The sequence below is a fragment of the Streptomyces sp. NPDC024687 genome, from assembly GCF_055559055.1.
This window is the reverse complement of the sequence record NZ_JBVHLJ010000007.1, coordinates 116,981-172,825: the sequence shown is the minus strand read 5'-3', so window position 1 is coordinate 172,825 and position 55,845 is coordinate 116,981. Positions and strand designations below refer to the sequence as shown.

Annotated in this window: 52 protein-coding genes, 1 tRNA gene and 2 pseudogenes (1 of these 55 running past the window's edge); 25 read left to right on the top strand and 30 right to left on the bottom strand. The window is 71.0% G+C overall.

Going from position 1 to position 55,845, the window contains the following annotated elements; translation table 11 throughout:
- Positions 1-100 carry the 3' portion of a DUF5703 family protein gene (locus ACZ39I_RS27285; protein WP_007380901.1) on the top strand. It extends 89 nt beyond the left edge of the window, so 100 of the gene's 189 nt are visible here — the last part of the coding sequence; the start codon falls outside the window, past its left edge; its stop codon occupies positions 98-100.
- Between the two features lie 61 nt (positions 101-161).
- Here ACZ39I_RS27285 and ACZ39I_RS27280 read toward each other — a convergent pair whose 3' ends face one another.
- From ACZ39I_RS27280 to ACZ39I_RS27270, 3 genes are all read right to left on the bottom strand, one after another.
- Positions 162-1,022 (bottom strand): chaplin, encoded by an 861-nt coding sequence (locus tag ACZ39I_RS27280; protein ID WP_467247198.1) that lies wholly within the window; start codon positions 1,020-1,022, stop codon positions 162-164.
- 150 nt (positions 1,023-1,172) lie between these two features.
- Complete coding sequence (chpH, locus tag ACZ39I_RS27275; protein ID WP_020117753.1) at positions 1,173-1,406, bottom strand: chaplin ChpH; 234 nt, start codon at positions 1,404-1,406, stop codon at positions 1,173-1,175.
- A gap of 146 nt (positions 1,407-1,552) precedes the next feature.
- Positions 1,553-2,878, bottom strand: a complete 1,326-nt coding sequence (locus ACZ39I_RS27270; RefSeq protein WP_467247196.1) for a M20/M25/M40 family metallo-hydrolase — start codon at positions 2,876-2,878, stop codon at positions 1,553-1,555.
- 197 nt (positions 2,879-3,075) lie between these two features.
- Here ACZ39I_RS27270 and ACZ39I_RS27265 point away from each other — a divergent pair.
- The 4 genes from ACZ39I_RS27265 (at position 3,076) to ACZ39I_RS27250 (ending at position 9,155) form a co-directional block, all read left to right on the top strand.
- Positions 3,076-3,163 (top strand) — tRNA-Leu (locus ACZ39I_RS27265).
- 282 nt (positions 3,164-3,445) lie between these two features.
- A complete protein-coding gene (locus tag ACZ39I_RS27260) occupies positions 3,446-7,312 on the top strand; it encodes a Pls/PosA family non-ribosomal peptide synthetase (protein WP_467247194.1) in 3,867 nt (1,288 codons plus the stop codon).
- A 77-nt stretch (positions 7,313-7,389) separates the two neighbouring features.
- Entirely contained in the window at positions 7,390-8,766 is a 1,377-nt protein-coding gene (locus tag ACZ39I_RS27255; protein WP_467247192.1) for a M1 family metallopeptidase, read from the top strand.
- Positions 8,763-9,155 (top strand): YchJ family protein, encoded by a 393-nt coding sequence (locus tag ACZ39I_RS27250; protein ID WP_467247190.1) that lies wholly within the window; start codon positions 8,763-8,765, stop codon positions 9,153-9,155. The genes ACZ39I_RS27255 and ACZ39I_RS27250 overlap by 4 nt, the downstream gene beginning before the upstream one ends.
- 1 nt (position 9,156) lies before the next feature.
- Here the strand turns inward: ACZ39I_RS27250 and ACZ39I_RS27245 are convergent, their stop codons facing one another.
- Positions 9,157-9,858, bottom strand: a complete 702-nt coding sequence (locus tag ACZ39I_RS27245; RefSeq protein WP_467247188.1) for a FadR/GntR family transcriptional regulator — start codon at positions 9,856-9,858, stop codon at positions 9,157-9,159.
- A 145-nt stretch (positions 9,859-10,003) separates the two neighbouring features.
- Here ACZ39I_RS27245 and ACZ39I_RS27240 point away from each other — a divergent pair, with 145 nt between their 5' ends.
- Positions 10,004-10,510 carry a gluconokinase gene (locus tag ACZ39I_RS27240; protein WP_467247186.1) on the top strand — a complete coding sequence of 169 codons (507 nt, stop codon included), beginning with the start codon at positions 10,004-10,006 and terminating at the stop codon, positions 10,508-10,510.
- Positions 10,511-10,563: 53 nt separating this feature from the next.
- A complete protein-coding gene (locus tag ACZ39I_RS27235) occupies positions 10,564-11,961 on the top strand; it encodes a GntP family permease (protein ID WP_352390932.1) in 1,398 nt (465 codons plus the stop codon).
- Positions 11,962-11,992: 31 nt separating this feature from the next.
- On the opposite strand, the gene ACZ39I_RS27230 is transcribed toward ACZ39I_RS27235, so the two are convergent.
- The 4 genes from ACZ39I_RS27230 to ACZ39I_RS27215 form a co-directional block, all read right to left on the bottom strand.
- Positions 11,993-12,613, bottom strand: a complete 621-nt coding sequence (locus ACZ39I_RS27230; protein WP_467247184.1) for a cytochrome b/b6 domain-containing protein — start codon at positions 12,611-12,613, stop codon at positions 11,993-11,995.
- Positions 12,597-13,325, bottom strand: coding sequence for a molybdopterin-dependent oxidoreductase (locus ACZ39I_RS27225; RefSeq protein WP_467247182.1), 729 nt, complete (start codon positions 13,323-13,325; stop codon positions 12,597-12,599). Before ACZ39I_RS27225 ends, ACZ39I_RS27230 begins: the two co-directional genes overlap by 17 nt.
- Before the next feature lie 132 nt (positions 13,326-13,457).
- A complete protein-coding gene (locus ACZ39I_RS27220; protein WP_403659165.1) occupies positions 13,458-14,990 on the bottom strand; it encodes an APC family permease in 1,533 nt (510 codons plus the stop codon).
- 29 nt (positions 14,991-15,019) lie between these two features.
- Positions 15,020-15,970, bottom strand: coding sequence for a hypothetical protein (locus ACZ39I_RS27215; RefSeq protein WP_467247180.1), 951 nt, complete (start codon positions 15,968-15,970; stop codon positions 15,020-15,022).
- A gap of 558 nt (positions 15,971-16,528) precedes the next feature.
- Here ACZ39I_RS27215 and ACZ39I_RS27210 point away from each other — a divergent pair.
- From ACZ39I_RS27210 to ACZ39I_RS27180, 7 genes are all read left to right on the top strand, one after another.
- Positions 16,529-17,422: a DMT family transporter gene (locus tag ACZ39I_RS27210; RefSeq protein ID WP_467247178.1), complete on the top strand. Its 894-nt coding sequence runs from the start codon at positions 16,529-16,531 to the stop codon at positions 17,420-17,422.
- A 371-nt stretch (positions 17,423-17,793) separates the two neighbouring features.
- A complete protein-coding gene (locus ACZ39I_RS27205) occupies positions 17,794-18,309 on the top strand; it encodes an NUDIX hydrolase (protein ID WP_352390927.1) in 516 nt (171 codons plus the stop codon).
- 50 nt (positions 18,310-18,359) lie between these two features.
- Positions 18,360-18,752 carry a YidH family protein gene (locus ACZ39I_RS27200; RefSeq protein ID WP_467247176.1) on the top strand — a complete coding sequence of 131 codons (393 nt, stop codon included), beginning with the start codon at positions 18,360-18,362 and terminating at the stop codon, positions 18,750-18,752.
- Entirely contained in the window at positions 18,749-19,072 is a 324-nt protein-coding gene (locus ACZ39I_RS27195; RefSeq protein WP_467247174.1) for a DUF202 domain-containing protein, read from the top strand. Before ACZ39I_RS27200 ends, ACZ39I_RS27195 begins: the two co-directional genes overlap by 4 nt.
- Before the next feature lie 145 nt (positions 19,073-19,217).
- A complete protein-coding gene (locus ACZ39I_RS27190; protein WP_467247172.1) occupies positions 19,218-19,514 on the top strand; it encodes a hypothetical protein in 297 nt (98 codons plus the stop codon).
- A 175-nt stretch (positions 19,515-19,689) separates the two neighbouring features.
- Positions 19,690-20,724: a phosphotransferase family protein gene (locus tag ACZ39I_RS27185; RefSeq protein WP_467247170.1), complete on the top strand. Its 1,035-nt coding sequence runs from the start codon at positions 19,690-19,692 to the stop codon at positions 20,722-20,724.
- Positions 20,725-20,729: 5 nt separating this feature from the next.
- Positions 20,730-21,944, top strand: a complete 1,215-nt coding sequence (locus ACZ39I_RS27180; protein WP_467247168.1) for an acyl-CoA dehydrogenase — start codon at positions 20,730-20,732, stop codon at positions 21,942-21,944.
- 8 nt (positions 21,945-21,952) lie between these two features.
- On the opposite strand, the gene ACZ39I_RS27175 is transcribed toward ACZ39I_RS27180, so the two are convergent.
- The 3 genes from ACZ39I_RS27175 to ACZ39I_RS27165 are packed head-to-tail and all read right to left on the bottom strand — an operon-like array spanning position 21,953 to position 25,010.
- Positions 21,953-22,546, bottom strand: a complete 594-nt coding sequence (locus ACZ39I_RS27175) for a TetR/AcrR family transcriptional regulator (RefSeq protein WP_266526460.1) — start codon at positions 22,544-22,546, stop codon at positions 21,953-21,955.
- 26 nt (positions 22,547-22,572) lie between these two features.
- The gene (locus tag ACZ39I_RS27170) at positions 22,573-24,240 is read right to left on the bottom strand and encodes a class I adenylate-forming enzyme family protein (RefSeq protein ID WP_467247166.1); all 1,668 of its coding nucleotides are present in this window, start codon (positions 24,238-24,240) and stop codon (positions 22,573-22,575) included.
- Positions 24,237-25,010, bottom strand: coding sequence for an SDR family oxidoreductase (locus ACZ39I_RS27165; RefSeq protein ID WP_467247164.1), 774 nt, complete (start codon positions 25,008-25,010; stop codon positions 24,237-24,239). Before ACZ39I_RS27165 ends, ACZ39I_RS27170 begins: the two co-directional genes overlap by 4 nt.
- A gap of 113 nt (positions 25,011-25,123) precedes the next feature.
- Here ACZ39I_RS27165 and ACZ39I_RS27160 point away from each other — a divergent pair, with 113 nt between their 5' ends.
- Together ACZ39I_RS27160 and ACZ39I_RS27155 are read left to right on the top strand one after the other, a co-directional pair.
- Positions 25,124-26,356: an exo-beta-N-acetylmuramidase NamZ family protein gene (locus tag ACZ39I_RS27160; protein ID WP_467247162.1), complete on the top strand. Its 1,233-nt coding sequence runs from the start codon at positions 25,124-25,126 to the stop codon at positions 26,354-26,356.
- A gap of 72 nt (positions 26,357-26,428) precedes the next feature.
- Positions 26,429-27,745 (top strand): serine-threonine protein kinase, encoded by a 1,317-nt coding sequence (locus ACZ39I_RS27155; RefSeq protein WP_467247160.1) that lies wholly within the window; start codon positions 26,429-26,431, stop codon positions 27,743-27,745.
- A 34-nt stretch (positions 27,746-27,779) separates the two neighbouring features.
- Here ACZ39I_RS27155 and ACZ39I_RS27150 read toward each other — a convergent pair whose 3' ends face one another.
- Positions 27,780-30,566, bottom strand: coding sequence for a penicillin acylase family protein (locus ACZ39I_RS27150; protein ID WP_467247158.1), 2,787 nt, complete (start codon positions 30,564-30,566; stop codon positions 27,780-27,782).
- A gap of 235 nt (positions 30,567-30,801) precedes the next feature.
- On the opposite strand from ACZ39I_RS27150, the gene ACZ39I_RS27145 reads away from it, so the two are divergent.
- Together ACZ39I_RS27145 and ACZ39I_RS27140 are read left to right on the top strand one after the other, a co-directional pair.
- The gene (locus ACZ39I_RS27145) at positions 30,802-31,404 is read left to right on the top strand and encodes a hypothetical protein (RefSeq protein ID WP_031043581.1); all 603 of its coding nucleotides are present in this window, start codon (positions 30,802-30,804) and stop codon (positions 31,402-31,404) included.
- A gap of 90 nt (positions 31,405-31,494) precedes the next feature.
- Positions 31,495-32,217, top strand: coding sequence for a 3-keto-5-aminohexanoate cleavage protein (locus ACZ39I_RS27140; RefSeq protein WP_467247156.1), 723 nt, complete (start codon positions 31,495-31,497; stop codon positions 32,215-32,217).
- Here ACZ39I_RS27140 and ACZ39I_RS27135 read toward each other — a convergent pair.
- On the bottom strand, positions 32,163-32,897 hold the full coding sequence (locus ACZ39I_RS27135) for a hypothetical protein (protein WP_467247155.1): 735 nt from the start codon (positions 32,895-32,897) through the stop codon (positions 32,163-32,165). The two genes, ACZ39I_RS27140 and ACZ39I_RS27135, sit on opposite strands and share 55 nt — an antisense overlap.
- 149 nt (positions 32,898-33,046) lie before the next feature.
- Entirely contained in the window at positions 33,047-33,514 is a 468-nt protein-coding gene (soxR, locus tag ACZ39I_RS27130; protein ID WP_467247154.1) for a redox-sensitive transcriptional activator SoxR, read from the bottom strand.
- Between the two features lie 106 nt (positions 33,515-33,620).
- On the opposite strand from soxR, the gene ACZ39I_RS27125 reads away from it, so the two are divergent.
- A complete protein-coding gene (locus ACZ39I_RS27125; RefSeq protein WP_467247152.1) occupies positions 33,621-34,082 on the top strand; it encodes a MaoC family dehydratase in 462 nt (153 codons plus the stop codon).
- A gap of 4 nt (positions 34,083-34,086) precedes the next feature.
- Here ACZ39I_RS27125 and ACZ39I_RS27120 read toward each other — a convergent pair whose 3' ends face one another.
- The 3 genes from ACZ39I_RS27120 to ACZ39I_RS27110 all read right to left on the bottom strand — a co-directional run bounded on the left by ACZ39I_RS27120 (position 34,087) and on the right by ACZ39I_RS27110 (position 36,639).
- A complete protein-coding gene (locus tag ACZ39I_RS27120; protein ID WP_403659217.1) occupies positions 34,087-34,713 on the bottom strand; it encodes a TetR/AcrR family transcriptional regulator in 627 nt (208 codons plus the stop codon).
- Positions 34,714-35,136: 423 nt separating this feature from the next.
- Complete coding sequence (locus tag ACZ39I_RS27115; protein WP_352390909.1) at positions 35,137-35,424, bottom strand: YiaA/YiaB family inner membrane protein; 288 nt, start codon at positions 35,422-35,424, stop codon at positions 35,137-35,139.
- 60 nt (positions 35,425-35,484) lie between these two features.
- On the bottom strand, positions 35,485-36,639 hold the full coding sequence (locus ACZ39I_RS27110) for an acyl-CoA dehydrogenase family protein (RefSeq protein ID WP_451476550.1): 1,155 nt from the start codon (positions 36,637-36,639) through the stop codon (positions 35,485-35,487).
- Positions 36,640-36,715: 76 nt separating this feature from the next.
- Here ACZ39I_RS27110 and ACZ39I_RS27105 point away from each other — a divergent pair, with 76 nt between their 5' ends.
- From ACZ39I_RS27105 to ACZ39I_RS27095, 3 genes are all read left to right on the top strand, one after another.
- Complete coding sequence (locus ACZ39I_RS27105) at positions 36,716-37,357, top strand: TetR/AcrR family transcriptional regulator (protein WP_467247150.1); 642 nt, start codon at positions 36,716-36,718, stop codon at positions 37,355-37,357.
- 35 nt (positions 37,358-37,392) lie between these two features.
- Entirely contained in the window at positions 37,393-38,112 is a 720-nt protein-coding gene (locus ACZ39I_RS27100) for an ArsR/SmtB family transcription factor (RefSeq protein ID WP_467247148.1), read from the top strand.
- Between the two features lie 71 nt (positions 38,113-38,183).
- Complete coding sequence (locus ACZ39I_RS27095) at positions 38,184-39,119, top strand: DMT family transporter (RefSeq protein ID WP_467247593.1); 936 nt, start codon at positions 38,184-38,186, stop codon at positions 39,117-39,119.
- On the opposite strand, the gene ACZ39I_RS27090 is transcribed toward ACZ39I_RS27095, so the two are convergent.
- From ACZ39I_RS27090 to ACZ39I_RS27075, 4 genes are all read right to left on the bottom strand, one after another.
- Complete coding sequence (locus tag ACZ39I_RS27090; protein ID WP_467247147.1) at positions 39,105-40,433, bottom strand: MFS transporter; 1,329 nt, start codon at positions 40,431-40,433, stop codon at positions 39,105-39,107. The two genes, ACZ39I_RS27095 and ACZ39I_RS27090, sit on opposite strands and share 15 nt — an antisense overlap.
- Positions 40,434-40,560: 127 nt before the next feature.
- Positions 40,561-41,640: a Zn-dependent alcohol dehydrogenase gene (locus ACZ39I_RS27085; protein ID WP_467247146.1), complete on the bottom strand. Its 1,080-nt coding sequence runs from the start codon at positions 41,638-41,640 to the stop codon at positions 40,561-40,563.
- A gap of 11 nt (positions 41,641-41,651) precedes the next feature.
- Positions 41,652-43,040 carry an aldehyde dehydrogenase family protein gene (locus tag ACZ39I_RS27080; RefSeq protein ID WP_467247145.1) on the bottom strand — a complete coding sequence of 463 codons (1,389 nt, stop codon included), beginning with the start codon at positions 43,038-43,040 and terminating at the stop codon, positions 41,652-41,654.
- A gap of 127 nt (positions 43,041-43,167) precedes the next feature.
- Entirely contained in the window at positions 43,168-43,326 is a 159-nt protein-coding gene (locus tag ACZ39I_RS27075) for a DUF3574 domain-containing protein (protein WP_467247144.1), read from the bottom strand.
- 1,499 nt (positions 43,327-44,825) lie between these two features.
- Between ACZ39I_RS27075 and ACZ39I_RS27070 the strand changes: the two genes are divergently transcribed.
- From ACZ39I_RS27070 to ACZ39I_RS27060, 3 genes and pseudogenes are all read left to right on the top strand, one after another.
- Positions 44,826-45,521 (top strand): NPCBM/NEW2 domain-containing protein, encoded by a 696-nt coding sequence (locus ACZ39I_RS27070; protein ID WP_467247142.1) that lies wholly within the window; start codon positions 44,826-44,828, stop codon positions 45,519-45,521.
- Between the two features lie 260 nt (positions 45,522-45,781).
- Positions 45,782-46,042, top strand: a pseudogene (locus tag ACZ39I_RS27065) (IS110 family transposase); the annotation flags it as partial.
- A 57-nt stretch (positions 46,043-46,099) separates the two neighbouring features.
- Positions 46,100-46,347: pseudogene (locus tag ACZ39I_RS27060) on the top strand (IS110 family transposase); the annotation flags it as partial.
- 17 nt (positions 46,348-46,364) lie between these two features.
- Here ACZ39I_RS27060 and ACZ39I_RS27055 read toward each other — a convergent pair.
- The 9 genes from ACZ39I_RS27055 to ACZ39I_RS27015 all read right to left on the bottom strand — a co-directional run.
- A complete protein-coding gene (locus ACZ39I_RS27055; protein WP_467247140.1) occupies positions 46,365-46,520 on the bottom strand; it encodes a hypothetical protein in 156 nt (51 codons plus the stop codon).
- Between the two features lie 163 nt (positions 46,521-46,683).
- Positions 46,684-48,021 (bottom strand): ABC transporter ATP-binding protein, encoded by a 1,338-nt coding sequence (locus tag ACZ39I_RS27050; protein WP_467247138.1) that lies wholly within the window; start codon positions 48,019-48,021, stop codon positions 46,684-46,686.
- A 172-nt stretch (positions 48,022-48,193) separates the two neighbouring features.
- Entirely contained in the window at positions 48,194-48,961 is a 768-nt protein-coding gene (locus tag ACZ39I_RS27045; RefSeq protein WP_467247136.1) for a class F sortase, read from the bottom strand.
- Positions 48,948-49,607 (bottom strand): hypothetical protein, encoded by a 660-nt coding sequence (locus ACZ39I_RS27040; protein WP_467247134.1) that lies wholly within the window; start codon positions 49,605-49,607, stop codon positions 48,948-48,950. The genes ACZ39I_RS27045 and ACZ39I_RS27040 overlap by 14 nt, the downstream gene beginning before the upstream one ends.
- Positions 49,608-49,708: 101 nt before the next feature.
- The gene (locus tag ACZ39I_RS27035) at positions 49,709-50,947 is read right to left on the bottom strand and encodes an MFS transporter (protein ID WP_467247132.1); all 1,239 of its coding nucleotides are present in this window, start codon (positions 50,945-50,947) and stop codon (positions 49,709-49,711) included.
- Positions 50,948-50,994: 47 nt separating this feature from the next.
- A complete protein-coding gene (locus ACZ39I_RS27030) occupies positions 50,995-52,428 on the bottom strand; it encodes a CitMHS family transporter (protein ID WP_467247130.1) in 1,434 nt (477 codons plus the stop codon).
- A gap of 138 nt (positions 52,429-52,566) precedes the next feature.
- On the bottom strand, positions 52,567-54,804 hold the full coding sequence (locus tag ACZ39I_RS27025; protein ID WP_467247128.1) for a molybdopterin oxidoreductase family protein: 2,238 nt from the start codon (positions 54,802-54,804) through the stop codon (positions 52,567-52,569).
- Between the two features lie 77 nt (positions 54,805-54,881).
- On the bottom strand, positions 54,882-55,502 hold the full coding sequence (locus ACZ39I_RS27020; RefSeq protein ID WP_467247126.1) for a TetR/AcrR family transcriptional regulator: 621 nt from the start codon (positions 55,500-55,502) through the stop codon (positions 54,882-54,884).
- A gap of 64 nt (positions 55,503-55,566) precedes the next feature.
- Positions 55,567-55,845, bottom strand: a 279-nt coding sequence (locus tag ACZ39I_RS27015; RefSeq protein ID WP_467247124.1) for a hypothetical protein, incomplete at its 5' end; no start/stop codon positions are given.

The following is a 55,845-nucleotide window of genomic DNA, read 5'->3' as shown; positions in this document are numbered from 1 at the left end:
CGGACACTGGGAGTTGGACCGACTGAGTCTCATGCGCGACGGCAGCCGCAGGGTGCGGTTGCGCCGGCGGATCATCCGCCAGGTGCGTGCCACGTGGTGAGACGGGACGAACGGAGCGGGCCCCGCCGCGGCGGGGCCCGCTCCGTTTCACGCGGTACGTCCTAGACCGAGGCCCGTGCCTTGCGGTAGAGGACCGCGCCCGCCAGGAGTGCCCCGGCGCCGACCGGCAGGACCAGCCCGATCGGAAGGTCGCTGCCGGTCCGGGCGAGCTGCGCGCTGCCCAGGGGCTGAGCGATCGCCTGAGTTCCGGGGTGGTTGCCGCCGCCCGGTGTCCCGGCGAGCGGCCCGGACGGGGTGGCCGGGGATCCGGGGTGTCCGGGCTCCGTCGGATTGCCGGGGTGGCCCGGGTGGCCGGGGTGGCCGGGCTGTCCCGGGGTGCCGGGCTCTTCCGGTGATCCGGGCGGGGTGTGCTGCCCGCCGCCGTAGCCGCTGCCGCAGTCGTTGCCCATGGCGGGGTTTCCGATGCCGATGACGTCGACGCTGTTGCCGCAGACGTTCACGGGAACGTCGATCGGCGCCTCGACGTGGTTGCCCGAACCCACGCCGGGCGAGCCACCGGTGTGACCGCCCGCGTGGGAGCCCCCAGCGCCCCCGGAGCCACCCGGGCCCCCGGAACCGCCGTGTCCGCCGGGACCGTGTCCGCCGGGACCGTGCCCCCGGTGACCTGCGCCGCCGTGTCCTGCGGAGCCGCCGTACCCGCCGGGCGCCCCGTTGCCACCGCCCTTGTTGGCGCACCTGTTGCCCATCGCCGGGTTGAGCAGCCCGACCACGTTCACGGTGTTGCCGCAGGCGTTCACCGGTGCGTGCACCGGAGCCGACACCGTGTTGCCGGAGAGTACGCCGGGGGAGTTCGCGCTCGATCCGCTCGCGCCCGCGTCCGCGTGGGCGGCGCCTCCCGCGGCGGCGATCACGCCGGTCGCCGCCGCCACTGTCATCAAGCCCTTGCGGGTGACTTGTCGCATGTACCGATTCCCTGCTTTCGACCTTGTCCCGAAATACCGCTGCCTCGCGGCTCTCTTTCCTTTTCGAAAAGACCGGTCGGCCCCGGAGCGCATGGCTTGCACTCCGGGGCCGACAAGCTCATCCCTGTTAACTAAGGGCGAGGCACAACGTCACTTGTTGATGCACGTGTTGCCGAAAGCGGGGTTCAGCAGACCGATCACGGAGACCGTGTTGCCGCAGACGTTCACCGGGACGTGAACGGGAACCTGCACGACGTTGCCGGACAGCACACCCGGGGAACCCACAGCGGCACCCTGCGCACCCGCATCGGCGACAGCAAGGCCCGCACCCGCGAGAACCAGACCACCAGTGGCAGCAGCAGCGGCGACGATCTTCTTGATCATTATTCCTCCTTGTTGGCAATGCGGTCCCAATCAGCGGATCGCATCACCTGTAACGAGGAGGGAGTAATGGGGATACGAGCTTATGAGCGCATTCACCCTTCCCGGCCGATCTCGCACGTGCGGCCGAATCATCACGTCAACACGCGTCAGCTCGCGTCGATGAACCGGTCCAGAACCCGCACACCGAACTTCAGCCCGTCCACGGGCACCCGCTCGTCGACACCGTGGAACATCCCGGCGAAGTCCAGCTCCGGGGGCAGCTTGAGCGGCGCGAAGCCGAAGCCGCGGATGCCGAGCGCGTCGAAGGACTTGGCGTCGGTGCCGCCGGAGAGCATGTACGGGATCGCCTTGGCGGCCGGGTCCTCGGCGACCAGCGCGGACTGCATGGCGTCCACGAGCGCACCGTCGAAGGTGGTCTCGACGGCCTTGTCGGAGTGCACGTCCTCGCGCCTGACCTTGGGACCGAGGATCTTGTCGAGGTCGGCGAGGAACTCCTCCTCGAAGCCGGGCAGGAAGCGCCCGTCGACGTGCGCGGTGGCCTGGCCGGGGATGACGTTGACCTTGTAGCCGGCGCCGAGCTGCGTGGGGTTGGCGGTGTTGCTCAGGGTCGCGCCGATGAGCTTGGCGATACCTCCGAGCCGGGCGAGCGTGCCCTCCATGTCCTCGGGGTCCAGCTCGGTGCCCAGCGCGTCGCCGAGTTCGTCGAGGAAGGCCCGGGTGGTCTTGGTGACCCGGACCGGGAACTTGTGCCGGCCGAGCCGGGCGACCGCCTCCGACAGTTCGGTGATGGCGTTGTCCCGGTGGATCATCGAGCCGTGCCCGGCGGTGCCGGCCACGGTCAGCTTCATCCAGTGGATGCCCTTCTCGGCCGTCTGGATCAGGTAGAGCCGGCGCTGCTCGTTCACCGTGAAGGAGAAGCCGCCCACCTCGCTGATCGCCTCGGTCACGCCCTCGAAGAGGTCGGGGTGGTGGTCGACGAGGTGCCGGGCGCCGAAGGTGCCGCCGGCCTCCTCGTCGGCGAGGAACGCCAGGACGATGTCCCGGGGCGGCCTGCGGCCGCTGCGCAGCCGGTCACGGACGACCGCCAGGGTCATCGCGTCCATGTCCTTCATGTCGACCGCGCCCCGGCCCCACACGCACCCGTCCGCGACCTCACCGGAGAACGGGTGGTGGGTCCAGTCCTGAGCATTGGCCGGTACGACGTCGAGGTGGCCGTGGATCAGCAGGGCGGGCCGGGACGGGTCCTCGCCCGCGATCCGGGCCACCGTGGAGGCGCGGCCCGGCTGCGACTCGTAGATCTGCGGGTCGAGCCCTACCTCGGCGAGCTTTCCCGCGACCCACTCGGCCGCCTTGCGCTCGCCGGGGCCGGAGTGGTCGCCGTAGTTGCTGGTGTCGAACCGGATCAGCTCGCGGCAGAGGTCCACGACCTCGTCCTCGCCGGTGACGCCCCTGGCCGTGTCGGTGTCGCTCACGCTGTTCCTCCCGCTGTCACTGCTGGTGGTTGCCCTCATCCTCTCCCCGTGACCTGCCCGGCCCCAAGAACGGACCCGGCCCGTCACACGCCGTTCACGGGCGTCCCGGGAGGGGACGGGGGGTGATCGGGCCTCCTCGAAAGCCTGGTAATGTTTCCTTCGTCGCCGCGAGGGGAACCCCGCGCGACAGACACCTTGTCCGGGTGGCGGAATGGCAGACGCGCTAGCTTGAGGTGCTAGTGCCCTTTATCGGGCGTGGGGGTTCAAGTCCCCCCTCGGACACCAGCCGAATCCCCCGGCCGCTCAGCGGCCGGGGGATTCGTCGTATACGACGGCCTGTGTGCTGTGTGTGGGGCATCTCTCGCTCGGCGTGAAGATCACCAGGTCACAGGCGCGCGGCCGAGCCGCCGCGCCCCTCGAACAGCCTTCCCCGGTGGAAGTTTCGAGGGTGCGAACCTAGCGTCGTACTAAAATTTCCGGCTTGTTACGAGCTGGAGCCGGACAACCCCAGGCAGACCTGCGGCCCGCCAGCGCCCCGGGGGCTCCGGGATCGAGACGCGAGGACCGATGGCAGCCACAGAAGAGAGCAGCGCTCTCGGCCTGCTCAACGAGGAGCTCGGCGCGGAGATCCGCGAACAGTTCGGCGACACCGCCCGTTTCTCCGGGGGTCCCGCCGCCTCCCCGCGCACGCTCGTCGACGTCTTCGACGCCTCCGTACGGTCCTGCCCCGACGAGCTCGCCCTGGACGACGGGACGACCCGGCTCACCTACCGTGCCCTGGCCGCCGAGGTGGAGCGGCTGCGGCGGCGGCTCGCCGGGGCCGGGGTGGGGCTCGGCGACCGGGTGGGCGTCCGGGTGCCCTCCGGTACCAATGACCTCTACGTCGCGATCCTCGCCGTACTCTCCGCCGGTGCCGCCTACGTCCCCGTCGACGCCGAGGACCCCGACGAGCGGGCCGAGCTGGTGTTCGGGGAGGCCAAGGTGCGGGCCGTGGTCGGCGCCGGGCACGAGCTGACCGTCAACGGGCGGAGCGAGGCCCCCGCCGCCCGGCCCGGCGTCGAGCACGACGCGTGGGTCATCTTCACCTCCGGCTCCACCGGCAGGCCCAAGGGCGTCGCCGTCTCCCACCGCAGTGCCGCCGCCTTCGTGGACGCCGAGGCCGCGCTGTTCCTCACCGACGACCCCATCGGCCCCGGTGACAGGGTCATGGCGGGACTGTCGGTCGCCTTCGACGCGTCCTGCGAGGAGATGTGGCTGGCGTGGCGGTACGGGGCCTGCCTGGTGCCGGTGCCGCGTTCCCAGGTCCGCAGTGGGGCCGATCTCGGGCCCTGGCTGGTCGAGCAGGAGATCACCGTGGTCTCCACGGTGCCCACGCTCGCCTCGCTGTGGGAGCCCGAGACCCTCGACGAGGTACGGCTGCTGATCTTCGGCGGGGAGGCCTGTCCGCCCGAGCTGGTGCAGCGGCTGGTGACGGAGGGGCGCGAGGTGTGGAACACCTACGGGCCCACCGAGGCGACCGTCGTGGCCTGTGCGTCGCTGATGAGCGGCGCGGAGCCGATCCGGATCGGGCTGCCGCTGGACGGCTGGGAGCTGGCCGTCGTCGACGAGGCCGGGGAGCCCGTGCCGATGGGCGCGAGCGGGCAGCTGGTGATCGGCGGGGTCGGTCTCGCCCGGTACCTGGACGCGGAGAAGGACGCGGAGAAGTACGCGCCGCTGAAGTCGCTGGGGTGGGAGCGGGCGTACCGCAGCGGTGACCTGGTGAAGGCGGAGCCCGAGGGGCTGGTCTTCCTCGGGCGGGCCGACGAGCAGATCAAGCTCGGCGGCCGGCGGATCGAGCTCGGTGAGGTCGACACGGCCCTCCAGGCGCTGCCGGGGGTCGCCGGAGCGGCCGCCGCCGTGCGCACCGCCCGCAGCGGCAACCAGCTCCTGGTCGGGTACGTGGTCACCCAGGACGGCTGGGACCACGCGGCGGCCGTGGAGAAGCTGCGGGCCGAACTGCCCGCCGCGCTCGTGCCGTTGATCGCTCCCGTCGCCGACCTGCCGACCCGGACCTCCGGCAAGGTGGACCGCAACGCACTGCCGTGGCCGCTGGAGGGGCTCGAAACCGGGGGTCCCGCGGAGGAGTTGTACGGCACCGAGGCCTGGCTCGCCGAGCAGTGGACGGAAGTCCTCGGCATCCCGGTCTCCCGGGCCCGCGACGACTTCTTCGCGATCGGCGGCTCCAGCCTGGCCGCCGCCCAACTGACCACCCGGCTGCGCACCCGCTACCCGAGCGCGGCCGTGCTCGACATCTACCAGCGGCCCACCCTGCGGAAGCTGGCCCGGCACCTGGAGGAGTCCGCGCAGGACGACGGGGTCGCGCGGGTGATCGCGCCGGTGCCGCTCGGCGCCCAGGTGATCCAACTCCTGGTCCTGCTCCCCCTGTTCACGCTGCTGGGCCTGCGCTGGCTGGTCCCGCTGGCCGCCGTCGGGAACCTCCTGCCCTCCTACGGCTGGCTGCCGACCGCCTCCTGGTGGCTGATCGGCGCCGGTGGCCTCGCGCTCTTCAGCCCGCCCGGACGGCTCGTGATCGCCGCCGGCGGGGCCAGGCTGCTGCTGCGAGGCGTCCAGCCCGGCCGCTACCCGCGCGGTGGCAGTGTCCACCTGCGCCTGTGGACCGCCGAGCGGCTCGCCGAGTTCACCGGGGCGACCTCGCTGACCGGCTCGTGGCTGGAGCGGTACGCGCGGGCGCTGGGTGCCAAGGTCGGTCCTGACGTGGACCTGCACTCGCTGCCGCCGGTCACCGGCATGCTCAAGCTGGGCCGGGGCGCGGCCGTGGAGTCCGAGGTGGACCTGTCCGGCTGGTGGCTGGACGGCGACCGGCTGGAGATCGGTCAGGTCAAGGTGGGCGCGCACGCGGTCGTCGGCACGCGCAGCATCCTCTTCCCGGGTGCCCGGGTCGGCAAGCGGGCCGAGGTGGCGCCGGGGTCGGCGGTCACCGGGCAGATCCCGACCGGTCAGCGCTGGGCGGGCGCGCCCGCGGTCAAGCTCGGCAAGGCCAAGCGCAACTGGCCGAAGGAACGGCCGGCCCGGGGCACGTACTGGCGGGTGATGTACGGCCTCACCGGTCTCGCGCTGACCTTGCTCCCCGTGCTGGCGGGCGGGGCGGCCTTGCTGGTCGCGCGGCCCTTCCTCGCCGGCGACGCTCCTCTCCGGGGCGCCTTCCTCGCCCTCGTCCCGGCGACGCTCGCCTTCGGTGCGGCCTTCGCGCTGCTGCTCCTGATCTCCGTACGGCTGCTGAGCCTGGGGCTGCGCGAGGGGACGTATCCGACGCACAGCCGGATCGGGTGGCAGGCGTGGACCGTGACGCAGCTGATGGACCGCTCGCGCGAGACGCTGTTCCCGCTGTACGCCGGGCTGGTCACGCCGGTGTGGCTGCGGCTGCTCGGGATGCGGATCGGGCGGGGCGCCGAGGTGTCGACGGTGCTCGCGCTGCCCAGCCTGACGACGGTCGGCGAGGGCGCGTTCCTGGCCGACGACACGCTGACCGCGCCGTACGAGCTGGGGGGCGGCTGGGTCAGGATCGGGCGGGCGGAGATCGGGCGGCGGGCGTTCCTCGGGAACTCGGGGATGACCGCGCCGGGACGGAGCGTGCCGGACGGCGGGCTCGTCGGGGTGCTGTCGGCGACGCCGAAGAAGGCGAAGAAGGACACCTCGTATCTGGGGCTGCCGCCGGTGAAGCTGCCGCGCAGCGCGGCCGGCAGCGACCAGAGCCGGACGTACGAGCCGTCGGCGGGGCTGCTGTGGGCGCGCGGTCTGGTGGAGCTGTGCCGGATCGTGCCCGTGTTCTGCTCGGCCGGGCTGGCCGTGCTGACGGTGGCCGCGCTGTGCGTGCTGGGACCGTGGGCCTGGCTGCTGGCCGGGGTGGTGCTCGTCGCGGCCGGTGCGGTGGCGGGGCTGGTGTCGGTGGTCGCGAAGTGGCTGCTCGTGGGGCGGCACCGCAGCGGGGAGCACCCGCTGTGGAGCGGCTTCGTGTGGCGCAACGAGCTCGCGGACACCTTCGTCGAGGTGCTGGCGGTGCCGTGGCTCGCGGGTTCCGTGCCCGGTACGCCGGTGCTGACGGCGTGGCTGAGGGGGCTCGGCGCGCGGATCGGCAAGGGCGTCTGGGTGGAGAGCTACTGGCTGCCGGAGACCGATCTGGTGACGCTGGAGGACGCGGTGACCGTGAACCGCGGCTGTGTGCTGCAGACCCACCTCTTCCACGACCGGATCTTGCGGACGGATACTGTGGTCCTCCGTGAGGGTGCCACGCTGGGCCCTGGCGGGATCGTGCTGCCCGGCAGCACGATCGGGGCCCGCACCACGCTGGGCCCCGCGTCGCTCGTCATGGCCGCGGAGTCCGTCCCGGACGACACCCGCTGGCTCGGCAACCCGATCGAGGCATGGCGGCCCTGAACGCGGGCCACTCGGAGTCGGTGAGCGGTGTACCGGCGGATCCGAGCGGCAACGCAGCGCAGGGAGCAGAAGCGGCAGTGGCAGTTCAGCAGGCGGCGGGTCCGGACCCGTACTTCCCGGACCACGGTGACGCCCGGTACCGGGTGCACCGCTACGAGCTCGCGCTGGACTACCGCCCCGCCCCGAACCGGCTGGCCGGGAGCGCCCGGATCAACGCCATAGCGGGGCGCTCGCCGCTCCCGGAGTTCATGCTCAACCTCTCCGACTTCAAGATCGGGCGGGTGCGGGTGGACGGCCGTCCCGCGCACTACACGCACCGGGGCGGGAAGCTGCGGGTGCGGCCCGCGAAGCCGGTGCGGTCCGGGGCCGCGTTCACGGTCGAGGTGCACTGGTCGGGCAACCCCAAGCCGGTCGGCAGCCCTTGGGGCGGGCTCGGCTGGGAGGAGCTGGAGGACGGGGCGTTGGTGGCGAGCCAGCCGATCGGGGCGCCGTCCTGGTACCCGTGCAACGACCGGCCTGCGGACAAGGCGTCGTACCAGATCTCGATCACCACGCCCTCCGCCTACGCGGTCGTGGCGGGCGGCCGGCTGCTGACCCGTACCGCGAAGGCGTCCACGACGACCTGGGTGTACGAGCAGGCCGCGCCCACCTCCAGCTATCTCGTCGGGCTGTCGATCGGCAAGTACCAGACGGTGCTGCTCGGCGACCCGGGTCCGGGCGGGGTGCCGCAGCACGGGCACATCCCGGCGCACCTGCTGCCGGAGTTCTCGCGGGACTTCGCGCGCCAGCCGCAGATGATGGAGCTGTTCCAGGAGCTGTTCGGGCCGTATCCGTTCGACGAGTACGCGGTCGTCGTCACGGAGGAGGAGCTCGATGTGCCCGTGGAGGCACAGGGGTTGTCGCTGTTCGGCGCCAACCACGTGGACGGCGCCCGGGGTTGGGAGCGGCTGGTCGCGCACGAGCTGGCGCACCAGTGGTTCGGCAACAGCGTGTCCATCGCGGACTGGCGGCACATCTGGCTCAACGAGGGGTTCGCCAAGTACGCCGAGTGGCTGTGGTCGGAGCGCTCGGGGGGCCGTACGGCACAGCAACTGGCCGCCGCGGCGCATCGGTTGCTGTCCTCGCTCCCCCAGGACCTGCGGCTGGCCGACCCGGGCCGCAAGTCGATGTTCGACGACCGGCTCTACGAGCGGGGCGGGCTCACCGTGCACGCGGTGCGCTGTGCGATGGGCGACGAGGCGTTCTTCCGGATGCTGCGCGGCTGGGCGGGGCTGCACCGGGGCGGGGCCGTGACCACCTCGACGTTCACCGCCCATGTGAACCGGTTCACGGAGGAGCCGCTGAACGGGCTGTTCGACGCGTGGGTGTACGGGACGGCGCTGCCGCCATTGCCGACGGTGATACCGGCACGGCCGGCGCACCCCCCGACCAACACCGGCACGGTGCAGCCGTGACCCGGCGCGCCTCCCGGCAACGGCCGCACTGCCCTTGCGGCCTCGAGGAGACGTACGACGACTGCTGTGGCCGCTTCCACCGGGGTGAGTCGGCGGCGCCCACCGCCGAAGCGCTCATGCGGTCGCGCTACAGCGCCTTCGTGAAGCGGGAGCGGGACTACCTGCTGCGCACCTGGCACCCACGGACCCGGCCCGCTCCACTGGACCTCGACGCGGGCATGCGCTGGACCGGCCTGGAGATCCTCGGCACGCAGGACGGTTCGGCGTTCCACAGCACGGGCACCGTGACGTTCCGCGCCTCGTTCAGAGGTGGTTCGCTGCACGAGCGCAGCCGTTTCGAGCGTGTCGACGGAGCCTGGGTGTACGTCGACGGGGAGTTCCTCGACTGACCTACGGCGCGAGAATGTCCAGCTCCTGGAGCGCGCCCTCCGCGATCTCGCGGGTCAGTGCCTCCGCGTGGCCCGCGTCGCCCGCCCGGATCGCCTCGGCGAGCCGGACATGGAGGGTGACGGCGGCGGGGTCGGGGTCCTCGAACATGACCTCGTGGCGGGTGCGGCCGGTGAGGACCTCGGCGACCACGTCACCGAGGCGGGCGAACATCTCGTTGCCGGAGGCGTTGAGGATCACCCGGTGGAAGGCGATGTCGTGGAAGAGGTAGCCCTCCAGCCGGTGGCCCTTGGAGTTGGCGACCATGCCGAGCGCGCACTCGGTGAGTTCGGCGCACTGCTCGGCGGTCGCGTGCTTCGCGGCGAGGGCCGCCGCCACCGGCTCGATCGCCGAGCGCAGCACGGTCAATGAGCGCAGTTGCTGCGGGCGGTCGGCGCCGGCCAGCCGCCAGCGGATGACCTGGGGGTCGTACACGTTCCACTCGGCCTTCGGGCGCACCGTCACGCCCACGCGGCGGCGGGACTCGACCAGGTGCATGGACTCCAGGACGCGGACCGCCTCGCGCATCACCGAGCGTGAGACGTCGAAACGCTGCGCGAGCTCGTCGGTGCGCAGAACGCTGCCCGGCGGGTACTCGCCCGCGGTGATCGCCGGTCCGAGGGCCTCCAGTACGCGTCCGTGCAGCCCCCGGCCCGATGTGCTCATGCACTCAGAGTACGGGGCACGTCACACCAAGAAAAAGTCAGACTTAATCGTCACAGGGTCTTGAATTAGTCCTACCTAATCGGTTTCAGTTGCTCGCATCAACGCATCAAAGGTGTCGACGAAGACAGCGGACAGTGAGGCAGTGATGAGTACCCCGAAGGTCGTCGTGGTCATGGGCGTCGCCGGCACCGGGAAGACCACGATCGGTCCCCTGCTCGCGGCCAGGCTCGGCGTCCCGTACGCCGAGGGCGACGACTTCCACCCGCCGGCCAACATCGCCAAGATGTCGGCCGGCACCCCCCTCACCGACGACGACCGGTGGCCGTGGCTGGATGCCATCGGCTCCTGGGCGCACGGCCGGGCGGGGCTCGGCGGGGTGGTCAGCTGCTCGGCGCTGAAGCGGTCGTACCGGGACCGGCTGCGGGCCGAGGCGCCCGGGGTCGTCTTCGTGCACCTGGCGGGCGACCGCTCGGTCATCGAGGGCCGGATGTCGCACCGGCAGGGGCACTTCATGCCCACCACACTGCTGGACTCGCAGTTCGCCACGCTCCAGCACCTCCAGGAGGACGAGGCCGGGGTCGTGGTGGACGTCTCCGGCAGCCCGGAGGAGATCACGGGGCGGGCCGCGAAGGCGCTCGCCGAACTCCCGTAACACCCCTTTTCATCCCCCCTTCCGAAGATCCCCCGTACCTGCAAGGGAACCCCGTGACCAGACTCAGCGTCGAGATGCTGGCAGCGGACGCACCGGAGCCGATCACCTCGGCCGGTCACGCTCAGCTGGGCATCGCCGTCCTGGTGGGCATCGCCGTCATCGTGCTGCTCATCACCAAGTTCAAGCTCCACGCGTTCCTGGCGCTGACCCTGGGCACGCTCGTGCTCGGCGCGGTCGCCGGGGCGCCGCTCGACAAGGCCATCACCAGCTTCACCACCGGGCTCGGCACCACGGTCGCCGGCGTCGGCGTACTGATCGCCCTCGGCGCGATCCTCGGCAAGATGCTCGCCGACTCGGGCGGGGCCGACCAGATCGTCGACACGATCCTCGCGAAGGCGGGCGGCCGTTCGATGCCCTGGGCGATGGTCCTGATCGCGTCCGTGATCGGTCTGCCGCTGTTCTTCGAGGTCGGCGTCGTGCTGCTGATCCCGGTCGTGCTGATGGTCGCCAAGCGCGGCAACTACTCCCTGATGCGCATCGGCATCCCGGCCCTCGCCGGCCTGTCCGTGATGCACGGTCTGGTCCCGCCGCACCCCGGCCCGCTGGTGGCGATCGACGCGGTGCAGGCCAACCTCGGTGTGACCCTCGCGCTCGGTGTGCTGATCGCCATCCCGACGGTGATCGTCGCCGGTCCGCTCTTCTCGAAGGTCGCGGCCCGCTGGGTGGACGTGCCGGCGCCCGACCGGATGGTCCCGCAGCGCGCCTCGGAGGACCTGGAGAAGCGCCCGGGCTTCGGTGCCACCCTCGCCACGATCCTCCTCCCGGTCGTGCTGATGCTGTCCAAGGCGCTGGTCGACGTCGTGATCGACGACCCCGACCACACCGCGCAGCGCGTCTTCGACGTCATCGGCTCTCCGCTGATCGCCCTGCTGGTCTCGGTGCTCGTGGGCATCTTCACGCTGCTTCGCCCCGCCGGGTTCGGCAAGGAGCGCCTCACCCCGCTCGTCGAGAAGGGCCTCGCGCCCATCGCCGGCATCCTGCTGATCGTCGGCGCGGGCGGCGGCTTCAAGCAGACCCTGATCGACTCCGGTGTGGGTCAGATGATCCTGGAGATATCCGAGGACTGGTCGATCCCGGCCCTGCTGCTGGCCTGGCTGATCGCGGTGGCGATCCGCCTGGCCACGGGCTCCGCGACGGTGGCCACGGTCTCCGCGGCCGGCCTGGTCGCGCCGCTCGCCGCGAACATGTCGACGACCCACACGGCCCTGCTCGTCCTCGCCATCGGCGCCGGCTCGCTCTTCTTCAGCCATGTCAACGACGCCGGGTTCTGGCTGGTCAAGGAGTACTTCGGCCTCAGCGTCGGCCAGACCATCAAGACCTGGTCGATCATGGAGACCATCATCTCGGTGGTCGCGGGCGGTCTGGTCCTGCTGCTCTCGCTGATCATCTAGGCGTACGGCGGCTGCGGCGCCCCCTGTCGGTCTACGGCCGCCACAGGGGGTGTTCGCGTTCCGCCCACTCCCGGCTCACCGACCCCGTCCGCAGCCCCCGCCGGGCCTCGGGGTCGCCGAGGGCCATGCCGATGTGGCCCGCGAGGACGACGCCGATGGTGAGGGCCAGCCAGTCGTGGACGAAGGTCGCGCCGGTGCGCCACTGGATCGGGGCGAGGTGGGTGAACCACATCAGCAGGCCGGTGCCGACCATGACCAGGCTCGCCCCCGCGATCCAGGCGGCGTAGACCTTCTGGCCCGCGTTGAACTTGCCCGCCGGACGGGATGCCCGGCGTTTGTCGCGGCGCAACGCGGCCCGCAGCCAGACCCGGTCGTGCGGGCCGAAGCGGTTCAGGAAGCCCAGGTCGGCGCGGAGGGCGCGGGAGACCAGGCCCAGAAGGACCGGGAGCGGCAACGCCAGGCCCGCCCATTCGTGCACCCGGACCACCAGCTCGCGGCGGCCGACGAGTTCGGCGAACTGGGGGATGTACAGGAAGGCCGCCGTCACCACGCACACGCCCATCAGCGCGGCGGTCGCGCGGTGGACCCACTTCTGGCTCCGGCCGAAGCGCCGGACGCGTGTCTGCGAGGGCGCGTCAACTCGTAGGGTCATCGTCCCGCCCGTTCGATCGGCCCACCCAGGCGTCCACGTCGTAGCCCCGGTCCTCCCAGTAACCCGGCTCCACGTCCTCGGTGACGGTGATGCCGGACAGCCACTTGGCCGACTTGTAGAAGTACATCGGCGCCACGTAGAGGCGGACCGGGCCGCCGTGGGTGTGGCCGATGTCCTTGTCCTGCATGCGCAGGGCGACCAGGACGTCCGGACGGCGGGCCTGGTCGAGGGTGAGGCTCTCGGAGTACGCCCCGTCGAAGCAGGTGAAGCGGACGGCGCCCGCCTTGGCGGTCACTCCGGCGGCGTCCAGCAGCGCGGAGAGCCGTACGCCTTCGAAGGGCGTGTCCGGGACCCGCCAGCCCGTCACGCACTGCACGTCCTTGACCAGCCGGGTCTGGGGCATGGCCCGCAGATCGGTCAGGGTGTACGTCCGCGGGCGCGAGACCAGGCCGTCGATCCTGAGCTGGTAGTTCTCGGCGTTCTTGTGCGGCACCGACGACGTCACCGAGTAGTAGCGGAAGCCGCCGCCGTTGGGGAGCAGGCCCGTCAGACCGGTGGGGTCCTTGTCGGCGGCGCTGCCCAGGAAGGCCTCCAGGCCGCGTTGCAGGGTGGGCGCGGCGACCACGCCGAGGGCGCCCAGGCCGAGGGTGCCGAGGAGGACACGGCGGCCGATCGGCGTACCGCGCTGCTCCTCGGGCTGTTCGGAGTTCACCTACTCATTCGAACACCCGCGAGGCCTGCGGGACCAGGACTCGCGGGTGCTCGTCAGACTTCCGTCACCACTTCCCACCCGGATCTCAGCGAGCATCCGGTGCGTGGAGGCCTGTGCGGCGGGTGCGCGGGGCTACGACGTCTCCCCGGCCGCCTTCTCCAGCTGGAACGCCTCGTTGCCGAGCCCGATCCGGGCGTGCGCCTCGGGCCTGCGGGCCCGCAGGAGCAGTCCCTGTGCCACGCCCACCAGCAGGGCCAGCCCGATGATGCCGGGCAGCACCCAGCTCAGCGAGGAGCCCGGGCCCGCGCCGACCAGGACGTCGAAGTCCTTCACGGTGTAGACGGCGATCACCAGCAGGGCGATCCCCGCGAGCGCCGAGGTGACCAGCCGCCAGGCCTGGGCGCCCGCCGCGCCGCGCCGGACGAAGAAGACGATGACGGACGCGGAGGCCGCCGCCATCAGCACGATGACGCCGAGGGAGCCGATGTTGCCGAACCAGGTGAACAGGTGCAGGACCGGCACGGTCGGGTCGCCGGTGGGCTTGTCGTCGGCGATCGCGAAGACGGCCACGACCACCACGGACACGGCGGTCTGGAGCAGCGAGCCGGTGCCGGGGGCGCCGCTGGCACTGTTCGTGCGGCCGAAGGCGGCGGGCAGCAGTCCCTCGCGGCCCATGGCGAAGGCGTAGCGGGCGACGACGTTGTGGAAGCTGAGCATGGCCGCGAACATGCCGGTCACGAACAGGACGTGCAGGATGTCCGTGAAGGTGCCGCCGAGGCGGGACTCGGTGAGCCCGAAGAGCAGTCCGGCGCTCTGCTTCTGGGACTCGGCGACGATCGCCGAGGGTCCGGTGGCTACGGTGAGGGCCCAGCTGCTGAGCGCGAAGAACACCGCGACGCCGCCGACGGCCAGGAACATCACGCGCGGCACCAGGATGTGCGGGCGGCTGGTCTCCTCGGCGTACACGGGTGCCTGCTCGAAGCCGAGGAAGGCGGCGATGCAGAAGCACAGGGCGGTGCCGACGCCGGCGCCGCTGAGGGTGTCCGGGTTGAAGGCGTGCAGGGACAGGCCCTGGGCCGCGGGGTCGGCGACGGCGGCGATGTCGAAGATGACGACCAGGGCGACCTCGACGATCAGCAGGACGCCGAGCACGCGCGCGTTGACGTCGATCTTGAGCCAGCCGAGCGCGCCGACGACCAGCGCGGCCACCAGTGCCGGTATCCACCAGGCCACCGACAGGTCGGTGTAGGTGGCGAACAGCCCGGAGACCTCGAAGCCGAAGATGCCGTAGATGCCGACCTGGAGCGCGTTGTAGGCGACCAGGGCGACCAGGGCCGCGCTCGCCCCGGCCGTGCCGCCGAGGCCGCGGGAGATGTAGGCGTAGAAGGCTCCGGCGTTGTGGACGTGCCGGCTCATCTCGGCGTAGCCCACGCTGAACAGGACGAGGACCACGCCGAGGACGACGTAGAGAAGGGGCTGGCCGACGATCCCCATCACCGCGAATGTGGTGGGCATGACACCCGCGACGACCATGAGGGGCGCGGTCGCCGCGAGCACGGAGAGCAGCAGGCCTCCGGTGCCGAGGCGGCCGGCGCGCAGGGCGCGGTCCTGCCCCTTGAACGTACTGATGCCTGGTCTGCTCTTGCTGGAACTCTCGGTGGCCATGGGGACCGTCCTTCTGGGGTTCGGGGGTGTCACACCGTGCCGAGCGCGTGGTCGCGGGCGGTACGGAAGGCGGAGTACGGCTCGTGGTCCGGATAGGACCAGGGGGCCGGGGTGGGGCGTTCGCCGATGCGGTGGAAGAGGGCGGCGGCCTCGGCGCTGCGGCCCTCGCAGACCTTCGCGTGGGCGAGGAAATTGAGGTCGACCAGGCGGCGGGGGTGGCCCTCGTGCTCCCATTCCAGCCACCAGTCGAAGGCCGCCTTCATCACCTGCCGGGCCCGGCGTCCGGTCCAGTGGGCGGAGGCGGCGGGGTCGGGCGGCTCGTGGCCCGCTGCGGCCAGGGCGCGGTAGCGCTCGGCGTGCGCGATGACCGGCAGGATCGCGAGCGGTGAGTCGGCGGGGGCCTGCTCGGCGGCCCAGTTGGCGAAGTCGTAGACCTCGTGCAGCGGGTCGGGGCCCGTCTCGGCACGGCGCTCGGCGAGCCGGGCGACCATCAGGTGGTGGGCGTGGTGGTGGTCGGCGTAACGCTGCCGGATCTCGCCGAAGACGTCGGCGACCTCGTCCGCCGCCCCGAGGTCGCGCTCCAGCAGGAGCAGGCCGAGCCAGGGGGTGGGGTCGGCGGGCGCGAGCCGGGCCGCGGTCCGGCAGGCCTCGCGGGCCGCGGCGGGCTTCCCCTTGCCCCGCCGGACGCGCTGGACCAGGGCGAGGGCGAGCAGTACGGCGGCGTCGGCGGAGTCCGGCTCGGCCACCAGCCAGTCCCTGGCCCAGGCCTCGGTGTACGTCTCGGCCGCGAGCACCGTGACCCGGTGGCCCCGTCGGTCCCAGTCGTCACCCGTCCGGGTGAGCAGCGCCCGGACCACCTGCCACCTGCCCTGCGCCAACGCGGCGCGTGCGTCGATGAGTTCGGCGTCGTCGAGGGCCGCGTCGAAGGCCTGGGAGGCGCGTTTCCGACTGCGGCCGAAGGGGGGTGGGGGCGGGGACACCGGGTGGGTCTTCCTCACGGAAGGTGGGGCGTGGCGGGTGGGACGGGGGTGCAGGGCTGAGACAGGTGGGGCGGCTGGGGAATGGTGGGGCTTCTGGGGTTGCGGAGGATGCGGTGGGCCGGAGGGGAGGAGTGGAGGGAATGCCAGGGGGCGGAACGGGGCGCCTGAGCGGATGCGGGCAGGCTCACAGGCTGACAGGCGATGCGTGCAGGTCGGGGGCCGATTCGCACCGCCATCGACTGATCACGCACAGCCAACCCTCCGCCAATGGTTTGCGTCAAGGGTCGAAGGCACATTACACGCGTCAAGTCTCCATGACTGAGAGGAAGTTGTGGCGGCGCGGTGCTGGTGGGGGCGGTTCGGGGACCTCCGCTGTGGCGTACGCCATGGCGTCCTCCTCCCCCGCACCGCACCATGGCAGGACACCCGTCGCCGAGAATGTTCGGTGGCCGAGTCGACGGCCCGAATCCGGGCACTCCCAGGGGCAAGCCGGACACTGGGACGCTAAAGTCGGCGACTACCACCCCGCCGCCCGGCCGGACGATCGAGGTACGCAGCGTGTCGGTTCTGGTTCTGACTCTCGCCGTGAGTGCTGCCTGTTGCCTGGGCTTCGGCTTCGTGCTCCAGCAGAACGCGGCCCGTCAGGCCCCGCTGAGCGACTTCCTCTCGCCCCGGCTGCTCCTCGACCTGGTGAAGGTGCCGCGCTGGCTCGGCGGCATCGGTCTGATGGTGGTCGGCATGGTCCTCGGCGCGATCGCGCTGGGCCAGGGCGAGGTCTCCCTGGTCGAACCCCTGCTCGCGACGAACCTCCTCTTCGCCCTGGCCCTCTCCCGCAAGCAGACGAAACAGCCGCTGGGCCGGCAGGGCTGGGCCGGGCTGGTGCTGCTGGCGGGCGGGGTGAGCGCGTTCATCGTGGCGGGCGAGCCGCGCGGCGGTACGGCGGTGACCGACCCCTTCCGCCACTGGCTGATCATCGGCGTCATGGTCGGCCTCGCCCTGCTCCTCACGACCTACGCCAAGCGCTCCCGCCTCAGCTGGGGCCCGGTCCTGCTGGCCCTGGCGGCCGGACTGCTGTACGGCGTCCAGGACGCCCTCACCCGGGTCAGCGGCCAGCGCTTCTCCGAGGGCGGCCTCGCGGAGCTGCTGACCGGCTGGCAGCCGTACGCCGTGCTGGCCCTCGGTGTCACCGGGCTCGTCCTGGTGCAGAGCGCGTTCGAGACCGCGCCGCTGCGGATGTCGCTGCCCGCGCTGACGGCGGCCCAGCCGCTCGCCGGGATCGTGTGCGGGGTGGGCTTCCTGGGCGACCGGCTGCGCACCGACACCGCCGCGCTGACCTGGCAGGCGCTGGGGCTCGCGGCGGTCGTCGCGGGCATCGTCCTGCTGGGGATGCACCCCGCGATGCCCGCCGGAGCCGCCCGGTCGGAACCTACGCGTGACCTCCAGCCGAGCTGAGACAAGCGCCGACGGGGACGCGGGGCGCTGTGCGGAGGCGGGGCGCTGTGCGGACGCGGTCCCTGCGTGAGGTGGGTGCCTGCGTGAATGCGGGCGCCTACTTGAGTCGGGTTCCCCGCTGCAGTGTGGGGGCGGGCCTCTCCTCGGCGGCGGACCCCTGCCCGTGTGCACGCCATGGCAGCGGCGCGCACCCTGCGCGGACCCCTGCCCGGGTGCGCCCCGGCAGCGACGCATACCCCCACGCGGCCCCTGCCCGGGTGCGCCCCGGCAACGGTGCGTACCCCCGCATGAAGGCGTTCCCCGAGCCGGTGCGCCCCCGGCGTGCATGCCCACCCCCGCCCGACTGCCGCCCCCCTGCTTGGATGGGGGACATGAGCGCTGCTGACGAGATCCTCGACATCGTCGATGAACACGACAACGTCGTCGCGCAGTCCCCGCGCGGCGAGGCCTACGTCAAAGGCCTGCGTCATCGCTGTGTCTTCATCCAGGCCAGGGACGCCGAGGGCCGCCTCTTCGTCCACCGCCGCACCCCGACCAAGCTGGTCTTCCCGTCCCTCTACGACATGTTCGTCGGCGGAGTGGTCGGCGCGGGCGAGGCCTACGACGACGCGGCCCTGCGCGAGGCCGAGGAGGAACTCGGCGTGAGCGGGCTGCCCCGCCCGGAGTTCCTCTTCAAGTTCCTCTACGACGACGGCGCCGGCCGGACCTGGTGGTCCGCGGTCTACGAGGTCCGCTGCGAGCTCCCGGTCAGCCCTCAGGTCGAGGAGGTCGCCTGGCACGACTTCCTGCCGGAGGACGAGGTGGAGCTGCGCCTGCGGGACTGGGAGTGGGTACCGGACGGGCTGGCGGCCTACGAGCGGCTCAAGGCGTACCGGTCGATGGGGTGAGCGGGGCCCGGACCACGTCAACCGGGAACCCTGCGGATAGGCTCGTGCGCGTGATCGATTTCGCACGGAACGTCCGCGTCTGGTTCGCCCCCGAGGAGGTTCGGCAGGAGGGCCGCACCCCCGACTACCGGTTCTCGCTGGCCAACGAACGCACCTTTCTGGCCTGGCTGCGCACCGCGCTCGCGCTGATCGGCGGCGGCTTCGCCGTGGACCAGTTCCTGCCGGACCTGCGCTGGGGCTGGCGGGTCGGACTGGCGCTCGCGCTGCTCGCGGCGGGCGTGTTGTGCTCGTTGCGGGCGGTCAACCACTGGGTGCGGTGCGAGCAGGCGATGCGCCGGGGCGAGGACCTGCCGGTGTCGCGGTTCCCGGCACTGCTGGGCCTGGTGGTCGCCGTGGTGGCCGTGGCGATGGTCGTCGTCGTGCTCGCCGGGTGGGAGGGATGAGCGAGGGCGCCGCCGCGGAGCGCGACCCGGGACTCCAGCCCGAACGCACCCGGCTCGCCTGGCGCCGTACGACCCTCTCGGGCACCGTCTGCGCCGTACTCGCCGTGAAGACCGCCCTGCACGGCGGTCCGACCCCCGCCACCCTCGTCGCCTGCGCCCTGTGCTGCGCCCTCTGGCTGGGCCTCCTCTCCCTCGCCCACCAGCGCATCCGCACCCTGACCTCGTCGGACACCCCCGGGGCCCTCACCCCGCGACACGCCACGGCGGCGGTCCTGTGCACGGTGGCCATGGCGGTGTGCGGGGCGGCGCTGGTCTTCTGAGCGGCTCGGCCCCCATGTCCGGGCCCGCCCGTACTCACCCGCCTGCGGGGTACCCGTTCGCCACGCAGGCCCGAATAGCCGGATACACACCTTTCGCGTGACAGCCTGTCCGACGTCATCGCCCGTCGCTTCGAAGGTGAGCACCATGACCACCCTCCACCACGAACACGCCTCGCACGCGCACACCCACGCCCCGGACTGCGGACACACCCAGGTGCCGCACGAGGACCACGTCGACTACGCGCACGACGGCCATCTGCACCGCGAGCACGAGGGCCACTGGGACGAGTGCGAATCCGGCGGACATGTCGCGCACGACGGTCACGAGCACCGGCACGGCCAGGACTGCGGACACGAGAGCGTCCTGCACGGCGACCATGTCGACTACGTCCACGACGGCCACCGGCACGCCGCCCACGAGGGCCACTGGGACGACCACTGACCCGATCGAGCCACTCCGAGAACGCCGAGAAGCACCGCCGACAGCTCCCCGCCGCACCGACCGGGGAGCTGTCGGCCTATCGTGGGCCCGATCACGTTCCCCCTTCCCCCTGGACGACATACCGACCAGTCGGCATGATGGTCGGGACCCGTTCACGCGCGCGTAAGGAGCCCTGATGAGCCCCGACCATCCGCCAGGCCTCGATCTCGACCGGCTGCGCGGCCTCCTCGACCGCGAGCGGCCGGGCCTCGTGCAGGGCCCCCTGACCGGCCGGCTGATCGAGGGCGGACGGTCGAACCTCACGTACGCGGTGTCCGACGGCACCGCGAAGTGGGTCGTACGACGGCCCCCGCTCGGCCATGTCCTGGCCACCGCGCACGACATGAAGCGCGAGCACCGGGTCATCAGCGCCCTGCATCCCACCAACGTCCCGGTGCCTGATCCGGTCCTGCTGTGCGAGGACGAGGAGGTGCTCGGCGCGCCCTTCTACGTCATGGAGTTCGTCGAGGGCACCCCGTATCGCACCGCCGACCAGCTCGCCCCCCTCGGGCCCGAGCGCACCCGCGACGCCGTGCTGTCCCTGGTCGACACCCTCGTCGAACTGCACGCGGTGGATCCGGCGGAGGTCGGGCTCGCGGACTTCGGGCGCCCCGAGGGCTTCCTGGACCGCCAGCTGCGCCGCTGGGGCAAGCAGCTGGACGCCTCCCGCAACCGCGACCTGGACGGCATCGACGAGCTGCACGCGACGCTCGGCCGCCGTCTCCCGCAGTCCCCCGCGGCCACGGTCGTGCACGGCGACTACCGGCTCGACAACGTCCTGATGGGCGACGACGGCCGCATCAAGGCGATCCTCGACTGGGAGATGTCCACCCTCGGCGACCCGCTCACCGACCTCGGCCTGCTGGTGATGTACAGCCTGCCGCTGGGCATGTCCGACTCCCCGGTCTCCACGACGGCCGAGGCCCCGGGCCACCCGGATCCGGCCGAACTGGTCGCGCGGTACGCCGAGCGCTCCGGGCGGGACGTCTCGGCGGTGTCCTGGTACACGGCGTTCGCCTGGTTCAAGCTCGCCGTGATCCTGGAGGGCATCCACTACCGCTACACCCGGGGCCAGACGGTCGGCCGCGGTTTCGACCGCATCGGCGACCTCGTCCCGGTCTTCATCCAGCACGGTCTGACCACGCTTCACGACGGCATCCAGGAAGGCTGATCCGCATGGACTTCGCGTTCGACGCGCGCACCGAGGAGCTGCGCGCCAAGCTGCTCGCCTTCATGGACGAGTACGTCTACCCCGCCGAGGCCGTCGCGGAGGAGCAGCGTGCCCTGCTGGCCTCGCCGTGGGACACCCCGGCCGTGGTCGAGGAGCTCAAGGCCGAGGCCCGCAGGCAGGGCCTGTGGAACCTCTTCCTGCCCGACGCCGAGTACGGCGCCGGCCTCACCAACCTCCAGTACGCCCCGCTCGCCGAGATCACCGGCCGCTCCCCGCAGCTCGCGCCCACCGCGCTGAACTGCGCCGCGCCCGACACCGGCAACATGGAGGTCCTGAGCCAGTTCGGCGACGAGCAGCAGAAGAAGCAGTGGCTGGAGCCGCTGCTGGCCGGTGAGATCCGCTCGGCGTTCGCGATGACCGAGCCGGAGGTCGCGTCCGCCGATGCCACGAACATCACCACCCACATCGAGCGGGACGGCGACGAGTACGTCGTCACGGGCCGCAAGTGGTACATCTCCGGGGCGATGAACCCGGACTGCAAGATCTTCATCGTGATGGGCAAGACCGACCCGGACGGCGAGGACATCCGCCGCCAGCAGTCCATGATCCTGGTCCCCCGGGACACGCCGGGTGTCACGGTCAAGCGCGCGATGCGGGTCTTCGGCTACGAGGACCACTCCCACGGCGGCCACGCCGAGGTGATCTTCGACCACGCGCGCGTACCGGCCTCGAACCTGATCGGCGAGGAGGGCGGCGGCTTCGCCATCGCCCAGGCCCGCCTCGGGCCGGGCCGGATCCACCACTGCATGCGGCTGATCGGCATGGCCGAGCGGGCGATCGAGCTGATGTGCAGGCGGGCCGTCTCCCGCACGGCCTTCGGCAAGGCGCTGGCCCAGCAGGGCGTGGTCCACAACTGGATCGCCGACGCGCGCGTGACCGTCGAACAGCTCCGCCTGCTGGTCCTGAAGACGGCCTGGCTGATGGACACGGTCGGCAACCGGGGCGCCCACACCGAGATCCAGTCCATCAAGATCGCCACGCCCCGCGCGGTCGTCGACATCATCGACCGGGCCATCCAGCTGCACGGCGCGGGCGGAGTCAGCCAGGACTTCCCGCTGGCCGAGCTGTACGCCGGCGCCCGCACCCTGATGATCGCGGACGGCCCGGACGAGGTGCACCAGCGCTCGCTCGCGCGCCGGGAGCTGAAGAAGTACCTCTAGGAGGCGCTCTACGGCCGCAGGGACCGCAGGAGGAGGTCGGCCAGGTGGTCGGCGACCTCCTGCGGGCCCATCGGGCCGTCCGGGCGGTACCAGGTCGACAGGTGGTGGACGGACCCGAAGTGGTAGTCCACGACGAGGTCGGCCGGGGTCGCCTTCGAGAAGACGCCCGCTTCCTGGCCCTCCTCGATGAGCGCGCGGAAGCGCTCGTGGTACTTCCGGCGCTCGGCCCGCACCTGCTTGTTCTTCTCGGGGCTCAGGTGGTGCATCGAGCGGAAGAAGATCATCGCGTCGTCGAGGTTCTCGATCGTGGTGACCACGACATCCGCCGCGGCGGCCCGCAACCGCTTCTCGATCGGCTCGTCGGCGTTCGCGAGCGCGTCCAGGCGCTCCTGCTGGACGCGCAGCACGCGCGCGTACACCTCGTGCAGGAGGTCGTCCTTGGAGCCGAAGTAGTGGTACAGCGCCCCCTTGGTGACGCCGGCCGCCTCGACGATCTCCTGCACGGAGGTGCGGTCGTAGCCCTGCTCGGCGAAGAGCCGGGTGGCGGCGGCCAGCAGCCGCTGCGGGACGGGCGTACCGTCTCCGTCCGTCGTCCTGGGCACTGTGCCGCCACCTGCCTTTCGAGAGGTCATTCGCCGTCGTGCGGTCGGGAACGCAGTTCCCGACGGAGGATCTTCCCACTGGCCGTCTTCGGCAAGTCGGGCAGGATCTCCACCTGCCGCGGGTACTTGTAGGCGGCCAGTCTCTCCTTGCAGTACGCGGCGAGCGCACCGGGGTCGGTTTCGGCACCCGGACGGAGGCTGATGTACGCCTTGACGGTCTCCCCGCGATACCCGTCGGGCACCCCGACGACAGCCGCCTCGCGCACCGCCGGATGCGTGTAGAGCACGTCCTCGACCTCGCGCGGCCACACCTTGAAACCGGACGCGTTGATCATGTCCTTCTTGCGGTCCACGACGTACAGCCAGCCCTCGGCGTCCATGAACCCGATGTCACCCGTGCGCAGCTCGCCGTCCGGGAAGGTCTCGGCGGTCGCGTCCGGCCGCCGCCAGTACCCGGGCACCACCTGCGGCCCGCGCACGACGATCTCGCCCTGCTCGCCGAAGGGCGCCTCGGCGCCGCTCTCGTCGACGATCCGTACGACCGTCTCGGGCCCCGGCACGCCCACGGCGAGCGTCCCGGACACCGGGTCGACGGGCGCCTGCCGCTCGGGTGGCACGGAGGCGCAGGGCGCGGAGCACTCGGTCAGCCCGTAGCCGTTGCGGATGTACGGCCCGAAACCGGCCCGGAACTTCTCCACCAGGGCGGGCGGCAGCGGGGCCCCGCCCGAGGAGATGTTGACGAAGGACGAGAAGTGCTCGCGGGTGACGTCCGGGTGGGCCGCCAGGGCCATGAACGCGGTCGACGGGCCGACCGTGTAGTGCGGCCGGTGCTCGGCGAAGGCGTCCAGGACCACCCCCGCCTCGAAGCGGTACGCCAGCACGAGCGTGCCCACGCTGTTCAGACACGCCCCGAGCTGGCAGACCATCCCGGTGATGTGGAACAGCGGCGCCAGCGCGAAGTACACGGGCGCCTCGGGCAGCCCGAGCCCGGTGCGCTGCCGTTCGGCGTTGTACATGATGTTGCCGTGCGTGTTGGTGGCGCCCTTGGGCGTGCCGCTCGTCCCCGAGGTGTAGCTGATCAGCGCGATGTCGGAGGGCGTGACGTCCCGTCCCTCGGGCGCCTTGTGCCCGGCCCGGGCGACAGTGACCAGGTCGTCGGCGTCCTCGGCCTGCGGCAGCCGCTCGAAGGTGAGCACGCGCGCGTCCCCGCGGGTCTGGAAGTCCAGCTCGCACCCGGTCAGCACGATCCGCACCGGCGAGTCGGCCGCCGTCTCGCGCAGATACGACTCCCAGGCCCGGTCGGAGCAGATCAGCGCGGCCACCTCGCCGTCCCGCAGGACATGGCCGACCTCCCCCGACTTGTACATGGGGTTGACGGGCACGACGACCGCGCCCGCCTTCCAGGCGCCCAGCAGCGCGAGCACGAACAGGGGTGAGTTCTGGAGCAGGATCGCCACCCGGTCCCCGCGCTCCAGCCCGCGAGCGGCGAGGTGCCCGGCGACGGAGTCGCTGAGCTCGTCGACCTCGCGGTAGCCGAGCCGCCCGTCGAAGTACGCGAGGAAGGGCCGCTCGGGCGCCTCGGCGGCGGCCCGCCGCAGTGCGTGCACCAGTGAGTCGTCGGGCTCGATCGGCCCGCGCTGGGCCTCACTGAGCAGACCGAGCCAGGGCTTGGCGGCGTAGCGGGACTCGCTCATCGGGTCTCCTCCCACTTGCGCTGGAGGTGGTTCATGCCGGCCAGCCAGCGATCCGGGTCGGCGGCCCGTGCCTGGTAGTACTCGGCGACCTCCGGGTGCGGCAGGATCAGGAACCGGTCCTCCTCGATCCCCCGGAACAGGGCCTCGGCCACGTCCTCCGGCTCGACGGCGGTGGGCCTGAGCACCAGGTCCCCCGCGGTCCCGGTGGCGGCGAGCATGTCGGTCCGCACTCCCTGCGGACAGATCGCGTGCACCTTGATCCCCCGGTGCCGGTACGTCAGCGACAGGTACTCGGCGAAGGCGTACGCCCCGTGCTTGGTGACGGCGTAGGGAGCCGCCCCGATCATGGTCAGCAGCCCGGCGGCGGAGACGGTCGACACGAACCGCCCGCTGCCTCGCTCCAGCCACCCCGGGAGCAGTGCGTGGGCGGCTCGCACGTGTGCCATGACGTTGACGTCCCAGGAAGCGGCCCAGCCGGTCTCGTCGAGCGGCTCGTCGGCGTTCCCGCCCCCGAAGGCGACACCGGCGTTGGCGCAGTAGACCTCGACGGTGCCGCCGAGCGCGTCGAGGGCGTCGGAGACGACAGCGGAGGCGTCCCCCGCGACGGCGATGCCCCCGATCTCCTCGGCCACGGCCTTCGCACGGCCGGCATCGAGGTCGTTCACGACGACCCGGGCCCCTTCCGCGGCAAACCGGCGGGCCAGCGCGGCCCCGATGCCACCTCCCGCCCCGGTCACAACCACTCCGGCACCCTGCAGGGCTTCCACCATCGGTCTCCTTCGACTGCGGCTCGACTCCACGGCCAGACTAACCGGTCGGTATGTTCAAGGAAAGGGTGAGCGGAACCTCCCCACAACCCGCGGGAGCGCCTACCGTGCACCTCATGCGCCTATCCAGACGAACCCTGCTGGCAGCAGCAACGGCAACGGCGTCACTGACCTCCGCACCCCCCGCCCAGGCGACCCGCCCCCACAGACGAACCGGTTTCGAGAACCTGGCCGCATCCGGCTACGAACAGCTCCGCGGCGAGCGTATCGGCATCGTCACCAACCCCACCGGTGTCACCCGGGACGTTCAGCACATCGTGGACGTGATGCACGCCGACGAAAGGGTGAACCTCACCGCCGTCTTCGGCCCCGAGCACGGCTTCCGGGGCACCGCCCAGGCCGGCGGCTCCGAGGGCCGCTACGACGACCCGGCGACCGGCCTGCCCGTCTACGACACGTATCTGAAGAGCGGCCGGCCCCTCGCCGACATCTTCACCGCCTCCGGCGTGGACACGATCGTCTTCGACATCCAGGACGTCGGCGCCCGCTTCTACACGTACATCTGGACCCTGTACGACTGCATGGAGGCGGCCCAGCTCGCGGGCAGGCGCTTCGTCGTGCTGGACCGCCCGAACCCGGTCACCGGCCGCGCGGCCCTGGGCCCGGTCCTGCACAGGGAGTTCGCGACCTTCGTGGGCAGGCAGCCCATCTCCCAGGCGCACGGCATGACCGTCGCCGAACTGGCCCGTCTCTTCAACGGCGAGTTCCTTCCCGCCCCCGTCCCCCTGGACACGGTCCTCATGACGGGCTGGAGGCGCTCGGAGTTCTACGACACCTGGAACCTGCCCTGGGTCCCCCCGAGCCCGAACATGCCGACCCCCGACACGGCTCTGGTGTACTCCGGCACCTGCCTCTTCGAGGGCACCAACCTCTCCGAGGGCCGCGGCACCACCCGCCCGTTCGAACTGCTGGGCGCGGAGGGGCTGGACGGCCGCTGGGCCGCCGCCGTGAACGAACTCGGCCTGCCGGGCGTGCACTTCAGGGAGGCCTACTTCGCCCCGACCTTCTCCAAGTTCCAGGGCAAAACGGTCGGCGGGGTGCAGATCCACGTCCACGACAGGGCGGCCTACGACCCCGTCCGCACCGGCATCGCTCTGCTCGTGACCGCCAGGAAGACCTGGTCCGGGTTCGCCTGGCGCCCGGACAACTGGATCGACAAGCTCACCGGTTCCACTCAGGTCCGCACGATGATCGACGCCGGTGCGGACACCGACGAGGTGGTGGCGGGCTGGCGGCAGGAGCTGAGCGCCTTCCGGCGGATTCGAAGGAATTACCTCCTCTACGGATGAGCCGTGGAGTATGGCCAACTTCGCCCCGTAGCAGGACGATGCGCACCACCACGGGGGACGAGGGGGTCGGTGATGGCGGATCCGGCGATGAGTGTGACGCCGTACTGGGAGCTGACGTTCGACGCGGACGGCGACCCGGACACCGGCCGGCGGGACCGGCTGCTCGCGGAGGTGGCGGGCCGGGGCGTCAGGGACCTGGTCGTCCTCTCGCACGGCTGGAACAGTGACCGCTCGGGCGCGACCCGGCTCTACAGCCGCTTCTTCGAGCCGTTCCCGGAGCTCGCACCGGCCGCGAGGCTCGGGTACGTGGGGGTCGTATGGCCGTCGATGCGGTTCTCGGACGAGCCGATCCCGGACTTCCCGCGGGCGGTGGCCGCCGAGATGCCGCCGCGTCCGGTGCTCGACAAGGACACCCGGCACGCGCTCCTCGAGACCTTCCCGGGCCGGGCCACGGTGATCGACCGGTTGGCCCGGCTGCTGGACCAGCAGCCGGGCGAGGAAGCCGAGTTGGAGGAGTTCGGGCGGCTGGTGCGGCTGCTGGTGGAGGTCGTACCGCCGGGGCCGCAGGCATTGTTCGGGGCGGACATCCTGGCGGAGGGCGTGCCGCAGGACGAGCCGGAGATGTTCGCCGGGTCCGCGGCGGCCGTGTGCGAGGAGTTCGCGCAGGCTCTCGCCGGTCTCGAATCACCTGACGGGGCAGAGGCGTTCACGATTCCCAACCCATGGGACGGGGCGCACGAACTGCTGCGGCAGGGGACGTACTACGCGATGAAGCGGCGTGCCGGCACGGTCGGAGAGCGCGGGCTGGGGCCCGTGATCGGGCAGCTCGCGAAGGCGGCGCCCGGGGTGCGGGTGCACCTCGTGGGGCACAGCTTCGGCGGGCGGCTGGTGTCGTTCGCGCTGCGCGGACTGCCGGAGGGGGTGCGGTCGGTCAAGTCCGTCACGCTGCTCCAAGGGGCCTTCTCCCACTACGCGTTCGCGGCCCGGCTGCCGCACGACACACGCGCGGGAGGCGTGCTCCAGGGGCAGCAGAACCGCGTCGACGGGCCCCTCGTGTGCTGTTTCTCCCGCCATGACGCAGCACTCGGCACCCTGTATCCGCTGGCCTCGCGCATGGCGGGGGACGCCCGGGGCGTGGCGGGCTTCGACCTCGGCCGGACCCTGGGTGCCAAGTGGGGGGCGATGGGCCACGACGGGGTGCAGGCGGTGCCGGGCACGTCGTCCGTCGGCCTCGCCGACGCTCTTCTCGGGAGGCTGCCCGCGAAAGGCTGCGTGAACGTCGACGCGGCGCCCGTCGTCAGACGCGGCGGACCGCCCGCCGGCGCCCACAGCGACATCTGCCACCGCGAGCTGGCCCGACTGGTGCTGGCGGCGGGCCGTATCCAGTGACCCGCCGCCAACTGCCCTGCGTCGTGCGGTACTTCTACCGGTGCGAGGTGAACTCCACCACCTGCTGGAAGGTCGGACGGTTCTGCCAGCCGATGTTGTAGTGCTTGATGCCGCCCAGGGTGCGCTGCACGATTGAGTCGGCGCACCACTGGTCGCCCGCCGAGCACAGGTCGTCGCCGGGATAGACCTGGGCCGCGGTCTTGCCGGCCGCGGTCTTCAGGGTGCTGATCAGGATGTCCCGGCAGGCGCCGAGGCTGCCGCCGCCGCAGTACTTGTCCGCCAGCGGACCCCGCACGCTCTCACCGAGCACCGCGCGGACGTCCTTGTCGACGTAGCTCCACCAGCCGTACTGGAAGGAGCTGCCCGCGTGCGCGCCGGTGGGTCCGTGCGCGGCCGAAGGGGACTCGTCGACGGGCAGGTTGGCCTGGAGGGCGGTGTACAGGCCGGTGCCGAGGCCCGGCTCGAAGATGCCCTTGGCCAGCAGCGGCCACCACGCGTCCAGGATGCGGATCGCGTCAGCGTCGGCGTACTTCTTCGAACCCGCCGATGTCTCGGTGCGCTTGCCGCCCGCCGTCAGCCACGTCTGGAGCTTGGTCACCGCGGCCGCGGCCGTGGAGTCGGTGACCGTCGAGCTGTTGATCACCTTGAGCAGGTCCGGGAGGACGTCCTCGGCGCGCAGGTCGGCGAGGGACGCGTCCGCCATGGCCTTCACCAGCGAGACCCGGGTGACCCCGCCCGCGGCGACCAGTTTCCTAACCCGGTCCTCCAGCAGATTGCCGCGGTGCACGGACCCGTCGCCCCAGGAGGCCGTCGCGTAGTCGAGCGCCTGTTTGTTGTTCCAGGAGATGTAGTAGTCCTGGTCGATCGAGTTGGGGTGTGCGGAGGCCGGCGTGTAGTCGGCGGTGTTCGTCGTCGGGTTCCAGTTCTTCCACTCGTACGCCGTCTGCGCCCACACCGGGAACTCGGCGTCGACGCCGGACGCGCGCACCGGGTTGTTGCCGCTGTTGTAGTACGCGGTGTGCGTGGAGTCGGCGTAGAACCAGTTGAAGGTGTAGTTGATGTGCTGCACCGCGCTCTGGAATGTCTGCGGACTCTTGACGTAGTCCGGGTCGTTCAGCATCTGGAAGCCGATGATCGAGTCGGCCTCGTGGAGGTAGGAGGAGCGCAGGGTGGTGTAGGCGACCTTCTTGCCGCCGACGGTCGCCCGGTATTCGACGGGGCCGTACTTCGTGCGCCAGACCCTCATGGTGTACGACCCCGCGGCGGTGCCGTCGGCCGTGGTCGGGGCCCAGGAGTTCTTCTGCTCGATCTTGTCCATGGCCGTGCAGGTGCCGTGGTACAGGTAGTGGTAGTCGTCCTGGCACAGTTCGACGGCGTAGGTGTCGATGATGTCCTGGCCGGAGGTCGTGGCGGACCACGAGTAGTCCTGGCCGCGGCCGAGTTCGACGTACATGCTCAGGCCCGCGAAGGAGGCGCCGCGGGCGCTGATGCCCGGGCCCTGGATCTCCTGGAGCATGAGGAGCTGGGGGGCGAAGTAGCCGGTCTGCGGTCCGAAGACGGCGACCGGGTGACCGCTGGCGGTGTACTTGCCGCTGACGACCAGGGCGTTGGACATGCCGCGCTTGGCCGAGCTGAGGGCGTTCGCGGTCGCCGTGGCTGAGGCCGCGCTCGCGCTCTGGTCGGCGCCGGTGCCCGTGGCGTCGTAGACCAGGGGTTCGGTGCTCACCGAGCCGGCGTCGGGCAACGCCTCGCCCTGCGGATTCGCGGGCTTGGCGGCATACGGGAAGCTCTCGCCGTTGTGGACGGTGAGGGCCGCCTCGGGGTCGTTGCGTTCGCGGAAGGACTCCCAGACCTCGGTGCCCTTCGTCACGCCGTACCGCTGCTGGGCGGCCAGCAGCGAGATCGCGTTGTTGACCTCGCCGCCGCCTCCGGAGCCGAACAGGGAGCCGATGACGGAGGCCAGCGCGACCAGGTCGGTGATCTTGAAGTGGTCGATGGTGCCGGCGTTGGTGACGGAGTCCTTGTGGCCGGTCAGGACGTACTCGCCGGGGAAGGAGCGGCCGCTGTCGGAGGCGTCGATGTAGGAGTTGATGCCGGCGAGGTAGGCGTTGGCGTCGGCGAGGGCCTGCTGGCCGCGGGCGCCGTTGGTCGCGACCGCGTTGTCGATCTGCGCCTGGAGATCGGCCTCGCTGTAGGGCGCGTTGCGCCAGAACTGCTGCTCCAGGCCCTGGTTGGAGGCGGCACCGCCCGCGAAGGCGGTGAGCTGGCCGCGACCGACGTGCCGGAAGACGTCCATGAGCCACAGCCGGTCCTGGGCGGCCGCATAGCCCGCGCCGAACTCGGTGCCGTATCTGGTGGTACCGGTGATGTGCGGCACGCCCGTCTTCTTGTCACGGACGATCGTCACGTCGGTGCGGCCGGCGGGGCTCAGGGTGGAGGCGACTTGATCGGACGGGACCCCGAACGACGCGTCGTTGAAGAACGTGTTGATGGTGGAGTTGGTGAGTGCGGGGTACCCCTTGGCCAGGTTGGCGTAGGGGCCGAGCTGGTCCTCGGCGTGGTCGGGCTGGGTGCCGAAGGCCTGGTTGAGGAGGACCTGCGCGAGGGTCGCGTTGCCGTTCTCGCCGGGCGGCAGGATGTCGGAACACTGGCCGCCGCAGTAGTCGTTCGCCGCTGCGGCCTCGGCGGCCGAAGCCGTCTGGGCGAGCGGGGACAAAAGACCGGCAATCAGGACGCATATGGATGCGGACTTCAGGAACCCGGTGAGTGTGCCGGGAGTTCTCAGTCTGTCGAGTGCGGTGCGCGAGGCGCGTCGAGGCATGGCAGCTCCAACCGACGGGGGGCGTGGCCGGACGTTACCGCCGGTATCCCCGGGATTGAAGATGAGCATGCGTCAAGTTTTGGCAGGGGTTCTCCAACTTATGGGGGGCATCGGAAATCGGATGGAGCCAAATCGCTTGTCGATACGTCTATTCGGCAACGCCGAGCGAAGTCCGCTCGGTGACAACGCCGAAGTGACCGAAGTACAGGTGCAGGTGTGACGGAGGTGCAGGGCGATGGCCGGTTTCCGGAGTCTGGCGAGACAGGTGCGGGATCCGCGGTGCGATCTGGCGCTTCGGCGCTACTCGCTGCGCAAGTGCCTTGAGCGGTTCGCTCCTTACGGGCACAGGGCGACCTGGGACCACTTGTGCTCCCGGGCGGGATTCGGTCCCGAGGACCGCTCCCCGGACCCAGCGCGGCTCGTGGCCGCACTGGAGGAGCTGGAGGAGGCGCGTTCGGTCTGGCTGGCCTACGAGGTCGAGTTCGCCGAGCGGCGCAAGAAGGAGAAGCACGACGGGTTGCGCAGGCCGGGCAGTGTGGACGACTGGCACCGGCTGACCTGGGGCGGGTTCGGAGTCGCATGGTGCGACGACCCCCGGGTGCACCCCGATGATTCGCTGGCCGAGGTGCTGCGCAGGCTGATCTCCGCGCTGGAGCGCGAGCCGGGCGCGGTGTGTCCGGTGTGCGACGGGGAGCGGCTCGTCTGGAAGTACGAACTGGACCATGAACCCTCGACCGGGCCGGTCTGCGTGGACTGCGGGATCCTGGTGCCGCGGCCCGTGCTCACACCCGAGGCCCTGGCGGACGCCAGGCGCGGACGGTTGCTGATGTCGGCCTAGAGCGTGTGGGCGCACCGGGGGTGCGCCGGGGATGCCGCACCCCCTCTTTGACGGTGGTGAACTGTCGGTGCCGCCTGGCACCATCGAGGAATGGTGCAGGTGTGTCTCAACGGCCCGCGCGGGGCCGCCGACGGGACGGCGGTGCCGCTCACTCCCGAGTCCATGGCGCAGGCGGCGGCCGAGGCCGTCGCGGCGGGCGCCACGGACATCCATGTCCACCCCAAGTCCCCTTGCGGTGGGGACAGTCTGTCGCCGCGGGTGGTCGCGGCGACACTTGAGGCGATCCGGGAGCGGGTGTCGGTCCCGGTCGGTGTGACGACCGGCGCCTGGGCGGAACCTGACCCGGCGGCCCGGCTCGCCCGTGTCCGGGGCTGGACCGTGCTGCCCGACCACGCCTCGGTGAACTGGCACGAGCCGGGCGCCGAGGAGATCGCCGCCGCGCTGATCGACCTGGGGGTCGGTGTCGAGGCGGGCATCTGGTCGGGCACGGACGCGGCGGCCCGGTTCGCGGTGTCTGCGCTCGGGCCGAAGGTGCTGCGCGTGCTCGCGGAGGTGACGGACACCGACGCGGCGGAGGCGTCCGCGCGCACCCTCCTCAGCGAGCTGGGCACGGCCCACGGCCGCCCGGTGCTGCTGCACGGCGAGGACGCCGGCGCCTGGCCGGTGCTGCGGCTGGCGGGCCGCCTGGGCCTCGCGACCCGGGTGGGCCTGGAGGACACCCTGCTCCTGCCGGACGGCCGACGAGCCACCTCCAATGCTCAGTTGGTGACCGAGGGACTGGTCCAGTACGGGTGCGCCCAGCGGGCGTCGTAGGGCAGGGCGAGGAGTTCGGCGCGGATCGCCAGGTCGGGCTCGTTCCGGGCGCGCAGGCACGCGGGTGCGTGGGCTGCCAGCCAGGACTGGAGCGTGGCCACGAGGTAGTCGTCACCGCCGGGATACCACCAGCTGAACGGCGAGTCGTCGGTGATCAGGTCGTACAACCAGGTCTTCGCGCAACTGACGACATGCGCCTCGGCGACGGGCCGTGCCCGCAGGCGGTCGAGGAGCGGGACCAGGTCGTCCAGGATCGTGGCACAGGTCTCGAACACGTCGGGGACGGGGTACGGCGGCTCGGGCGTCGTGAGCGTGTCGTCCCACCACGCGTGCACGAACGCCTCGACGGCCGCCGCCTGCTCGGGCGGCCAGGCCCGCCAGTCCACCCGGTTCAGGCCGTGCTCCGACCAGCCGATGCCCCGCAGGCTGCCGTCGGCCATGGCGTGCGCGGTCTGCGGCAGGAGGCGGCGCATCACCGCCGCGTGATCCTCGAAGTGGCCGGGGCCCTCGAAGACGAACCGGCGGACCAGATCGGCGGGCACGCGCGTGTACGGCGTACGCAGGTATGCCGTCTCCTCGGGCAGGTAACACCGCTCGCAGCCGGTCTCGGTGGGACTGGCGAAGCCGTTGAAGACGGTGTCGATGTCGGCGAGGGCCGCGGCAAGGGCCTTTGACCTCATGGGAGTTGGTCCTGTCGGGACTCCGGGCGCGGTGTCGCCGTCGGCCGAAGATCGCGACGCTACCAGGCGCGGATCGCGCGGCACCAGTGGATTGCGAAGCCCCGGCCCGGCGGTGACGTGCTCCCAGCCCACCCCCGGCACTCTTCGTCCTACCGACCTGCCCGCCGTTCCGGCAGCAGCCGGGACCCCGTCAGCCGGTCGCCGAACACGTCGTCCGGGTTGGACAGGACACACGAGTCCAGGGAGAGGCAGCCGCAGCCGATGCAGTCGGTGAGGTGGTCGCGGAGGCGGTTCAACTGCTTGATGCGTTCGTCGAGTTCGGAGCGCCAGGCCTCGGACAGGCGGGCCCAGTCCTCGCGGGTGGGGGTGCGTTCCTCGGGGAGTTCGGAAAGGGCGTCGCGGATCGTGGCCAGGGGGATGCCGACGCGTTGGGCGGCCCGGATGAACGCGACCCGGCGCAGCGCGTCACGGGAGTAGCGGCGCTGGTTTCCCGTGGTGCGACGGCTGCTGATCAAGCCCTTGGACTCGTAGAAGTGCAGGGCCGAGACGGCGGCGCCACTGCGGGCGGCGAGCTGGCCGACCGTGAGTTCATGGATCTTCTCAGGAATCTGGGGCACCCCTCGAACCCTACCCATGCCGTCACCCTCGCGGTCCGTTGACAGGGGCTCCCCGGCCGACCATGCTAAGCAGTCGCTTAGACATCATGTGGCGAGGAGGCCGGGAATGGCAGAGCCGAGGATCTTCACGGGGGTCGACGACCTGAAGGCGGCGGTGGGCGAGGAGCTGGGGTACACCGACTGGCTGGAGGTCGACCAGAAGCGGATCGACCTGTTCGCGGACGCCACCGGCGACCACCAGTGGATCCACGTCGACCCGGAGAAGGCCGCCGCGGGTCCCTTCGGCACCACCATCGCGCACGGCTATCTCACCCTGTCGCTGCTGCCGCTGTTCGGACCGCAGCTGATCAAGGTCGAAGGTGTGAAGATGGGCGTCAACTACGGGACGAACAAGGTGCGTTTCCCCGCGCCGGTGCCCGTGGGTTCCCGGCTGCGCGCCACCGCGCGGATCACCGGCGTCGACGATGTCGCGGGCGGGGTCCAGGTCACGGTCGCCTTCAGCGTGGAGCGCGAGGGGGGCGACAAGCCGGTGTGCGTGGCGGAGTCGGTGTCCCGGTACTACCTGTAGGCGGCTACTTGGTGGCTCCCACCATCCGCAGCACGAGGTCGGCGTCGAGCGCGCCGACCTCGTCGGGCGTCCAGGGGCCGTCGAGGTTGAACCAGCGGGCCACGTCGATGCAGAGCGACATGACGGCGAGGGTGGTGCCCTTCACGTCGAGCACGTCGAACTCGCCGGAGGCCATGCCGTCCTCGATGATCCCGCGGATCTCGGCGTCGCACTGCCGTCGCAGGTCGAGGATCTCGGCGCGGGCGTCGGGGCCGAGGGAGTCCAGTTCGTACTGGACGACCCGGGCGGTGGTACGGCCGCCCGCGTGCCAGCGCACGAAGGAGCTCACCGCGTCGGTGAGCCGCTCGGTCGCGGTGCCCTCGCGGCGGGCGGCGACCCGGAGGATCTCCAGCGCCTTCGCGTGGCCGATCCGGCTGATGCGATGCAGCAGCTCTTCCTTGGTCTTGTAGTGGATGTAGAGCGCGGCGGGGCTCATCCCGGCCCGGCCCGCGATGTCCCGGGTCGTGGTGGCGTGATAGCCGCGCTCGGCGAACGCCTCCACCGCGGCAACGAGCAGCCGCCGCGCCGCGTCGGGCGTGACCTCGCCCCACGCCGACGTCTCGCCGTCGGCCGTCTCCTCCGCCGTACTCATCGCACGCCCCTCTCCACTGTCAGAACCCCCACCATACCGCCGAACCTGAGCGAGCGCTTAGCCTGCCCGCTCAGGGGGGTGTGCGTGCGGGGCGTACGGAGCGGTGGGAGGGCGCCGTGCGCGGGCTGAGCGGCGTGGAAGTGACGGCGGGGTGGGAGCTGCTCGGTCGGGGCCGCTGGGGGCAGCGGCTGGGTTGGCCGCCGGGAGCGGGTGGGGACGGGCCTCGACGGGAACGGCTCCGGCCCGGCCCCGGCCCCGGCGCCCGGGCCGGGCCCGCTACAGCCGGCGCCGTGGCCCGAGCCGAACGCCCGGGAAGCCCGGCACGACGGAGGTGCTTGGAGTCGGGCCCAGGCCTCGATCAGATCAGCCCCTGCGCGGCCCCCTGGAAGCCGGCCGCAGGCCAGGCCCTTCCGGCGATCGCCGTCAGAGCTTCTCGAAGGGGTCGTGTTCGGCCAGTAGTTTCTCCAGGCGGGCCTGGTCGACCCGGCTGACGATCTGGCCGGCCTCCTGGCGGTCGCGGATGACCTTGGCCAGGGTGAAGGCGGAGGTGACGAGGTACAGGACGGCGATCGCCAGGAAGCCCCGCACCCAGGCGTCGGCGTTCAGGCGGAAGATGCCGGCGGCCGTGGCTGCCATGGCCACGGCGAAGGAGGCGACGGCCTGACCGTAGAAGGCGGCCGTGTTCTGCTGCTTGACTGGTGTGTCGCTCATGAGCAGAGTCTCGGCCGTCCGTGACCCCGGCCACATCCGCTCAGGTACTCAGACCGGTACTCAGAACGCCGAGACCCCTGTCAACGCCCGCCCGATCACCAGCTTCTGGATCTGGCTCGTGCCCTCGTAGAGCGTCATCACCCGCGCGTCGCGCAGCAGTTTGCCCGCCGGGTACTCGTCGATGTAGCCGTAGCCCCCGAACACCTGCAACGCGTTGTTCGCGGCGCGCACCGCCGCCTCCGAGGCGAAGAGCTTGGCCTTGGAGGACTCGACGGCGAAGGGCTTCCCGCGGTCGATCAGGTCGGCCACCCGCCAGGTCAGCAGCCGGGCCGCGTCCACGTCGACGGCGATGTCGCTGATCAGCTCCTGGACCAGCTGGTGCCCCGCGATCGGCTTGCCGAACTGCTCGCGCTCGCCGGCGTATCGCAGAGCCGCGTCCAGAGCCGCCTGGGCTATGCCGACGCACCCCGCCGCCACCGACATCCGCCCCTTGGCCAGCGCGGACATGGCGACGGAGAACCCCTTTCCCTCCTCACCGACCATCGCGGAGGCGGGCACGCGCACCCCTTCCAGGACCAGTTCGGCGGTGGCCTGGCCACGCAGCCCGAGCTTGCCGTGGATCGTGCGGCGGGTGAGGCCGGGGGTGTCCGTCGGTACCAGGAAGGCGGAGACGCCCTTGTGGCCGGGCGCGTCCGTCGAGCGGGCGAACAGCAGCACCACGTCGGCCCACGTGCCGTTCGTGATGAACATCTTGGTGCCGTCGATGACGTAGTCGTCACCGTCGCGCACCGCCCGCGTGGCCAGGTTGCCCGCGTCGGAGCCGGTGCCGGGCTCGGTGAGGCCGAAGCAGCCGACGTAGGCGCCGGAGGTGAGCCCGGGCAGCCAGCGCCGCTTCTGCTCCTCGCTCCCCCACGCGGCGACCGTCTTGGCGACGAGCCCCAGGGAGACGGAGACGATCCCGCGCACGGACGAGTCACCCCGCCCCAGCTCCTCGGTGACCAGGCAGTACGCGAGATGATCGCCGCCCGAGCCGCCGTACTCCTCGTCGATCGTCAGCCCGAGGAAGCCGACCTCGCCGAGTTTCTTGACGAGGGACCGGTCCACCTCCTCGGCGCGGTCCCAGGCGATGACGTGGGGGGCGATCTCACGGTCCACGAACTCCCGCGCCAGCCGCCGGACGGCTGCCTGCTCCTCACTCAACCCCAGGTCGACCACGAGTTCACCTCACTTGAGAGCGGCGCCATTAAATTAGCACTGCTAGTTTCTGTTCCGCAGCCCTACTATGTGCGCCATGGCCCGACCGCGCAAGCCCCTCCTCAGCACCGACCGGATCGTCGAGACGGCACGCGCGCTCGTGGACGCGGAGGGTCTCGCGGCCCTGTCCACGCGCCGGCTGGCGGCGGAGCTCGGCGTCAGCGGCCCGTCCCTCTACAACCACTTCCGGACCAAGGACGAGATCCTGGAGGCGGTCGCCGACTCGGTGAGCGCCCAGGTCGACCTGTCGATGTTCGAGGACGGCCGGGCCTGGCGGACCGCCCTGCACGACTGGGCACTCTCCTACCGCGACGCCCTGCGCGACCACCCCAACATCGTCCCGGTCCTGGCCCAGGGCCCCGGCCGCCGCCCCGCGGGGCTGCGCCTCGCCGACGCGGTCTACGGCGCGATGGTCGACGCGGGCTGGCCGCCGGCGCAGGCCACCTCCATCGGGGCGTTGATGCGGTACTTCATCATGGGCTCCGCGCTCGGTTCGTTCGCCGGGGGCTTCGTCGACGACGCGAGCGCGTACGACCCCGCGGACTACCCCCACCTCGGCCAGGCGCACCTCCTCGCCGAACAGCAGGAGAAGATCGACGAGCGGGCGTTCGAGACCGGGCTCAGGGCTCTGCTGGACGGTCTTGCCCAGCAGTACGAGCAGGTCGGACGCACCGCGTAGGCATATTTCGGTGGGCGCCGAAGTGTCCCTGCCCCATGCTGGGACGCATGACCGAGGACCCACAGGCACTCCGGCTGGCGAGGCTCGCCGCCCTGATCGCCGACGAGACCCGGGCCGCCTGTCTCCTGGCCCTGCTCGACGGCCGGGCCTGGACGGCGGGTGAGCTGGCCCGGCACGCGGGTGTGGCCGCATCGACCCTGAGCGAGCACCTGGGCAAGCTGGTAGCGGGCGGGCTGCTGACCGAGGAGCGGCAGGGCCGCCACCGTTACGTGCGGCTGGCCGACCCGAGGGTGGCCCACCTGGTGGAGGATCTCGCGGCGCAGGTCGCCCCGGACACAGCACAACGCCCGCGGAACCTGCGGGAGTCGAGCGCGGGCTCGGCGATGGCCCGGGGCCGCACGTGTTACGACCACTTGGCGGGGCGACTGGGCATCGCGGTGACGGATGCGCTGACGTCCCGTCAACTCCTGCGTCAGGACACGGGTTTCGCCCTGACGGACGCGGGCCTGGCGTGGTTCGGGGACGTGGGCATCCCGCTCGACCACAACGGCCGCCGCCCCCTGGCCCGGGCCTGCCTCGACTGGACGGAACGCCGCCCGCACCTGGCCGGGGTGGCCGGCGCGGCTCTGTGCAGGCACGCGCTGGACGAGGGCTGGTGTGTCCGCATCGGCTCGGAGCGAGCGGTGAAGGTGACAACGACGGGAGAACGGGCGTTCGCCGAGCTCCTGGGAATCGACGCGGAGACGCTCCGCTGAGGCCTTCAGGGACGGCCCGTCCGAAATCCGCGAGCTTTTGACCCTCTTCCCTTCCTAACCTCAGGAGCATGATGAACCACCGCCGCACCGAACTCCTCGCAGCCGGCGCAGCCACCGTCACCGTCGTCCTCTGGGCCTCCGCCTTCGTCTCGATCCGCAGCGCGGGCGACGCCTACTCCCCCGGGGCCCTCGCCCTCGGCCGCCTCCTCTCGGGCGCCCTGGCCCTGGGGGCGATCTGCCTCGTACGACGGGAAGGACGGCCACCCCGAGCGGCCTGGCGCGGTATCGCGATCTCCGGCGTCCTCTGGTTCGGCTTCTACATGGTCGTCCTGAACTGGGGCGAGCAGCAGGTGGACGCGGGCACCGCGGCCCTGGTGGTGAACATCGGCCCGATCCTGATCGCCCTGCTCGGCGCGCGCCTGCTGGGGGACGCGATGCCACCCCGCCTGCTGGCCGGAATGGCGGTCTCCTTCGCCGGGGCGGTCACGGTGGGCCTGTCGATGTCGGACGACGGCGGCTCCTCGGTACTCGGCGTGGTCCTGTGCCTGCTCGCGGCGGTCGCCTACGCCGGCGGGGTCGTCGCACAGAAGCCGGCACTGGGCTCGGCGACACCGCTGCAGGTGACGACGTTCGGGTGCTTCATCGGTGCCGTCGTCTGCCTTCCGTTCGCCGGCCAGTTGGTGTCGGAGGCGGCCGACGCCCCCGTCTCGGCGACCCTCAACATGGTCTACCTGGGCGTGTTCCCGACCGCCCTGGCCTTCACCACCTGGGCCTACGCCCTGGCCCGTACGACCGCCGCGCGGATGGGGGCGACCACCTACGCGGTCCCCGCCCTGGTCGTCCTGATGTCGTGGCTGGCGCTCGGTGAGGTCCCGGGTCTGTTCACGCTCGCGGGAGGGGCGCTGTGCCTGGCGGGCGTGGCGGTGTCCCGCTCCCGCGCGCGGGCGGCTGCGGCCCCGGTGACGGCACCGGGGCCGCAGCCCGAGAAGGCGTCAGACGCCGCGTGAACGCGCCCTGCCCGCAAGGACCTTGATGCAGAGCAGCGCGATCACCGAGAGCCCGATGATGTACCCGGACACCGCCATCGAGGTGTCCGTGGTCTCCAGCAGCAGCACCATCAGGAAGGGCGCGAGCCCACCGCCGAGCACGGCGGCGATCTGGTAGCCGAGAGAAGCGCCCGTGTACCGCATCTCGGGCGTGAACAGCTCGGCGAACAGGGCGGCTTGGGGCCCGTACATGATGCTCAGGAAGCACCCGGCGACGAAGGTGGCGACCGCCAGCCACAGCAGCGAGCCGGTGTCGATCAGCAGGAACATCGGTACGGCCCACAGGGCGATGCCGGCCGCGCCGAGGGCGTAGATCCGGATCCGGCCGAGGCGGTCGGAGAGCGCGGCGGCGGCCGGGATCAGCACCAGCTGGGTGAGACTGATGCAGAGCGAGACGGTGAGAACGGCACTGCGTTTCATGCCGAGTTCGCGGGTGGTGTAGTCGAGGACACCGGTGATCAGGATGTAGAAGGTCGCGGTGTTCACGGCGAAGGAACCGCCCGCTAGCAGCACCGTGCCGAGGTGGTGGCGGAGGATCATGCGCAGCGGGGAGTTGGGCGCGGTTTGCTCCTGTTCGGCCAACTCCAGCTCCGCCCGGCGGAATTCAGGGGTCTCCTCGACCTTGGCGTGGATGTACCAGGCGAGTGCGAGGACGAACAGGCCGATGAGGAAGGGGATGCGCCAGCCCCAGGCCGCGAACCCGGCGTCGGTGGTGAAGGCGCCGGCCAGCAGGAAGACCGTGTTGGCGGTCACCACGCCGATGGGCACGCCCAGTTGGACGACACTGCCGTAGAGCCCGCGCTTGCCCTCCGGGGCGTACTCGGTGGCCAGCAGCATCGCGCCGCCCCATTGCGCGCCGACCGCGACGCCCTGCACGACGCGCAGCAGGACCAGCAGGATCGGGGCGGCGACACCGATGGTGTCGTAGGTCGGCAGGAGGCCGATGCCGGTGGTGGCGATGCCCATGAGCGTGAGGGTGAGGACCAGCATCGGCTTGCGGCCGCGTTTGTCGCCGATCTGGCCGGCGACGATGCCGCCGATCGGGCGGGCCAGGAAGCCGACGGCGAAGGTGGCGAAGGCGGCGAGGACGCCGGCAGTGGAGCTGCCCGAGGGGAAGTAGAGATCGCCGAGGACGAGGGCGGCGGCGATGCCGAAGACGAAGTAGTCGTACCACTCGACGGCGGAGGCGAGGGCGGCTGCGGTAGCGACGCGACGGCGGTGGGGAGACGCCGGCGCGGCTATGGAAGTGGGGTGAGCGGAAGGGGCCGTGTCCATGCGGTGCACACTCCGGTGGGTGCGTGGGGACGTTGGCGGCGAACATACTGACCGGACGGTATGGGGTCAACGGTTGTGCGGGATGGTTGCCCGGAGCACCCGAGACGGGGCTCCGGGCAGCCGCCGCTCAGAACACCACCAACGCCCTGCCGCCCTTGCCCGCCAGCATGTTGTCGAACGCCGCAGGGATGCCGTCCAGCGCGATCCGCTCCGTCACCAGGGAGCCGAGGTCGAGGCGGCCCGCCCGGACGTGCCCGGCGAGCACCGGGAGGTCCTCGGCGGGGTTGGAGTTGCCGTAGACACAGCCCCCGAGGGTGCGGCCCCAGTGGAAGATCTCCAGGGCGTTGAAGGTGACCTGCTGGTCCTTGCCGCCGATGCCGACGACCGTCGTACGGCCGCCGCGGCGGGTGGAGTCCCAGGCCGTGCGGATGGTCGAGGCGCGGCCCACGCACTCGACGGCGACATCGACGCCCTGCTTCGCGGTCAGGCCCCTGATCTCGCGGGCGGTGTTCTCGGAGGCCACGACGTACTCCGTGGCGCCCGCCGTGCGCGCCAACTCCTCCTTCTCCGGGGAGACATCGACCGCGACGATCGTCGACGCCCCCGCGATCCGGGCGGCCTGGAGCGCGGCCAAACCCACGCCCCCGACGCCGAACACAGCGACCGTCTCGCCCTCCCGGACCCGTGCCGCGTGGTGGACGGCGCCGTAGCCGGTGAGGACCGCGCAGCCCAGCAGGGCCGCGTCGGTGAGCGGGATGCCGTCCGGGAGGGGCAGGAGGCAGGACTCGGAGACGACGGTCTCCTCGGCGAACGCGGCGACGTTCAGGCCGGGGTGGAGGTCGGTGCCGTCGGCGGTGCGGGCGTAGACGTCGGCGGCGCCGTTGAGGGCGTTGGCGCACAGCCACACCTCGCCGAGCGAGCAGGCGTGACAACTGCCGCAGGAGGGGGCCCAGTTGAGGACCACGTCATCGCCGGGCAGCACCCCGGTGACTCCCTGCCCCACGGCGACGACCGTGCCCGCGCCCTCGTGGCCGAGGACGGCCGGGACGGGGACGCGCATGGTGCCGTTGGACAGGGACAGGTCGGAGTGGCAGACCCCGGCGGCGGCGAGGCGGACCCGGACCTGACCGGGGCCGGGGTCCGGGAGGTCGATGTCGGTGACCTCCAGGGGAGCGCCCACGGCGGGAAGGACGGCGGCACGAACCACGGGAAGGCTCCTCAGAACTGGAGGGACTTGGTCTGGAGGTACTCGGCGAGACCGTGCGGGCCGAGTTCGCGGCCCACCCCGGACTGCTTGTAACCACCGAACGGAGCAAGGGGGTTGAAGCGGCCGCCGTTGATGTCGACCTGCCCGGTGTCCATCCGGCGGGCGAAGGCCACGGCCTCCGACTCGTCGCCGGCCCAGACGGCGCCCGCGAGGCCGTAGACCGTGCCGTTGGCGATGCGCAGGGCGTCCTCCTCGTCCTCGTAGCGCAGGACGGACAGGACCGGGCCGAAGATCTCCTCCTGCGCGATCGTCATGTCGGGCGTCACGTCGGCGAAGACGGTCGGGGCGACGAAGTAGCCCTGCTCGCGCGGGGATTCGGGGCCGCCCGCCACCAGCCGGGCTCCTTCGGCCACGCCCTTCTCGATGTAACTCCGCACCCTTGCCTGCTGCTTGGCGTTGACGACGGGTCCGATGCGCTCCCCGTACTTCGCGGCGGCGGTGGCGGCGAGTTCCACGGCCTCGTCGTACTGCTCGCGATGGACGAGCATCCGCGTCCAGGCGCTGCACGTCTGGCCGGAGTTGGACATCACGTTGGCGACACCGACGTTGACCGCCTTGGCGAGGTCGGCGCTCGGCAGGATGACGTTGGCGGACTTGCCGCCGAGCTCCAGGGCGACCTTCTTCAGCGCGGCACCGGCACTCGCGCCGATCTGCCGTCCGACCGCGGTGGAGCCGGTGAAGGAGACCAGGTCGACGCCCGGGTGCTCGACCAGGGCCTGGCCCGCGACCGGACCGAGCCCGGTGACGAGGTTGAAGACACCGGCCGGGACGCCTGCCTCGTGGACGGCCTCGGCGAAGAGCTGGGCGACCAGCGGGGTGTCCTCGGCGGGCTTGAGGACGACCGTGCAGCCCGCGGCGAGGGCCGGCGCGACCTTGGCGACGATCTGGTGGAGCGGGTAGTTCCAGGGCGTGATCGCGGCGACCACGCCGACCGGCTCCAGATGGACCGTGGAGTTGCCCACCTTCTCCTCGAAGGGGTGCGTGGCCGCGAGCTCGGCGTAGGAGGCGGCGACCGCGACGGGCACGGCCGCGTGGACGTTCTGCGACAACTTCAGCGGCGAGCCGAGTTCGGCGGTGACGGTCTCGGCGATCTCGTCCTGGCGCGCGGCGAGGACGTCCCGGAGGGCGGCCAGGCGGGCGGCCCGTGCGGCCGGAGCGGTCGCGGCCCAGGCCGGGAGGGCGGCGTGGGCGGCCCGTACGGCGAGGTCGACGTCCTCGGCGGTGCCGGCCGGGACCCGTGCGATGACCTGCTCGTCGACCGGGTTCACGACCTCGATCACGTCCGGGCCGGTGGCCGGGCGCCACTCGCCCTCGATGTACATGCCGTCGTGCGCCTTCATGGTGCGTCCTCCCGGGCTGGGCCGTGTCGTGTCGTCGTCCGGTCTCATAAACTAGCGACGATAGTTTTCTGGCGCCAGGGCGAGGCCGGACCGTCCGGGGTCATCAGAAGCTGTGGCTCGCGGAAACCTACCTGACCGGATAGAGCACGATCAGCTCGGACGACCGCTCCGTCTCGATCTTCCCACTCACGTCCCACCACTTCCCGCGCCCACTCCGAACGGTCAGACCCTCCGGGAGGCTGGGCGCAACCTCCTCGTCGGCGAAGGCCGTGAACTGCCGGCCCATGACCACCGAGCCCCGCGCTCCGGTGCCGAGGAGCCGGCCTCGGCGAGGGTGGCGCAGGCACGCCCGGGACGGGCGGGCAGCAGGCGTTCATGGACATTCAGCCGCCACGACGACTGGCGCCACGCTGGCGACGGTGGACCCGGCCGGTCCGGGCAGCCTGGGATGACAGTCCTCCCAAGCGACCTACGGCCGTCCCGTCTCGGAGGTGCAGGCGGCGATCAACCAGCGCCGCGGTCGGCAGCTGTCCCGGTGTCAGGTGGCTCGCGGACCGCTCCACACGGTCGCGTCAGCGATGACGTCACTCTTGTCCCCTGCTGATGCAACCACGCGGATTTTCAGGAGTGCCGAGCGGCCCGCATCGGTGGGCGACGCACACCCAGTCACCAGACTTGACCACCAGCCGCTGCCCATCCGGCCCCGGGGAGGGGCCAAGGGACTGCGCGGCTTGCTCGCGGACGCCGCCCCCCATGTTCTTGATGCCGTGCGGAACCGGGGCGATGAAGGTGAGTCGGGAGGTCGCGTCCAGATTGCTCCAACGCAGCTTCTGTTCACCCTGGCATGTCTCGATCCAACCTTCGTTGGAGGCACCTTGGAGGTTGGTGATCGATTCCGACCCCCTCGAAGTCCCGTCAGTCGGAGACCCTTCAGACCCGGTCGAGGAAGGGGACGGCTCAACCGGCTTCTCAGCCCTGGCGCTGATCGACCAGGTCGCCGAAGGGGAGGAAGACGAAGGCGCGGCTTCAGACTTGCCGTCGTCCCTGAGATGGCCAAAGCCCCCCCGTGATGACAGCGGCGATGATTCCTCCGCTAGCGCTGATGGCTGCTGCGATGTACGCAGCTCGCATGGCCGTTGTATTGCTGCCGCCGCTGTTCCCGTCCGACGGGGGGTTGTTCTGGCTCATGGTCGTCCTGCGGTCGTGCGCCCTTGCGCGGCCGATGGGGGTGATCGGGGCGACCTGCACCAACTGTCGCGCGTGGCCCCCTGGTGACAGTTTGACGCATCTGTGGCCAATGTTGGTTCCTGTCCAGCAAAGATCTTCGAAAGCCGAACGCGCCGTCGCCGAACGCTCAACCGATCTAAAAAACTCTGGGCCATCGCGGCTCGGGGGCAAGATTCCACAGGATGGGTGGCCGACTGGACGAACCTATCCATGAAGTAGATGAACGCACGGCTCAACCGATTCGGCGCACCTTCGAAAACGGCTGTTTTCCGGTCCTGGGTGACGTGACAGACGGCCCTATCATTCCCTGCAACCGGATCGAATCCGCGATTGAGCGCGGTCGCCGGGATTTACTGGCCAACGCCGTGACGCGCAGCAGGTAACGGCCATGTAACAACACCTTCGACCCTGGAGCGCTACGCTCCAGGGTCGCGTACCGTCTCGACCGATCTGAGGGGGACTCAGTTCCTGGCGAGCTGCAAGGAAAACCACGTGACGAATCCCGCGCCCACTCCTCCTTCACCTGGCCCGAACAGTGACCCGTGGTGGAAGCAGCACATGGCGGCTGTCATCGGGGGGATTGCCGCCATTATCGCTGCCATCATCGCCGCATGCATCACCATCCTCCCCGGGCTGCTGGACAAGGATGGAAGCAACGAGGCCAAGGCTCCAGCTGCAACCGCCTCGACTTCGAATTCACCTTCACCGACGCCAAAATCTTCCCCTTATCCGTCCGAGTTGCTTTCGGCGTCACCTTCACTCAGAGAAACCGCTGGGGAATCGCCAGGAGAGGGTGGTGAGGATTCATCCGCACCGACGGTCTCCCTCGCTCAAGCAAGGAAATACCTGTCCGAAATGGACGAGGACAGAATTTCAGGCGGCTCCCTCTCTGACGGGAGCGTCAACCTCGCGGGAACCGACTACACCAATAGCATCTACACACGGATTGGAGGGTGCAGAAGGGAAGGAGACATCACCTACAACCTGAAAGGAGCTTGGCGGGAATTCAGCACGACCTTGGGGCTGACATCCGACACGGATTCAGACGCCGTAGTGTACTTCCGGATCTTTGTCGATGGCACTCAGGTCGGCCCACAATACCGTGCCACGAAATTCAAGGCCACGACCCCCAAGCCGGTCGATGTCTCGGACGCTATCGAGCTGAAGCTCAACATGGTCTTCACCCAGGGCGACATGGGGCTGTGCAGTAATGCCGGTTATGCCGCATGGGGAAATGCCGAGTTGAGTAAGTAACCAGGCTATTGCGACAGCCTCCCCCGTTATCTTTTTCGTGGCTCCGCAATGGGGCCTCCGGCCTTCGGGTCCGGCATGACTTCCCCCCTTGTTGTTCATGATCCGGGGGGTGGTGTCACCGGGTCCGGACGCATCGACGGACCGCTGATGAGGGGCTTGAGCACCGGCTTCGCCCGAGCCGGAAGAGCTCTCCGTAACGTGGATGTGGCAGCTCGGTGCCCTGGCAAGGCCGGACGAAAGCGTGATGGAGGGGCCCGCACGTGATCGACACCGGCGACATCGACGTCTTCCTCGGCCTGGATGTCGGCAGGGGCGAACACCACGCCACCGCCGTCACTCAGGTCGGAAAGAAGGCGTTCGACCAGCGGCTTCCCAACGCCGCACCCAAGCTTCGGGAGCTGTTCGCCAAGCTGCAAGCGAAGCACGGAACAGTGCTGGTCGTGGTCGATCAGCCAGCCTCGATCGGGGCTCTTCCTCTGGCGGTCGCCCGGGACATGGGCTGCCCGGTTGCCTGTCTGCCGGGTCTGACGATGCGGCGGATCGCCGACCTCTGTCCAGGTGAGGCGAAGACGGACGCGAGGGAGCGTTCATCATCGCGGACGCGGCCCTCCCGGAGAGGAAACAAGCAGCTCAAACGGGCCTTCTTCCTCTCCGCCTTCGCCGCTCTGGGCGACCCCGCGTCCCGGGCCTACTACGACACGAAAATCGCCCAGGGCAAGCACCACACCCAGCTCTGCTCTGCCTCGCCCGCCGTCGGGCCGACGTTCTGTTCGCGATGCTCCGCGACGGAACTTTCTACGAACCCCAGCCCGCCGCAGCTCGGTGAGGAGTGAGACCGCTCGATCAGTCCTCCGGCCGCAGCCTCTGACGAGCGGCCTCAAGCTGCTGGTCATCATCAGGCGAGAACAGCTCGGGAAGCGCCTTGTCGAGCGTTCCGGCGATCCGATGGATCGGCGCCCAGACCGCCGGATCGTCGACAACACGACTGAGGTCCGTCATCTGTGCTTCTCCAGCCAGTGCGACAGCACCAGTGCCTCGTCACTCGTGAGCTTGATCGTCACCTGGCTATCACCCATGCACACCCCTAAGGCTCGGCCCGCCCTCGACCACACGAACCTATTGGCCTTCGATCTTGACCAAACACATAGGGGCCCCCGGGTCCTCATTCGTCGAGGTCCGGCAGGTGGTCCGGGGACGGGCAGATGCGTTCGCCGTGCTGGTCGAAGACGAACAGGTGGGAGATGTCGACGAGGAGCGGGACCTGCATGCCGCGGCGGAGGTCGATGTCCGGGGTGGTGCGGACAACGAGGTCCCCCGGGAGGCGGGCGTCGGAGAGGGCGGGTTCGGGGGCGGCGTCCGGCGGGTCCTCCAGGACCACCACCGGGCCCGCCCGCAGGGAGCCCGCGCGATCCCGCAGACGCTCCAGGACCGTTCCCTCGCGGCGGCGGCGCCGGGGCGGGCGCGGAGCGGGGCGCGGGGCCTCCAGGTCGGGGACCAGAGCGGGGCGGGAGCCGGTGTTGAAGTGGACGAGGACCTCGTGGCCCTGGAACTCCATGTGCTCCACCAGGCCGGTGATCGGCATCTCCCCGGGGCGGGCGGAGGCCGGCTTGGCGATGCGGATCGCCTCCGAACGCAGGCCCACGATCACCTCACGGCCCTGCTGGACCCGGAGCAACTGGTGGTCCAGGGAAAGGGGTTCGGGCAGCCGCAGGTACTGCTTGCCGAGACTGATGGTCATCGCTCCGTCCAACGGGGCCCGCACCAGCCCGCGCAGGAGGTTGATGCGCGGGGTGCCGATGAAGGCGGCGACGAAGACGTTGCGGGGCAGCGAGTACACCGAGCGCGGGGTGCCGACCTGCTGGAGGACTCCGCCGCGCAGCACGGCGACGCGGTCGCCGAGCGACATCGCCTCCGCCTGGTCGTGGGTGACGTAGACCGTGGTGACGCCCAACTGCCGGGTGAGACCGGCTATTTCGGCGCGCAGATGGTTGCGGAGCTTGGCGTCGAGGTTGGACAGCGGCTCGTCCATGAGGAAGGCGGAGGGATGGCGGGAGATCGCCCGGCCCATCGCCACGCGCTGGCGTTCACCGCCCGAGAGCTGGCCCGGATAGCGGTCCAGGAGGTCCTCGATGCCCAGCATGCGGGCGGTGGCGTCCACACGGGCCCGGGGGTCCTCGTCGGGCGCCTCGATGCGCAGCGGGAAGCCGATGTTCCCCCGGCTGGTCATGTTCGGGTAGAGGGCGAAGTTCTGGAACACCATCGCCATCTTCCGCTCCGCGGGCAGCAGGTCGTTGGCGTATTCGCCGTCGAGCCTGAGCTGGCCTTCGGTGATCTCCTCCAGCCCGGCGATCATCCTGAGCACGGTGGATTTTCCGCAACCGGAGGGGCCGAGCAGGACGAGGAACTCGCCGGGCGCGATGTCCAGCGAGAGCCGGTCCACCACCCGGCTTCCCCGGGTGTAGGTCTTGCTCACGTGGTGCAGAGATATGGCGCGTGTCATGACGGTGCCCCCGGGGGCTGGATCAGGCGCTGGTGCTCCGCGGTCGAGAGGCCCCGTGCGGGTCGTACGGGGCTGTGAGTCACGGAAGTTAACGGAATGCATGCGGCCTGGGGAAGAGACTGGGCGGGATCGGGCGCTCGGGTCCAGCCTGCGAGATAACGGACGGTCGGATTCAGCGCGCCGTCGCATCTTTCGGCGGCGACCGCGGCTCGCGGGTCCGGGTGAGGTGGGCGAAGACGACGACGTTGCTGGTGTAGCCCGTCCGCCACTTGAAGAGCCCACCGCAGGTGATCACGCGCAGTTCCGGGCGCCGGGCGGGGCCGTAGACCTCCTTGTCGGGGAAGCCCGCCTTGTCGAAGACCTTCACCCGGTCCACGGTGTAGACGGCGGTACGGCCGTCCGCGCGTGCCGCCTCGATCACTTTGCCGGGCTTGACCTGGGCGAGCGCGGCGAAGACCGCGGGGCCGGTCCTGGTGTCGCGGTGGCCGACGGCGATCGCGGTGCCCGACTCGCCGGGCGTGGGACCGCCTTGGTACCAGCCCACGAGCTTCGGCTTGTCGACCGGCGGTGTCGACAACTCGCGGCCCTTGGTGAGCCCGAGACCCGTGACCGGCGCGTCGATGCCCAGGGACGGAATGCGGAAGGCCGTCGGCCGGGACCGGGACAGCGGGCGGGGCGGGGGCGTGCGGGTGGGCTCGGGGCGGGCGGAGGGAGGCGTCCCACCGGTCTGCTCCGCGTCCGGCCCGTCGGCTCCCTCCGCGTCCGGCCCGGCGGCCGCCACGGTGTCCGGACCGTCCGGCCAGTCCGGCGCGGTCGACCGGTCGTCACCCGTACACCGGACCCCCACCGTCACCAGGACGACCGTGAGCAGAGCCGTCCTGGTGAGGCGGTAGGCGCGGGTCCGGTACCAGGGCCTGCGTCTGCGCCTACGCGGCGCCATTGGGCCGACGGCGGTTCAGCCGGAAGTACGCGGCACCGCCGACCGCCACCAGGCCGACGGCCCCCGCGGCGGTCACCGGCGCGAACGCGGCCGCGGTGTCGACGAGACCGCCGCCACCCGCGTGCACGCCGCCCTTCGGGCCGCCGGACTCGTTCTGCTCCCAGCCCCCGCCCTCGCGCTGCTGGTCCTCGATCTGGTCGCCCGGCCGGCGCTCCGCGTCGCGCTTGCCGTCGTGGCAGTTGACGCGGAAGACCTTCTCCTTGGGGGCGCCCGCCACGATCCAGGTGATCTTGTACTGGCCGTCCGCCACCCCCAGCGGGTCGGTGTGACCGGCGCCGCCCGCGAGCTGGATGGTGCCGGCGACGGTGGCGGCGGTGGGCAGCGGAGGCTGGGGCGTGATGGTGTAGGCGATGGTGGTCAGGACGTCGAAGTTGACGGCGTCGAGGTAGAACTTGCAGACCCGTGGATCATCCTTCGAGACGCCGAACGGCACGCCCACGTGGTGGATCCTGATGTCGCCGTTCTCACCTGCGGCCGACGCGGTCGGCGCCGCCACCCACGACGCGCCGGCCGCGGCGAGGGCGGTGAGGACGACCGTGGCGCCCGCTCGGACGCGGAAGGTACGTGGGAGTGTCAGGGTGGGCATGCGCGCTCCTCCGATTCAGACGATTTCCATACAAATCGCTCTTTCGGCAGCACTCTCCTTCATGCGCGCGACGGTCGGCCGCATCGGCACCCGGCGCGCCGTCAGATATCGCTCGTGCGGCGCAATCCCGGACGCTTGGGCCGCTTCCCCGCGGCCGGTCCGGTCCTCTCGGGCTGCCCCGGCGACCGCAGCGCCACCCCTGCGGACAGCAGCAGCAATGTCCCGAGCATCACGAAGGGCGCGGCCACGCCCGCCACACCCGCGACCAGGCCCGCGGTGGCCGGTGCGGCGACCTGGCCGAGGCGGTTGCCGGTCAGCCGCAGGGCGAGGGCGGTGGAGCGGGCACCGTCGGGGGCGGCCTGGACGACCGTCGTCATGGACAGCGGCTGTCCCACGCCGAGGCAGAAACCGAGCAGGGCGAGCATGACGGCCAGCGCCCACACCGGGACCGGCAGCGCGAAACCCGCGCACAGCACGGCCGCCAGCAGACACGTCACGGTGAGGAGCACCGCGCGCCCCAGCAGCCGTAGCAGCGGGGTCAGTACCAGACGGCAGGCGATCGTGGCCGCCGCGCGCAGGCTCAGCAGCAGACCGATCACCGAGGGGGCGATGCCCCGGTGCTCGCCGACCACCGGAAGGTACGCGGTGAGGATGTCCGTGGCGGACAGCACGGACAGACTCATGAAGATGCCCCCGGGCACGCCCCGGGTCCGCAGGATGCGCCCGACGGGGATCCGATCGCCCTGCCCGGTACGGGACTTGGCCGCCGCTTCGCGGTGCTCGATGCGCCACAGCGAAGTGAACGCCACCGCCGCTCCCGCGCCCGAGACGAGCAGGGCCAGCGCGCTCGTGCCCGCCCTGTCGGAGCCGCCGATCAGCGCGCCCGCCGCGACCGGGCCGATCAGCTGGCCCAGGGAGGCGCCGATGGTGAAGTGGCCGAAGTTGCGGTCCTGTTCGTGCGGGGCGGACTGGCGGGCGACGAACGACTGGGCGCCGATGACGAAGCAGAGGTGTCCGAGGCCCATCACCCCGCTCCAGACCGCCATGGTCCACAGGGAGTCGGCGAGGCCGCTGAGCGCGCAGCCACCGGAGATCAGGACCACACCGACGGGCAGCAGCGGCGCACACCGCCCGTGATCCGTACGGCGGCCCAGCGGGACCGCCGCGAACAGCGGGAGCAGTGCGTACACACCGGCGATGACACCGATCGCCCGCTCGTCCGCGCCCAGCGCGAGGGCCCGGTAGGAGACGGCGGGCCGGGCCATGGACACCGCCCCCTGCGCGAAGCTGAAGGCGATGACGAGGCGGAGCAGCCAGCCGCGGTTCCCACCGGGCGCCATGGTTCAAGTCCTCCGTGGAACTGAAGAGTCGGAGCGGATGCCGTGGATCAGATGATCCCGAAGAGGAGGCCCGCCCCGAGGATCAACAGGCAGGTGAGCGCGGCCCACTTGACCACGAACCTGGTGTGGTCGCCGAACTCCACCTTGGCCATGCCGACCAGGACGTACACGGCCGGGACGAGCGGGCTCGACATGTGCAGCGGCTGGCCGACCAGGGAGGCGCGGGCCATCTCCAGCGGGGTGACGCCGTGCGCCGCGCCGGCCTCGGCCAGGACCGGGAGGACACCGAAGTAGAAGCCGTCGTTGGACATGAAGTAGGTGAGCGGGAGGCTCAGGACGCCGGTGACGAGCGCCATGTGCGGGCCCATGCCCTCGGGGATGACGTCCACCATCCAGCGGGCCATGTGGTCGACCATGCCGGTGCCCTGGAGGACGCCGGTGAAGACGGCGGCGGCGAAGACCATGCCGGAGACATTGAGGACGTTGTCGGCGTGGGCGGCGAGGCGGGCCTTCTGGTCGGGGATGTGCGGGAAGTTCACGGTGAGCACGAGTGCGGCGCCGATCAGGAACAGCACCGGGATCGGCAGCCACTCCATGATCATGGAGGTGAGCAGGGTGAGCGTGAGCAGCGCGTTGAACCAGTAGAGCTTGGGGCGCAGGGTGGCGCGGTTCGGGTCGAGGACCTGGAAGCGCGCCGCGTCGCCGGCCTCGTCCTCGGCGTCGGTGCCGGAACCGGAGCCGCCGGTGGCCACGGGCGTCTTCGAGCCGGAGCCGGAGCCCGAGCCGCCGGCGCCCACGAGCACCGTCTCGGTCTCCTCGACCTTCGTCTCGACCTTCTCGTCCACCAGGATCTCGTCCAGGGTGAGCACGCCCAGCCGCTTGCGCTCGCGCTTGCCGAGCACGTACGAGAGGACGAAGACGCCCAGCAGGCCGACGGCCAGGGCCGGGATCATCGGGACGAAGATGTCGCTGGCGTCGAGCTTCAGCGCGGTGGCGGCGCGGGCCGTCGGGCCGCCCCAGGGCAGCGTGTTCATCACGCCGTTGGCCATGGCGGCGACACCGGTCATCACGACCAGGCTCATCTTCAGGCGCTTGTACAGCGGGTACATCGCCGAGACGGTGATCATGAAGGTGGTCGAGCCGTCGCCATCGAGGGAGACGATCGCGGCGAGGACCGCCGTGCCGACGACGATCCGCATCGGGTCGGCCTTCGCGAACTTCAGGATGCCGCGGACGACCGGGTCGAAGAGGCCGACGTCGATCATCACGCCGAAGTAGACGATCGCGAACATGAGCATCGCCGCGGTGGGGGCGAGGCTGGTGACGCCGTCGATGACGTAGTCACCGAGCTTGGCGCCCTTCCCGACGAAGACGCAGAACAGTGCCGGGATCAGCACGAGCGCCGCGATCGGCGACATCTTCTTCAGCATGATCAGGACCAGGAAGGTCGCGATCATGGCGAAGCCGAGGATGGTCAGCATGAGTGGATACCTAACGTTCGCCCTTGAACTCCCACCGGAGTCGGCAGTGCGATGACGTTAGGACTCGTCAAGCGGCGTTAACAAGACGTTGACATGCGAGCAATAAGCGCAAAACTGCTGGTCACAGCTTTGCGCTGCTCACAGGGTCGTTACGGCGGCCAGTTTTACCGGTATGCCGTTGAGGACCGCGTTGCCGGAGAGCGGGTCGAGCAGGCTGCCGTCGAGGAGCTGGTTGACGTTGACGCCGGGGTCCTTGGCGGCGTGGCCGAGCCGGGTGCCGGGCCGGTCGTGGCCCCAGCCGTGCGGCAGGCTGACCACGCCGGGGCGCACCCCGTCGGTGACCTCGGCCTCGGTGACCACCTCTCCCCCGGCGCCCTTGATCCGTACCGCCGAGCCGTCCTCGATGCCGAGCCGGCCGGCGTCCTCGGGGTGGATGTGCAGGGTGCAGCGGTTGGTGCCGCCGGTGAGGGCGGGGACGTTGTGCATCCAGCTGTTGTTGGAGCGCAGGTGCCTGCGGCCTATGAGGACGAGCCCGTCGGCCTTGTGCCGCAGGGCCTCGCGCAGCCTGGGGAGGTCGTCGGCGATCGGCTGCGGCAGCAACTCGACCTTGCCGCTGCGGGTCTTCAGCGGCTGCGGCAGCCGGGACCTCAGCGGTCCGAGGTCGATCCCGTGCGGATGCGCGAGCAGCTTGGTGAGGCTCAGGCCGTCGGGCCGTACGCCGAAACCGTCGCCGTAGGGGCCGAGGCGCAGCATCATGTCCAGCCGCCGCTCGGGGCCGGTGTCGCCGGCGAGTTCGGCGGTGAGTTCGCCCGGCTCGCGGCCGTGCACGGGCGAGTGGGGGTCCTTGACGGCCTTGCCGAGGGTCTGGCCGATGACCAGGTCGTCGACGGCGGAGGGGTCGGCGCCGTGCATGCCGGTCGCGGCGAGGATCAGCCGGGCGAGGATCTCCGTCTCCGCCATCCGGCCGGGCTCCAGCGGAACGGCGGGGCGGGTGTAGCGGACCTGGTTGCGCACGGCGAGGGTGTTGAAGGCGAAGTCGTGGTGCGGGCTCTGGGAGGGCGGGGGCGGGGGCAGCACGACGTCGGCGTGGCGCGAGGTCTCGTTCAGGTACGGGTCCACGCTGACCATGAAGTCGAGCGAGCCGAGGGCCTTGTCGAGCCGGTCGCCGTCGGGGGCGGACAGCACGGGATTGGCGGCGACGACGACGAGGGCCCGGATCGGCTCGCCCTCCTGGGTCGCGGTGTCGATCTCCTCGGCGAGCGCGGAGAGCGGCAACTCGCCCTTCGCCTCGGGGTGTTGACTCACCCGGGAGTGCCAGCGCCCGAGCGCGAATCCGTGACTGGGTCCGGCGGGCCGGGGTGTCCGGTCGGTGGCGGCCTGCGGGAAGAGCGCGCCGCCGGGCCGGTCGAGGTTGCCGGTGAGGATGTCGAGCACGTCGACGAGCCAGCTGGCCAGGGTGCCGTGCGGGACGGTGCAGCTGCCGATGCGGCCGTATACGGCGGCGGTGGGGGCGGCGGCGAGTTCGCGGGCGAGGGTGCGGATGACGACGGCGTCAACGTCACAGGGCCCGGCGACGGCCTCCGGCGTGAAATCGCCGAGAGCCGACCGGAGTTCATCGATCCCCTGGAGATGAGGCGTCAACTCCCCCGTGTCCACGAGGCCTTCCTCGAAGAGCGTGTACGCCATCGCCGCGAGCAGCAGGGCGTCCGTACCGGGCCGGACGGCGATGTGCCGGTCGGCGAGCCTGGCGGTGCGGGTGCGGCGGGGGTCGATGACGGTGAGGGTGCCGCCGCGGGCCTTGAGCGCCTTGAGCTTGCCGGGGAAGTCGGGGGCGGTGCACAGACTCCCGTTGGATTCCAGGGGGTTGGCGCCGATGAGGAGCAGGTGGTCGGTGTGGTCGAGGTCGGGCACGGGGATGGCGTTGGCGTCGCCGTACAGCAGCCCGCTGGAGACGTGCTTGGGCATCTGGTCGACCGTGGAGGCGGTGAAGACGCTGCGGGTGCCTAGGCCGGAGAGCAGCACCGGCGGGTAGAGGGCGCCGGCCATGGTGTGGACGTTGGGGTTGCCGAGGACGACCCCGACGGAGTTCGCCCCGTGCCCGTCGACGACTGCCCGGACGCCGGCGGCGACCGCGTCGAAGGCCTCTTCCCAGGTGGCCTCGCGCAGCTCCCCGTCCCGTCGTACGAGGGGGGTGCGCAGCCGGTCGGGGTCCGCGTCGACGGCGCCGAAGGCGGCTCCCTTGGGGCAGATGAACCCCTTGCTGAACACATCGTCTCGGTCCCCGCGGGCGCCGGTGACCCGGGTCCCCTCGATGGTGAGCGTCAGACCACAGGTGGCCTCGCACAGGGGGCAGATACGCAGAGCGGTGCGGGACACGGGTCCTCCCGGGGCAGCGGTGCCTGTCCCGATGAGCATACCGACCGGTAGGGATGGAGGGGAGGGGGTGCGGAGGGTCAGTCCAGGACCCGCGCCAGGTAGGCCCGCAGCAATTCCCGAGCCTCCTGGATGATCCTTTCGTCTCCCTCGGGTGCCATCCGGAAGGCCAGGTGGACCAGAGTGTCGGCGGTTTCCACGGCGATGAGGAAGCTGCGGCGCAGATCGTCGTCGGGTTCGCGGGAGAGGTAGCCGGAGAGGAGGTCGGCGAGACGGTCGGCGACGCGGTGGTTGGGTTCGGCGTGGCGGGCGCCGACGGGGATCTGGTTGCCGAAGTCGACGAGGGAGAAGCCGGGGGCGGTGCGCTTCATGGCGAGGTACTCGTCGAGGACGACGTCCATCGCCTTGCGCCAGCCGCCTTCCTCGCCCGACTCCTTGAGGCGTTCGGTGACGCCGGCCGTGAAACGCTCGAGGTTGCGCTGGGCGAGGGCGTCGGCCATCTGCCGCTTGTTGCCGAAGAAGCGGTACACCGAGCCGATGGGCACGCCGGCGCGCAGGGCGACGGCGCGGGTACTGAGGGCGTCGTAGCCGACCTCGTCGAGGAGGTCGGCGCAGGCGTCGAGGATTCTGGTCAGCCGTTCGGCACTGCGCCGCTGCACGGGGGCGCGGCGAAGCGAGGTCGCTTGGGGCACGGGCTTCATGATGCCTTTCCGCCGCGGTCCGGTGAACCCTGCCCCCTGGTACGGCTCCGGGGGCCTGCGACACTCATCGCCCACCGCCGGGGCGTGCGCCGACGCCGGTGCTCGTCGTGAGCGACGGTTCCGCTGCCGCGGTACGGGCGCCGACCTGCGAGCCGGGGAGGCTTGCGCCCGCGAGGGGCTGCACGTCCGCGGCCACGCCGGTGCTGGGGCTCGTCGTGAGCGACGGTTCCGCTGCCGCGCTACGGATGCCGACCTGCGAGCCGGGGAGGCTTGCGCCCGCGAGGGGCTGCACGTCCGCGGCCACGCCGGTGCTGGGGCTCGTCGTGAGCGACGGTTCCGCTGC

Excerpts from the sequence above, each read along its gene's own strand:
- ACZ39I_RS27100 (WP_467247148.1), top strand. The coding sequence starts at position 37,393 with ATGCTGGGACGCATGACCGAGGACCCACAGGCACTCCGGCTGGCGAGG.
- ACZ39I_RS27245 (WP_467247188.1), bottom strand. The coding sequence starts at position 9,858 with ATGAGCACATCGGGCCGGGGGCTGCACGGACGCGTACTGGAGGCCCTC.
- ACZ39I_RS27075 (WP_467247144.1), bottom strand. The coding sequence starts at position 43,326 with ATGGGCCGGCAGTTCACGGCCTTCGCCGACGAGGAGGTTGCGCCCAGC.
- ACZ39I_RS27125 (WP_467247152.1), top strand. The coding sequence starts at position 33,621 with ATGGCAGAGCCGAGGATCTTCACGGGGGTCGACGACCTGAAGGCGGCG.
- ACZ39I_RS27205 (WP_352390927.1), top strand. The coding sequence starts at position 17,794 with ATGAGCGCTGCTGACGAGATCCTCGACATCGTCGATGAACACGACAAC.
- ACZ39I_RS27185 (WP_467247170.1), top strand. The coding sequence starts at position 19,690 with ATGAGCCCCGACCATCCGCCAGGCCTCGATCTCGACCGGCTGCGCGGC.
- ACZ39I_RS27170 (WP_467247166.1), bottom strand. The coding sequence starts at position 24,240 with ATGAGCGAGTCCCGCTACGCCGCCAAGCCCTGGCTCGGTCTGCTCAGT.
- chpH (WP_020117753.1), bottom strand. The coding sequence starts at position 1,406 with ATGATCAAGAAGATCGTCGCCGCTGCTGCTGCCACTGGTGGTCTGGTT.
- ACZ39I_RS27070 (WP_467247142.1), top strand. The coding sequence starts at position 44,826 with ATGGCGGCTGTCATCGGGGGGATTGCCGCCATTATCGCTGCCATCATC.
- ACZ39I_RS27055 (WP_467247140.1), bottom strand. The coding sequence starts at position 46,520 with ATGACGGACCTCAGTCGTGTTGTCGACGATCCGGCGGTCTGGGCGCCG.
- ACZ39I_RS27195 (WP_467247174.1), top strand. The coding sequence starts at position 18,749 with ATGAGCGAGGGCGCCGCCGCGGAGCGCGACCCGGGACTCCAGCCCGAA.
- ACZ39I_RS27135 (WP_467247155.1), bottom strand. The coding sequence starts at position 32,897 with ATGAGGTCAAAGGCCCTTGCCGCGGCCCTCGCCGACATCGACACCGTC.
- ACZ39I_RS27190 (WP_467247172.1), top strand. The coding sequence starts at position 19,218 with ATGACCACCCTCCACCACGAACACGCCTCGCACGCGCACACCCACGCC.
- ACZ39I_RS27260 (WP_467247194.1), top strand. The coding sequence starts at position 3,446 with ATGGCAGCCACAGAAGAGAGCAGCGCTCTCGGCCTGCTCAACGAGGAG.
- ACZ39I_RS27145 (WP_031043581.1), top strand. The coding sequence starts at position 30,802 with ATGGCCGGTTTCCGGAGTCTGGCGAGACAGGTGCGGGATCCGCGGTGC.
- ACZ39I_RS27040 (WP_467247134.1), bottom strand. The coding sequence starts at position 49,607 with ATGCCCACCCTGACACTCCCACGTACCTTCCGCGTCCGAGCGGGCGCC.
- ACZ39I_RS27230 (WP_467247184.1), bottom strand. The coding sequence starts at position 12,613 with ATGACCCTACGAGTTGACGCGCCCTCGCAGACACGCGTCCGGCGCTTC.
- ACZ39I_RS27160 (WP_467247162.1), top strand. The coding sequence starts at position 25,124 with ATGCGCCTATCCAGACGAACCCTGCTGGCAGCAGCAACGGCAACGGCG.
- ACZ39I_RS27140 (WP_467247156.1), top strand. The coding sequence starts at position 31,495 with ATGGTGCAGGTGTGTCTCAACGGCCCGCGCGGGGCCGCCGACGGGACG.
- ACZ39I_RS27105 (WP_467247150.1), top strand. The coding sequence starts at position 36,716 with ATGGCCCGACCGCGCAAGCCCCTCCTCAGCACCGACCGGATCGTCGAG.
- ACZ39I_RS27050 (WP_467247138.1), bottom strand. The coding sequence starts at position 48,021 with ATGACACGCGCCATATCTCTGCACCACGTGAGCAAGACCTACACCCGG.
- ACZ39I_RS27240 (WP_467247186.1), top strand. The coding sequence starts at position 10,004 with ATGAGTACCCCGAAGGTCGTCGTGGTCATGGGCGTCGCCGGCACCGGG.
- ACZ39I_RS27080 (WP_467247145.1), bottom strand. The coding sequence starts at position 43,040 with ATGAAGGCGCACGACGGCATGTACATCGAGGGCGAGTGGCGCCCGGCC.
- ACZ39I_RS27155 (WP_467247160.1), top strand. The coding sequence starts at position 26,429 with ATGGCGGATCCGGCGATGAGTGTGACGCCGTACTGGGAGCTGACGTTC.
- ACZ39I_RS27090 (WP_467247147.1), bottom strand. The coding sequence starts at position 40,433 with ATGGACACGGCCCCTTCCGCTCACCCCACTTCCATAGCCGCGCCGGCG.
- ACZ39I_RS27115 (WP_352390909.1), bottom strand. The coding sequence starts at position 35,424 with ATGAGCGACACACCAGTCAAGCAGCAGAACACGGCCGCCTTCTACGGT.
- ACZ39I_RS27165 (WP_467247164.1), bottom strand. The coding sequence starts at position 25,010 with ATGGTGGAAGCCCTGCAGGGTGCCGGAGTGGTTGTGACCGGGGCGGGA.
- ACZ39I_RS27035 (WP_467247132.1), bottom strand. The coding sequence starts at position 50,947 with ATGGCGCCCGGTGGGAACCGCGGCTGGCTGCTCCGCCTCGTCATCGCC.
- ACZ39I_RS27030 (WP_467247130.1), bottom strand. The coding sequence starts at position 52,428 with ATGCTGACCATCCTCGGCTTCGCCATGATCGCGACCTTCCTGGTCCTG.
- ACZ39I_RS27150 (WP_467247158.1), bottom strand. The coding sequence starts at position 30,566 with ATGCCTCGACGCGCCTCGCGCACCGCACTCGACAGACTGAGAACTCCC.
- ACZ39I_RS27180 (WP_467247168.1), top strand. The coding sequence starts at position 20,730 with ATGGACTTCGCGTTCGACGCGCGCACCGAGGAGCTGCGCGCCAAGCTG.
- ACZ39I_RS27095 (WP_467247593.1), top strand. The coding sequence starts at position 38,184 with ATGAACCACCGCCGCACCGAACTCCTCGCAGCCGGCGCAGCCACCGTC.
- ACZ39I_RS27220 (WP_403659165.1), bottom strand. The coding sequence starts at position 14,990 with ATGGCCACCGAGAGTTCCAGCAAGAGCAGACCAGGCATCAGTACGTTC.
- ACZ39I_RS27020 (WP_467247126.1), bottom strand. The coding sequence starts at position 55,502 with ATGAAGCCCGTGCCCCAAGCGACCTCGCTTCGCCGCGCCCCCGTGCAG.
- ACZ39I_RS27280 (WP_467247198.1), bottom strand. The coding sequence starts at position 1,022 with ATGCGACAAGTCACCCGCAAGGGCTTGATGACAGTGGCGGCGGCGACC.
- ACZ39I_RS27045 (WP_467247136.1), bottom strand. The coding sequence starts at position 48,961 with ATGGCGCCGCGTAGGCGCAGACGCAGGCCCTGGTACCGGACCCGCGCC.
- ACZ39I_RS27120 (WP_403659217.1), bottom strand. The coding sequence starts at position 34,713 with ATGAGTACGGCGGAGGAGACGGCCGACGGCGAGACGTCGGCGTGGGGC.